Annotated in this window: 58 protein-coding genes (2 of these 58 only partly in view); 36 read left to right on the forward strand and 22 right to left on the reverse strand. The window is 56.5% G+C overall.

The window, feature by feature from the left end; genetic code table 11:
• Together FHW17_RS22705 and FHW17_RS22710 are read left to right on the forward strand one after the other, a co-directional pair.
• Positions 1 to 364 carry the 3' portion of a type 1 glutamine amidotransferase gene (locus FHW17_RS22705; protein WP_112527126.1) on the forward strand. It extends 335 nt beyond the left edge of the window, so the window shows 364 of its 699 coding nt (coding positions 336–699); its start codon lies off the left edge, out of view; the stop codon is at positions 362 to 364.
• A gap of 173 nt (positions 365 to 537) precedes the next feature.
• Entirely contained in the window at positions 538 to 678 is a 141-nt protein-coding gene (locus tag FHW17_RS22710; protein ID WP_175540669.1) for a hypothetical protein, read from the forward strand.
• Between the two features lie 8 nt (positions 679 to 686).
• On the opposite strand, the gene FHW17_RS22715 is transcribed toward FHW17_RS22710, so the two are convergent.
• Together FHW17_RS22715 and FHW17_RS22720 are read right to left on the reverse strand one after the other, a co-directional pair.
• Positions 687 to 1,424, reverse strand: coding sequence for a metallophosphoesterase family protein (locus tag FHW17_RS22715; protein ID WP_182510883.1), 738 nt, complete (start codon positions 1,422 to 1,424; stop codon positions 687 to 689).
• Positions 1,421 to 2,203, reverse strand: coding sequence for an FCD domain-containing protein (locus FHW17_RS22720; protein ID WP_112527280.1), 783 nt, complete (start codon positions 2,201 to 2,203; stop codon positions 1,421 to 1,423). The genes FHW17_RS22715 and FHW17_RS22720 overlap by 4 nt, the downstream gene beginning before the upstream one ends.
• A 189-nt stretch (positions 2,204 to 2,392) precedes the next feature.
• Between FHW17_RS22720 and FHW17_RS22725 the strand changes: the two genes are divergently transcribed.
• Positions 2,393 to 3,700, forward strand: a complete 1,308-nt coding sequence (locus FHW17_RS22725; protein ID WP_227987186.1) for a DUF3422 family protein — start codon at positions 2,393 to 2,395, stop codon at positions 3,698 to 3,700.
• Here the strand turns inward: FHW17_RS22725 and FHW17_RS22730 are convergent, their stop codons facing one another.
• Positions 3,701 to 4,603, reverse strand: a complete 903-nt coding sequence (locus FHW17_RS22730; RefSeq protein ID WP_182510911.1) for a LysR family transcriptional regulator — start codon at positions 4,601 to 4,603, stop codon at positions 3,701 to 3,703.
• Positions 4,604 to 4,632: 29 nt separating this feature from the next.
• Entirely contained in the window at positions 4,633 to 5,832 is a 1,200-nt protein-coding gene (gene tet / locus FHW17_RS22735) for a Tet(A)/Tet(B)/Tet(C) family tetracycline efflux MFS transporter (RefSeq protein WP_182510884.1), read from the reverse strand.
• 66 nt (positions 5,833 to 5,898) lie between these two features.
• On the opposite strand from tet, the gene FHW17_RS22740 reads away from it, so the two are divergent.
• The 5 genes from FHW17_RS22740 (at position 5,899) to glcF (ending at position 11,269) form a co-directional block, all read left to right on the forward strand.
• Positions 5,899 to 6,528 (forward strand): TetR/AcrR family transcriptional regulator C-terminal domain-containing protein, encoded by a 630-nt coding sequence (locus FHW17_RS22740; protein ID WP_112527143.1) that lies wholly within the window; start codon positions 5,899 to 5,901, stop codon positions 6,526 to 6,528.
• Between the two features lie 129 nt (positions 6,529 to 6,657).
• Positions 6,658 to 8,154 carry an FAD-linked oxidase C-terminal domain-containing protein gene (locus tag FHW17_RS22745; protein WP_182510885.1) on the forward strand — a complete coding sequence of 499 codons (1,497 nt, stop codon included), beginning with the start codon at positions 6,658 to 6,660 and terminating at the stop codon, positions 8,152 to 8,154.
• 3 nt (positions 8,155 to 8,157) lie between these two features.
• Positions 8,158 to 8,727, forward strand: coding sequence for an ASCH domain-containing protein (locus tag FHW17_RS22750; RefSeq protein ID WP_182510886.1), 570 nt, complete (start codon positions 8,158 to 8,160; stop codon positions 8,725 to 8,727).
• Position 8,728: 1 nt separating this feature from the next.
• Positions 8,729 to 9,940 (forward strand): FAD-binding protein, encoded by a 1,212-nt coding sequence (locus FHW17_RS22755; RefSeq protein WP_182510887.1) that lies wholly within the window; start codon positions 8,729 to 8,731, stop codon positions 9,938 to 9,940.
• 3 nt (positions 9,941 to 9,943) lie between these two features.
• Positions 9,944 to 11,269 (forward strand): glycolate oxidase subunit GlcF, encoded by a 1,326-nt coding sequence (gene glcF, locus FHW17_RS22760; protein ID WP_182510888.1) that lies wholly within the window; start codon positions 9,944 to 9,946, stop codon positions 11,267 to 11,269.
• 72 nt (positions 11,270 to 11,341) lie between these two features.
• On the opposite strand, the gene FHW17_RS22765 is transcribed toward glcF, so the two are convergent.
• Positions 11,342 to 12,136: a L,D-transpeptidase gene (locus tag FHW17_RS22765; protein ID WP_182510889.1), complete on the reverse strand. Its 795-nt coding sequence runs from the start codon at positions 12,134 to 12,136 to the stop codon at positions 11,342 to 11,344.
• 193 nt (positions 12,137 to 12,329) lie between these two features.
• On the opposite strand from FHW17_RS22765, the gene FHW17_RS22770 reads away from it, so the two are divergent.
• The 6 genes from FHW17_RS22770 (at position 12,330) to msrA (ending at position 17,771) form a co-directional block, all read left to right on the forward strand.
• Entirely contained in the window at positions 12,330 to 12,977 is a 648-nt protein-coding gene (locus tag FHW17_RS22770) for a DNA-3-methyladenine glycosylase I (RefSeq protein ID WP_281410765.1), read from the forward strand.
• Between the two features lie 132 nt (positions 12,978 to 13,109).
• A complete protein-coding gene (gene hisS / locus FHW17_RS22775) occupies positions 13,110 to 14,624 on the forward strand; it encodes a histidine--tRNA ligase (protein WP_182510890.1) in 1,515 nt (504 codons plus the stop codon).
• A gap of 7 nt (positions 14,625 to 14,631) precedes the next feature.
• Positions 14,632 to 15,753, forward strand: coding sequence for an ATP phosphoribosyltransferase regulatory subunit (locus tag FHW17_RS22780; RefSeq protein ID WP_182510891.1), 1,122 nt, complete (start codon positions 14,632 to 14,634; stop codon positions 15,751 to 15,753).
• Positions 15,750 to 16,448 (forward strand): ATP phosphoribosyltransferase, encoded by a 699-nt coding sequence (hisG, locus tag FHW17_RS22785; protein WP_112527157.1) that lies wholly within the window; start codon positions 15,750 to 15,752, stop codon positions 16,446 to 16,448. The genes FHW17_RS22780 and hisG overlap by 4 nt, the downstream gene beginning before the upstream one ends.
• Positions 16,449 to 16,563: 115 nt before the next feature.
• Positions 16,564 to 17,061, forward strand: a complete 498-nt coding sequence (gene msrB, locus FHW17_RS22790) for a peptide-methionine (R)-S-oxide reductase MsrB (protein WP_112527159.1) — start codon at positions 16,564 to 16,566, stop codon at positions 17,059 to 17,061.
• A 23-nt stretch (positions 17,062 to 17,084) separates the two neighbouring features.
• The gene (gene msrA / locus FHW17_RS22795; protein ID WP_182510892.1) at positions 17,085 to 17,771 is read left to right on the forward strand and encodes a peptide-methionine (S)-S-oxide reductase MsrA; all 687 of its coding nucleotides are present in this window, start codon (positions 17,085 to 17,087) and stop codon (positions 17,769 to 17,771) included.
• A 62-nt stretch (positions 17,772 to 17,833) separates the two neighbouring features.
• On the opposite strand, the gene FHW17_RS22800 is transcribed toward msrA, so the two are convergent.
• The gene (locus FHW17_RS22800) at positions 17,834 to 18,250 is read right to left on the reverse strand and encodes a DoxX family protein (RefSeq protein ID WP_182510893.1); all 417 of its coding nucleotides are present in this window, start codon (positions 18,248 to 18,250) and stop codon (positions 17,834 to 17,836) included.
• Positions 18,251 to 18,360: 110 nt separating this feature from the next.
• Positions 18,361 to 19,752: a class II fumarate hydratase gene (gene fumC, locus FHW17_RS22805; RefSeq protein WP_182510894.1), complete on the reverse strand. Its 1,392-nt coding sequence runs from the start codon at positions 19,750 to 19,752 to the stop codon at positions 18,361 to 18,363.
• Between the two features lie 209 nt (positions 19,753 to 19,961).
• Here fumC and FHW17_RS22810 point away from each other — a divergent pair, with 209 nt between their 5' ends.
• The gene (locus tag FHW17_RS22810) at positions 19,962 to 20,369 is read left to right on the forward strand and encodes an SRPBCC family protein (RefSeq protein WP_112527167.1); all 408 of its coding nucleotides are present in this window, start codon (positions 19,962 to 19,964) and stop codon (positions 20,367 to 20,369) included.
• Between the two features lie 2 nt (positions 20,370 to 20,371).
• On the forward strand, positions 20,372 to 20,725 hold the full coding sequence (locus FHW17_RS22815; RefSeq protein ID WP_182510913.1) for a VOC family protein: 354 nt from the start codon (positions 20,372 to 20,374) through the stop codon (positions 20,723 to 20,725).
• Between the two features lie 7 nt (positions 20,726 to 20,732).
• Here the strand turns inward: FHW17_RS22815 and FHW17_RS22820 are convergent, their stop codons facing one another.
• Both FHW17_RS22820 and FHW17_RS22825 read right to left on the reverse strand, forming a co-directional pair.
• Positions 20,733 to 21,413 carry a glutathione S-transferase family protein gene (locus tag FHW17_RS22820; RefSeq protein WP_113096435.1) on the reverse strand — a complete coding sequence of 227 codons (681 nt, stop codon included), beginning with the start codon at positions 21,411 to 21,413 and terminating at the stop codon, positions 20,733 to 20,735.
• A gap of 68 nt (positions 21,414 to 21,481) precedes the next feature.
• Positions 21,482 to 22,042, reverse strand: coding sequence for an NAD(P)H-dependent oxidoreductase (locus tag FHW17_RS22825; RefSeq protein ID WP_182510895.1), 561 nt, complete (start codon positions 22,040 to 22,042; stop codon positions 21,482 to 21,484).
• Between the two features lie 91 nt (positions 22,043 to 22,133).
• On the opposite strand from FHW17_RS22825, the gene FHW17_RS22830 reads away from it, so the two are divergent.
• Positions 22,134 to 22,538, forward strand: coding sequence for a helix-turn-helix domain-containing protein (locus FHW17_RS22830; RefSeq protein WP_112527175.1), 405 nt, complete (start codon positions 22,134 to 22,136; stop codon positions 22,536 to 22,538).
• Between the two features lie 103 nt (positions 22,539 to 22,641).
• On the opposite strand, the gene groL is transcribed toward FHW17_RS22830, so the two are convergent.
• The 3 genes from groL to FHW17_RS22845 all read right to left on the reverse strand — a co-directional run bounded on the left by groL (position 22,642) and on the right by FHW17_RS22845 (position 25,262).
• Positions 22,642 to 24,288 (reverse strand): chaperonin GroEL, encoded by a 1,647-nt coding sequence (gene groL, locus FHW17_RS22835; RefSeq protein WP_112527177.1) that lies wholly within the window; start codon positions 24,286 to 24,288, stop codon positions 22,642 to 22,644.
• A 65-nt stretch (positions 24,289 to 24,353) separates the two neighbouring features.
• Positions 24,354 to 24,650 carry a co-chaperone GroES gene (gene groES / locus FHW17_RS22840; protein WP_091883536.1) on the reverse strand — a complete coding sequence of 99 codons (297 nt, stop codon included), beginning with the start codon at positions 24,648 to 24,650 and terminating at the stop codon, positions 24,354 to 24,356.
• Positions 24,651 to 24,890: 240 nt separating this feature from the next.
• Positions 24,891 to 25,262, reverse strand: a complete 372-nt coding sequence (locus FHW17_RS22845) for a helix-turn-helix domain-containing protein (protein ID WP_182510896.1) — start codon at positions 25,260 to 25,262, stop codon at positions 24,891 to 24,893.
• 100 nt (positions 25,263 to 25,362) lie between these two features.
• Here FHW17_RS22845 and FHW17_RS22850 point away from each other — a divergent pair, with 100 nt between their 5' ends.
• On the forward strand, positions 25,363 to 26,376 hold the full coding sequence (locus FHW17_RS22850; protein ID WP_112527181.1) for a zinc-binding alcohol dehydrogenase family protein: 1,014 nt from the start codon (positions 25,363 to 25,365) through the stop codon (positions 26,374 to 26,376).
• Positions 26,377 to 26,408: 32 nt separating this feature from the next.
• Here the strand turns inward: FHW17_RS22850 and FHW17_RS22855 are convergent, their stop codons facing one another.
• From FHW17_RS22855 to FHW17_RS22870, 4 genes are all read right to left on the reverse strand, one after another.
• Entirely contained in the window at positions 26,409 to 27,653 is a 1,245-nt protein-coding gene (locus FHW17_RS22855; protein ID WP_182510897.1) for an MFS transporter, read from the reverse strand.
• Between the two features lie 93 nt (positions 27,654 to 27,746).
• Positions 27,747 to 28,049, reverse strand: a complete 303-nt coding sequence (locus FHW17_RS22860) for a metalloregulator ArsR/SmtB family transcription factor (RefSeq protein WP_112527185.1) — start codon at positions 28,047 to 28,049, stop codon at positions 27,747 to 27,749.
• Complete coding sequence (locus FHW17_RS22865; RefSeq protein WP_112527187.1) at positions 28,049 to 29,056, reverse strand: cation diffusion facilitator family transporter; 1,008 nt, start codon at positions 29,054 to 29,056, stop codon at positions 28,049 to 28,051. Before FHW17_RS22865 ends, FHW17_RS22860 begins: the two co-directional genes overlap by 1 nt.
• A 134-nt stretch (positions 29,057 to 29,190) precedes the next feature.
• Positions 29,191 to 29,895, reverse strand: a complete 705-nt coding sequence (locus tag FHW17_RS22870; RefSeq protein ID WP_182510898.1) for a glutathione S-transferase family protein — start codon at positions 29,893 to 29,895, stop codon at positions 29,191 to 29,193.
• Positions 29,896 to 30,028: 133 nt separating this feature from the next.
• Here FHW17_RS22870 and FHW17_RS22875 point away from each other — a divergent pair, with 133 nt between their 5' ends.
• From FHW17_RS22875 to FHW17_RS22905, 7 genes are all read left to right on the forward strand, one after another.
• Complete coding sequence (locus FHW17_RS22875) at positions 30,029 to 30,364, forward strand: helix-turn-helix domain-containing protein (RefSeq protein WP_091883733.1); 336 nt, start codon at positions 30,029 to 30,031, stop codon at positions 30,362 to 30,364.
• 105 nt (positions 30,365 to 30,469) lie between these two features.
• Positions 30,470 to 31,318 (forward strand): TIGR01459 family HAD-type hydrolase, encoded by an 849-nt coding sequence (locus FHW17_RS22880; protein ID WP_112527288.1) that lies wholly within the window; start codon positions 30,470 to 30,472, stop codon positions 31,316 to 31,318.
• Positions 31,319 to 31,330: 12 nt separating this feature from the next.
• Positions 31,331 to 32,311: a bifunctional riboflavin kinase/FAD synthetase gene (locus tag FHW17_RS22885; RefSeq protein ID WP_113096442.1), complete on the forward strand. Its 981-nt coding sequence runs from the start codon at positions 31,331 to 31,333 to the stop codon at positions 32,309 to 32,311.
• Between the two features lie 105 nt (positions 32,312 to 32,416).
• Positions 32,417 to 33,265 (forward strand): MipA/OmpV family protein, encoded by an 849-nt coding sequence (locus FHW17_RS22890; RefSeq protein WP_112527195.1) that lies wholly within the window; start codon positions 32,417 to 32,419, stop codon positions 33,263 to 33,265.
• A gap of 282 nt (positions 33,266 to 33,547) precedes the next feature.
• Positions 33,548 to 36,466: an isoleucine--tRNA ligase gene (ileS, locus tag FHW17_RS22895; protein ID WP_113096443.1), complete on the forward strand. Its 2,919-nt coding sequence runs from the start codon at positions 33,548 to 33,550 to the stop codon at positions 36,464 to 36,466.
• Between the two features lie 191 nt (positions 36,467 to 36,657).
• Positions 36,658 to 37,326, forward strand: coding sequence for a hypothetical protein (locus tag FHW17_RS22900; protein WP_112527199.1), 669 nt, complete (start codon positions 36,658 to 36,660; stop codon positions 37,324 to 37,326).
• A 132-nt stretch (positions 37,327 to 37,458) separates the two neighbouring features.
• The gene (locus FHW17_RS22905) at positions 37,459 to 38,445 is read left to right on the forward strand and encodes a DUF4105 domain-containing protein (RefSeq protein WP_112527201.1); all 987 of its coding nucleotides are present in this window, start codon (positions 37,459 to 37,461) and stop codon (positions 38,443 to 38,445) included.
• Here the strand turns inward: FHW17_RS22905 and FHW17_RS22910 are convergent.
• Positions 38,442 to 38,873 (reverse strand): nucleoside deaminase, encoded by a 432-nt coding sequence (locus FHW17_RS22910; protein ID WP_112527203.1) that lies wholly within the window; start codon positions 38,871 to 38,873, stop codon positions 38,442 to 38,444. The two genes, FHW17_RS22905 and FHW17_RS22910, sit on opposite strands and share 4 nt — an antisense overlap.
• Before the next feature lie 108 nt (positions 38,874 to 38,981).
• Here FHW17_RS22910 and FHW17_RS22915 point away from each other — a divergent pair, with 108 nt between their 5' ends.
• The 5 genes from FHW17_RS22915 to FHW17_RS22935 all read left to right on the forward strand — a co-directional run bounded on the left by FHW17_RS22915 (position 38,982) and on the right by FHW17_RS22935 (position 45,111).
• Positions 38,982 to 40,805, forward strand: a complete 1,824-nt coding sequence (locus tag FHW17_RS22915) for a pseudouridine synthase (protein WP_112527205.1) — start codon at positions 38,982 to 38,984, stop codon at positions 40,803 to 40,805.
• An 11-nt stretch (positions 40,806 to 40,816) separates the two neighbouring features.
• On the forward strand, positions 40,817 to 41,374 hold the full coding sequence (gene rsmD / locus FHW17_RS22920; RefSeq protein ID WP_091883736.1) for a 16S rRNA (guanine(966)-N(2))-methyltransferase RsmD: 558 nt from the start codon (positions 40,817 to 40,819) through the stop codon (positions 41,372 to 41,374).
• Between the two features lie 131 nt (positions 41,375 to 41,505).
• A complete protein-coding gene (locus FHW17_RS22925; RefSeq protein ID WP_246706996.1) occupies positions 41,506 to 42,879 on the forward strand; it encodes a pitrilysin family protein in 1,374 nt (457 codons plus the stop codon).
• Positions 42,880 to 42,884: 5 nt separating this feature from the next.
• Entirely contained in the window at positions 42,885 to 44,195 is a 1,311-nt protein-coding gene (locus tag FHW17_RS22930; RefSeq protein WP_112527290.1) for a pitrilysin family protein, read from the forward strand.
• Between the two features lie 13 nt (positions 44,196 to 44,208).
• Positions 44,209 to 45,111: a patatin-like phospholipase family protein gene (locus FHW17_RS22935; RefSeq protein WP_112527209.1), complete on the forward strand. Its 903-nt coding sequence runs from the start codon at positions 44,209 to 44,211 to the stop codon at positions 45,109 to 45,111.
• A 21-nt stretch (positions 45,112 to 45,132) separates the two neighbouring features.
• Here the strand turns inward: FHW17_RS22935 and FHW17_RS22940 are convergent, their stop codons facing one another.
• Positions 45,133 to 45,306: a hypothetical protein gene (locus FHW17_RS22940; RefSeq protein WP_162700411.1), complete on the reverse strand. Its 174-nt coding sequence runs from the start codon at positions 45,304 to 45,306 to the stop codon at positions 45,133 to 45,135.
• Between the two features lie 122 nt (positions 45,307 to 45,428).
• Positions 45,429 to 47,249 (reverse strand): monovalent cation:proton antiporter-2 (CPA2) family protein, encoded by a 1,821-nt coding sequence (locus tag FHW17_RS22945; RefSeq protein ID WP_112527211.1) that lies wholly within the window; start codon positions 47,247 to 47,249, stop codon positions 45,429 to 45,431.
• Positions 47,250 to 47,392: 143 nt separating this feature from the next.
• On the opposite strand from FHW17_RS22945, the gene FHW17_RS22950 reads away from it, so the two are divergent.
• The 6 genes from FHW17_RS22950 to lpxK are packed head-to-tail and all read left to right on the forward strand — an operon-like array spanning position 47,393 to position 52,972.
• Complete coding sequence (locus FHW17_RS22950; RefSeq protein ID WP_112527292.1) at positions 47,393 to 48,736, forward strand: TldD/PmbA family protein; 1,344 nt, start codon at positions 47,393 to 47,395, stop codon at positions 48,734 to 48,736.
• Positions 48,723 to 49,532, forward strand: coding sequence for a 3'(2'),5'-bisphosphate nucleotidase CysQ (locus tag FHW17_RS22955; protein WP_112527213.1), 810 nt, complete (start codon positions 48,723 to 48,725; stop codon positions 49,530 to 49,532). Before FHW17_RS22950 ends, FHW17_RS22955 begins: the two co-directional genes overlap by 14 nt.
• Positions 49,533 to 49,573: 41 nt before the next feature.
• The gene (locus FHW17_RS22960) at positions 49,574 to 49,822 is read left to right on the forward strand and encodes a DUF4170 domain-containing protein (protein ID WP_091883647.1); all 249 of its coding nucleotides are present in this window, start codon (positions 49,574 to 49,576) and stop codon (positions 49,820 to 49,822) included.
• 29 nt (positions 49,823 to 49,851) lie between these two features.
• Positions 49,852 to 50,625, forward strand: coding sequence for a lysophospholipid acyltransferase family protein (locus tag FHW17_RS22965; RefSeq protein WP_112527215.1), 774 nt, complete (start codon positions 49,852 to 49,854; stop codon positions 50,623 to 50,625).
• The gene (gene waaA, locus FHW17_RS22970) at positions 50,622 to 51,944 is read left to right on the forward strand and encodes a lipid IV(A) 3-deoxy-D-manno-octulosonic acid transferase (RefSeq protein ID WP_112527217.1); all 1,323 of its coding nucleotides are present in this window, start codon (positions 50,622 to 50,624) and stop codon (positions 51,942 to 51,944) included. The genes FHW17_RS22965 and waaA overlap by 4 nt, the downstream gene beginning before the upstream one ends.
• The gene (gene lpxK, locus FHW17_RS22975) at positions 51,941 to 52,972 is read left to right on the forward strand and encodes a tetraacyldisaccharide 4'-kinase (RefSeq protein WP_182510899.1); all 1,032 of its coding nucleotides are present in this window, start codon (positions 51,941 to 51,943) and stop codon (positions 52,970 to 52,972) included. Before waaA ends, lpxK begins: the two co-directional genes overlap by 4 nt.
• On the opposite strand, the gene FHW17_RS22980 is transcribed toward lpxK, so the two are convergent.
• The 3 genes from FHW17_RS22980 to mutL form a co-directional block, all read right to left on the reverse strand.
• Positions 52,967 to 53,422 carry a hypothetical protein gene (locus FHW17_RS22980; protein WP_182510900.1) on the reverse strand — a complete coding sequence of 152 codons (456 nt, stop codon included), beginning with the start codon at positions 53,420 to 53,422 and terminating at the stop codon, positions 52,967 to 52,969. The genes lpxK and FHW17_RS22980 overlap by 6 nt on opposite strands.
• Before the next feature lie 3 nt (positions 53,423 to 53,425).
• On the reverse strand, positions 53,426 to 53,662 hold the full coding sequence (locus FHW17_RS22985; RefSeq protein WP_112527223.1) for a DUF2093 domain-containing protein: 237 nt from the start codon (positions 53,660 to 53,662) through the stop codon (positions 53,426 to 53,428).
• A 65-nt stretch (positions 53,663 to 53,727) separates the two neighbouring features.
• Positions 53,728 to 55,240: the 3' portion of a DNA mismatch repair endonuclease MutL gene (mutL, locus tag FHW17_RS22990; RefSeq protein ID WP_182510901.1), read on the reverse strand. The gene runs 347 nt beyond the window's last position; the window shows 1,513 of its 1,860 coding nt (coding positions 348–1,860); the start codon falls outside the window, past its right edge — the gene reads right to left on this strand; its stop codon occupies positions 53,728 to 53,730.

Consider the following 55,240-nt stretch of genomic DNA (forward strand, 5'->3'; position numbering starts at 1 on the left):
GCATGAAGTTACAGTCACACCCGAAGCAGCGTCCGATCCTGTTCTGTCCTCGGTCCCGCAACATTTTCCAATTTTCCACTGGCACACCGATACATTCACTTTGCCCGAAGGTGCCGTTCGCCTTGCCTCAAGCGGCATAACCCGGAATCAGGCATTTCGCATCGGACGGGCGGTTTACGGCATTCAATTTCACTTCGAGGCGGATACGACACTTGTTGAAGAATGGCGTCATGTCTTTGCGGACGAGATCATACGGGACAATGCCGACTGGCTGGAAAACTATCCGGCGCTGGTCGCCGAGAATGGCGTTCCAGCTGATGCCGCGGGTCTCGCTTTGGCACGCGCCTGGGTTGCGCTGATCTGAGTCAGGCGATTCAGTTGCAACTCTGCAACAGCCAAGATTTGAATCAAATTGCCTTGTTCGTATTCATGTGGAGCGTGGCTTTGATTCACTTGCTGGAAAGGATTGTGGGCTGTAGTTGCCGGGCCGGTTAGCTGGCATGAAGCCAGGCCGAAGAGACTGATGGAAACGCCCGAATGACTATGAAGAGTGCCGCCCTTTTGACCGTTATGATGCTTGCATCAATCCTTTTCATGGGCGCCGAACTGGTATCAGTTGATGCTGGCGGCCGCACCGTATCAAGCGATGGCTACGGAATCAGCTCCGCTTCGCGTTAACACTTGCCCTAGACAGTCGCTTCCAGAAAAGACTTGCCTTCAGCGTCGATCATAATGGCGCTGAGGCGGCCGCTGGCATAGGCCCCGGTATCAAGATTGATCCGATTTGGCCGCACTTCCACATCGCTCGCCGGTGTATGGCCGTGGATGATTACCTTGGAATGCAGGTGAGGGTCATCCAGAAATTCCCAGCGAATCCAGATAAGATCTTCAGGGTTTTGCCGTTCGAGATCGACGCCGGGCCGAACCCCTGCGTGACAGAAGAAGAAATCCCCCATCACGGTTGAGCGGCGCAACCCGCTCAGGAATTCTACATGCTCCGGCGGCATGGCCCGCAGCAGGGCGGAACGCCCTGCCGATATCGAGGCAGGGTCATCGAAATCGATGGTAACGCCATAGGATTGGGCTGTCTGCCTGCCGCCATGCCGCGCAAAAACACCGTGCGCGTCGCCTTTGTCGAGGAATTGCAAAAACCCGACATCGTGATTGCCCGCAAGGGTCAGCATGCGATGGGTTTTCTTCTGTGCATTGACGAGATAGTCGAGCACGCCTCGCGAATCTGGCCCCCGATCAACATAGTCACCTAGATGTACCACCACCCAGTCGAAAGGTGGCGACTTCTCGTTTTCCTTCAGAATACGCCGGTGCATGGCCTGTAACAGATCGAGGCGTCCATGCACGTCGCCTATGGCGTAGACACGCATTCTGTCGGGGCCACGCGCCCGCTTGAAGTCGATAGTTTTCATGGGCGATCCAATTCCCTCTGGCTGCGGCGCAATCGCGATGTTGCCTGCCAGGCGCTGCTGCGTTCCGCATCCTGCTGCGCCTGTTCGATGAAGTCGATATGCGCGCGCACAGCGGCCCGGGCTTCATCAGGATCGGATGCCATGATGGCATTGGCGATGGCTTTGTGCTGTTGCAGCAGTTTTTCCCGCGCGCCGGGAAAACCGTAAATCACTGTGCGATTGTAGAACACGTCATCGGCCAGTAGTCGGTAGCAGGAGCGCAGCGTGTGCAGCAGGATGATATTGTGCGCGCACTCACCGATGGTGCTGTGCAATTCAACATCCAGTTCGGCCTCTTTCTTGGCGTCATTGGTCTCGTAAGCCAATTGCATGGCCCCGACGATTCGGGAGAGCAATAGGCGGTCATCGTCCGTCGCCCGGCGGGCCGCATAATCGGCAGCGATACTTTCAATTTCCCGGCGATATTCAAGGTAATCAGCGGCTGCCTTCTTATGACTGGAGATGAGGTCCATCACCGGCTTCGAAAACACCTCGCCGATGACATCGGCAACAAAGGTTCCACCACCATGACGGGCAACAAGCAGTCCCTTGGCTTCCAGCGTCTTGAAGGCATCGCGCAGGATCGGCCGCGAGACATCGAACTGTACGGAAAGATCCCGTTCGCCGGGCAAACGGTCTCCCACGCGCAGAATGCCTTCAAGGATCAGCGTTTCGATCTGGCTGACAATATCGTCAGCGGTGCGCGACGGCTGAATGCGGGCAAAGATCGGGCTGCTCATGGTGAAATCGTCCGCGGAAGTGATTTGCGATTGCAGCGTATCGGCAAACCACAAAACTGGTCAATTCTTTTGTCCAGTTGCCCTCCAGCCGATAAGCGTCGCATAGCCGCAGCGGATTGGCGTAAAGTAGCATTGAAAGGACAGGGCATTGCGTTCACCATCTTGTGAACAGGCGATCAAGGGGCCGATATGAAGGGGAAAAGACTGAAGACCGCGGCGGCTTTTGCAAGCGCTGCTTCAAGTTCCGGCGTTATGGGCTTTCCGGGGCATGCAGAGCGTTCGATTGCCTTGGGTGAAGTTCATGCGCGTCCCTACCCGCTGGTGGATTCGCCGCGCCTCCTCATCCAGCTCGCTTTCATGACTGAAGCGGGCTCAACCGTCGATCATGCGGTGCTTGCGGAACTGAGCCGAAGCATTGGTATCACGCCGCCCGCCCGCGATGCCCGCCACCATATTATGCCGTGGGGCAACGGTACTTTGCGCTGGGAACGGCATACGGAATTCTCGACCTATCTGTGGGAAGGTCCCGTGCCGCGTACGGGGCAGACCGCACAACATCCTTTCGGCGATGGTTTCAATCCTCCGGGTACGGTCATCGACGGTGTGCGGCTTGAAATTATCCGGAAAGACAATGCGGCTGACGCTGTTATCGAGGAATTTGATCCGACCAGCCTTTGCTACAGTGATGTCGAAAATGGGCTTGCCTCGATCATCACGGATTTCCGGCAGGATAAGGACGGGATGACCCGTATTCTCATTCTCGACAATGGTCTGTCGCCCGCCCGCGCCGGTGCCTTGTCGCAGCGGGTGATCGAAATAGAGACCTACCGGACGCTTGCCATGCTCGGGCTGCCGCTGGCGCATTCCCTGTCACCGCGCATTCGCCGTATTGAGGATCGTCTGGCGGGGCTGACAACAGAAATGCGTGCGGCGGATGCGGATAATCATAAGCTTTTGGATGAATTGACGTTGCTGGCGGCGGAACTGGAAGCTGATGCTGCGTCAAGCCTTTATCGCTTCGGCGCGAGCCGTGCCTATGATGGTATTGTGCTGGAACGGCTGGCGGCGCTGCACGAAGAGTCTGTAACCGGATACGAGACATGGGCGGCCTTTATTCAGCGCCGTATGGCCCCGGCCATGCGCACCTGTTATTCGGTCAGCGAGCGTCAGGAAAACCTGTCTGAAAAACTCTCTCGTGCGGCAACGCTGCTGCGCACCTCTGTCGATGTGGAACTGGAACGGCAGAATCGTGATCTGCTGAGTTCGATGAACCGGCGCGCGCAATTGCAATTGCGTTTGCAACGCACTGTCGAAGGGCTGTCAGTTGCGGCGATTTCCTACTACGTGGTGGGGCTGTTCTATTATCTCGCCAAGGGCGTCGAAGCCTATGCGCCGGACCTGCATTCTTCCGTTGTCACGGCGGCATTTGTCCCTGTCGCCATCATCGCCATGTGGTTTGTGGTCAAATCGATCCGCAAGTCCCACAAGGACGAATGATCAGACCCGGTCCCATGGTGCCACGGGCCCGTAAAGCGCAGCGAGATAATCGATGAACACCCGCACCTTTGCCGGAAGAAACTGCCGGGAAGGGTAGATCGCATAGATGGCGATATTGCCTGATGCTGCGTAATCTTCCAGCACGCGCAACAACTGGCCAGATGCCAGTTCCGGGCCGATATCCCATGTTGAGCGCAAGGCAATTCCAAGGCCACCGAGCACTGCCGCCCGCACCACTTCGCTGGAATTGGTCAGGATTGGCCCGGTCGGACGTAATGATATGCTGCCATCCAGATCATTCAGGCGCCAGGGATCACCATTGTGAGCGGCAAGGCAAACATGATTGTCGAGATCGGCAATGGAGCATGGCATTCCATGCTCGGCGATATAGCGCGGTGAGGCCACAAGAAACCGCCGCACCGGCGCCAGTTTGCGCGCGACGAGACTGGAATCGGATAATTCAGCGATGCGGATGGCAAGATCATAACCTTCGCCGACAATATCGACAAATTCGTCGGTCAAAATAAGATTGATGGAAAGGTCAGGATTGGCCCGCATGAAGGGTTCCAGATGCGGGGCGATATGCATACGGCCAAAGGTTGTAGGTGCAGAAACTTTCAATTGACCATGCGCCTGCTCGGAGCGGCGGGACACGAAAGCCTCCGCCTCTTCGATGCCTGATAGAATGGCAAGCACCCGCTCATAATAGCCCTGGCCCGTTTCGGTCAGGGCTATCTGCCGGGTGGTGCGCTGCAAAAGCCGTGTACCCAGTCTTTCTTCCAGCCGTCGCAACCGCTTGGACATGACGGCTGGGGATAGTCCAAGTTCCCGTCCGGCCGCCGACATGCTGCCGGCGGAAACAACACGGGCAAAAATTTCCATATCGTTCAAATGATCCATCAGAGCACTCTTTCTGCCTGACTATCGGAAGGTCAAGCCCTCGAAGCACTTTCGGCATGGCGATAGGCGACGACGCGCAACATGGGAATGCAAAGCACATAGAGCGCTGCACCACAAACCCACACCAATCCACTCCAGTCGGTCCGCGTTGCTGCATAAATCGTCGTGAAGATCACCGGCCCGATAATGCCGGCCAAACTGGTTGCGCTTGCCAGAACCCCCTGAACTTCGCCGACTTTGCTCGCATCAACCTGCCGGGTGATGATGGATTGAAGTGCGGGCGTTGCAATGCCGCCCATGGAAAGGAAAAACAGAATGGGCGCGACCATCCAGCTTTGGGTGGCGAATGCCATCAGCAGATAACCGATACAGTCCGTGGCCATTCCAAGGACCAGCGTGCGTTTTTCGCCGATCTTCCCGGTCACAGGGCCAGTCAGCATTCCCTGCACCAGTGCATGCAGCAGACCAAATGCTGCGAGTGAAATGCCAACAGTGGAGACGCTCCAGAGAAAATGGTCCTGCGTGTAGATAATCCAGAGGGCACCGGGCAACTGGCCGACCAGTTGCAGCAGTGTGAACATCGCAACCAGTGGCGTCAGGGTTTTGATACTGGTGATCCACTGGAATGAGCCAATGGGGTTCAGGCTGCGCAGTGAAAAGGGCGTTTTCTCACCCTTGCTGGTTTCCGGAAGGAAGAAGAGAGCGAACAGGAAGTTGAGGCCATTGAGGGCCATGGCGAGCAGGAATGGATAGTGGACGCCGAAACCGCCAGCGATACCGCCGAGCAATGGCCCGGCGATGAAGCCGAGGCCGAAACAGGCGCCGATCATGCCAAAACGTTTGGCCCGGTTCTGTTCAGGAGTGATGTCGGCGATCGTCGCACTTGCCACGGACATGGTGGCACCGGTGACGCCTGAAATGATGCGGCCGATATAGAGCAGCGGCAGCACGGTCGCAAAAGCCATCACCAGATAATCAAGTGCCGCGCCTGCAAGGGAACCGAGAATAACAGGGCGTCGGCCGAACCGATCACTCAGTGCGCCGAGCAGCGGCGCGAACACAAATTGCATCAGCGCGTATAGTGCAAGAAGAACACCGTAGTGCCGTGCGACATTATCGGAATGAGCCAGTGTCGTCAGCAGCCGCGGCAAAACGGGCATGATCATCCCAATGCCGATAGCATCAAGGGTGACGGTCGTCAGGATCACGGTCAGGGGTTTGTTGAAAGTCATGGGAAACTCTTATTTATCGTTGATAAGTAACTGGACATATCCTTTATCGGTGATAAATTGTCAAGCATGGCAAAACGTAGTGATGTAAAATTGCAGCGCGAGACCGTTATCCGGGTAGCTCTCGATCTGCTTGATGAAACCGGCATTGATGGGCTGACCACCCGGCGCATTGCGACGGCTCTTGGTGTGCAGCAACCGGCGCTTTACTGGCATTTCAAGGACAAGGCTGCCTTGCTCGATGCTTTGGCCGAGGCGATTCTGGTTGAACACCATGGACCGGCCATCCCTGAGAAAGGCGAGGACTGGCGGCATTTTCTGACCGAGAACGCGCGTGGCTTCAGGCGCGCCTTACTGGCCTATCGTGACGGCGCGCGGATTCACGCCGGTTCGCGTCCAGGTCCGGTATTCTTTCCAGCCGTGGAGGCACAAATTCAATTCATGGTTGCCGCTGGTTTCGATCTGGTGCCGGCTGCGCATGTGTTGCGGGTGACGGGGCATTACGTTGTCGGTTCGGTGCTCGAGCAACAGGCGTCTATGCCGGAGATCGGTTCGCCGGATTTTACGCCTGAGATGCGTGCGGCATTTCCAATGCTGGCTCAAGCTTTTGTCGAAGTTGAACATATCTCCCCGGATGAGGGCTTTGAATTTGGACTTGCGGCACTTGTCGCGGGTTTTGAAAAGCTGCGTTCCAGCTAGTCGCGCGTCACTTTGGCTCCATGCCGCCCCATGACGAAGGAACAGCAACAGTTTAGACTGTTTAGAAACTGCTGGTGTCACTGGTAAAAATAATTTACCAGTTGGAACATTGCAGGCGAGGGAGGTTTCATGTCCGGGTTGGTGATGCCGAAGGCCGATGCGGCGACCATGGCGCGGCGCAGCGACATTGTTGCCGCATTGCAAGCCATTGTTCCTGATGAAGGCGTGGTTGATGTCACCAATGAAATGCGCGCCTTTGAATCCGATGCCCTGACCGCCTATCACCAGCTTCCGCTGGTTGTTGTTTTGCCGCAGACTGTCCGGCAGGTCTCGCAAGTCCTGAAATATTGTCATGAAAACAATGTGAAGGTCGTGCCGCGCGGGTCAGGTACCTCGCTCTCTGGCGGTGCCTTGCCACTGGAAGATGCGGTTCTGCTCGTCATGTCCCGCTTCAATCGCATTCTCGAAATCGACTATCCGAACCGCGTCGCCGTCGTGCAGCCGGGTGTAACCAATCTCGGCATCACCAAGGCCGTCGAGCATGAGGGTTTTTACTACGCGCCTGATCCATCCTCGCAGATCGCCTGTTCCATCGGTGGCAATGTCGCGGAAAATTCCGGCGGCGTGCATTGCCTGAAATATGGGCTCACCGCCAACAATGTTCTTGGGCTGGAAATGGTGCTCATCACAGGTGAAGTGGTGCGGCTGGGCGGCAAGCATCTGGATTCGGAAGGTTATGATCTTCTGGGCCTGATGACAGGTTCCGAAGGGCTGCTCGGTGTCGTGACCGAGGTCACTGTGCGTATTCTGCAAAAGCCTGCAACCGCCCGCGCACTGATGGTCGGGTTTCCTTCAAGCGAAACAGCCGGGCAATGCGTCGCCGATATCATCGCCGCTGGTATTATTCCGGGCGGCATGGAGATGATGGATCGCCCGGCAATCCATGCTGCCGAAGATTTTGTGCATGCGGGTTATCCGCTGGATGTGGAAGCGCTGCTGATCATTGAACTCGATGGCCCCGCAGTTGAGGTCAACCATCTCATCGATATGGTCGAGAAGATTGCGGATAAGAACGGCGCTTCGTCCTGCGTGATATCCCAGAGCGAAGATGAGCGCATGGCGTTCTGGGCTGGGCGCAAGGCGGCGTTTCCCGCCGTTGGACGCATCTCGCCTGATTATCTGTGCATGGATGGTACGATCCCGCGCAAGGAACTGCCGAAGGTGCTCGCTGGCATGCGCGAACTGTCGGAAAAATACGGGTTGCGCGTCGCCAATGTGTTCCATGCGGGTGATGGCAATCTGCATCCGCTGATCCTCTATGACGCGAATATTCCCGATGAATTGCGCAAGGCCGAGGATTTTGGCGCTGACATCCTGAGGCTGTGTGTGAAGGTGGGCGGTGTTCTGACCGGCGAACATGGCGTCGGCGTTGAAAAGCGCGATCTGATGCCTGAGATGTTCAACGAGATTGATCTGAACCAGCAAATCCGGGTCAAATGCGCTTTTGATGACAAGCATCTGCTCAACCCCGGCAAAGTCTTTCCGCAATTGCATCGCTGTGCTGAACTTGGCCGGATGCATGTGCATCGCGGTCAGGTGCCATTTCCAGATATTCCGAGATTCTGATCAATGTTGTTCAAGGCACAAACGCTGGAAGCTATTGCACGCGGGGAAGTCGATCTGGCGTTTCGGCGCTGGACTCGTCCGACCGTCAAGGCCGGTACGCGTCTGCGCACGACCATTGGTTCGCTGATCATCGGTGCGGTGGATATGGTCAACCTGGACAAGCTGACTGCGGAAGACGCCAAACGTGCCGGTTTTGATAACATTGCTGCTTTGACCCGCAATCTGCGTGATGGTGATGGAACGCTCTATCGTATCGCCATCGCCGGTGTTGAAGCCGATGAGAGAACTGCTCTGCGCGAAGAACCATTGTCCCAAACGGACAAGGTTGCTTTGATGGATCGGCTGGCCCGCTGGGACAAAGCGGCTGAATATGTCGGTTATCATAGGCAAATCCTGCGCATGATTGCCGACCATCCGGGCGTGGTCGCTGCAAATCTCGCCGCACAGCTTGGCGTCGAAACGATCAAATTCAAACGTGATGTGCGCAAGCTCAAGGAGGTGGGTTTGACCATCAGTCTCGATATCGGCTACCGGCTATCGCCACGCGGCCAAGATTTTCTGGACGGGCAATGAAATGACCGTGTTCACGCCTTCAACCGAAGCAGAAATTGTCGAGGCCGTGCAATGGGCATTGTCCGAGCGCGCGCCCGTGGAAGTCTCCGGCCATGGCTCCAAGCGTGGGCTTGGTCGTCCTCTTCAGACCGAACATTCGATTGCCCTGTCGAAATATGTAGGCGTGACGCTGTATGAGCCGGATGAACTGGTGTTGAGCGCCAAAGCCGGAACACCAATCGTGGAGCTGGAAGCCCTGCTGGCCTCGAAAGGCCAAGCGTTTCAATTCGAGCCCATGGATTACGGCCCATTGCTGGGCGAGGTGGCAGGACAAGGCAGCCTTGGCGGGGTTCTCGCCACCAATCTGTGCGGTCCGCGCCGGTTGAAAGTGGGTTCGGCGCGCGATCATGTGCTGGGTGTGCGGGTCGTATCAGGGCGGGGCGAACTGTTCAAATCCGGTGGCCGTGTGGTCAAGAATGTGACCGGCTATGATCTTTCCAAGGGCATGGCCAATTCCTGGGGCACGCTTGGCATCGCAACGGAGATCACTTTCAAGGTTCTGCCCGCGCCGGAGACGGAAACAACGCTCATTATCCGAGGGTTGATGGATGATGAGGCCGCGCGTGCCATGGCCATCGCCATGGGTTCCAGCGGCGAAGTGGCATCCGCTGCGCACCTGCCTGTGAATATTTGTGGCCGGGTCATTGATGGCGTTTTGAAAGGCGAGGCATCAACATTACTGCGGCTGGAAGGCTTTGCGCCTTCCGTCGCCGACCGGGTGACGATGCTAAGAGGATTGTTGTCCTCGGCAGGTACCATCGAAGAAATCTCCGGCGATATTTCGCGCAAACTCTGGCAGGAAGTGCGCGACATTATTCCTTTCGCTGACGGGACCGAACGGCCGGTCTGGCGCGTTTCGATGGCGCCGATGGAGGCCTATAAGCTGGTCGCATCCATGCGTATGGGGGCTGCGGTGGACGCCTATTATGACTGGCAGGGCGGACTTGTGTGGATGCGGCTGGAAGGCGAACCCGAAGCGGAAGCCGTGCGGGTGCTGATCAGCAAATATGGCGGTGGCCATGCCACGCTGGTGCGTGCTCCAGTGATGCTTCGTGCCGCAATACCCGTTTTCGAACCGCAATCCGCGCCCTTGGCAGCGCTGTCAAAGCGGCTCAAACAGCAATTTGACCCGGAGGGTATTCTCAACCCCGGCCGCATGGTTGCAGGAGTGTAGAACGTGCAGACCAACTTCACCCCGCAACAATTGCAGGACCCCGGTGTTGCCGAATCCGAAAAGATCCTGCGCAAATGCGTGCATTGCGGCTTCTGTACCGCGACATGCCCGACCTATGTCACGCTTGGCAATGAACTCGACAGCCCGCGCGGCCGCATCTATCTGATCAAGGATATGCTGGAAAATGGCCGCGCCGCCGATGAGCAGATCGTCAAGCATGTGGACCGTTGCCTGTCCTGCCTCGCCTGCATGACCACCTGTCCCTCCGGTGTAAACTACATGCATCTGGTGGATCATGCCCGCGCCCATATCGAAAAAACCTACAAACGTCCGGTGATGAACCGTTTCATCAGGGCATTATTGGCCTTTGTGCTGCCATATCCGTCGCGCTTCAGGCTGTCTTTGACGGCGGCGAAACTCGGGCGTCCTTTTGCCCCACTGCTGAAATCCGTTCAGGCGTTGAAGCCGCTGGCCACCATGCTTGAACTTGCGCCAAAATCGGTTCCGGCAAAATCCCGCTTTGCTGAGCCGGGCTTGCACGAACCGGCAACCGAAAAGAAAGGACGCGTTGCGATCCTCACCGGCTGCGCCCAGCCCGTATTGAAGCCGGGGATCAACGAAGCAACAATTCGCCTGCTCTCCCGGCTGGGCATCGAAGTCGTGGTGCCGAAGGGCGAGGGCTGTTGCGGCGCGCTGGTGCATCATATGGGCCGCGAGGAAGCGGCTTTGGAGGGTGCGCGCCGCAATGTCGATGTCTGGACGCGCGAGCTGCACAATGGCGGGCTCGATGCGATCATCGTCACGGCTTCCGGCTGCGGCACGACGATCAAGGATTACGGCTATATGCTGCGGCTTGATCCCGCTTATAGCGACAAGGCGGCTGTCATTTCAGGGCTTGCCAAGGACATCACCGAATATCTGACGACCCTTAATCTGCCTGCTCCTCTGCAGTCGACGGATCTAGTTGTCGCCTACCATTCCGCCTGTTCCATGCAGCACGGGCAGAAGCTGACCCGACAGCCAAAGGATTTGTTGAAAGCCGCTGGTTTCACCGTCCGCGAACCTGCCGAGGGTCATTTGTGCTGTGGTTCCGCCGGAACCTACAACATTATGCAGGCCGAAATCGCCCGCACGCTGCGCGATCGCAAGGTCAAAAACATTGAGGCAACCGGCGCGAGCATCATTGCCACGGGCAATATAGGCTGCATCACCCAGATCGCCAGTGCTGCAAAAATGCCTATTGTTCATACGGTCGAGCTGCTGGATTGGGTCTATGGTGGCCCGAGACCAGAAGGTGTGCCAGCGCCTGTCCTGCAGGCTGCTGAGTAAAAAGAAGGGCGGCAGTCCAAAGGAACCACCGCCCAATTCCGGCACCGCCCCCGGTGCCGTCCCCACTAACTCTCACATCACGACGACTTTTGTGCCGACATTGACGCGTTCGTAGAGATCAGTGACATCTTCATTGCGCATGCGGATGCAGCCGCTGGATACGGCATGTCCAATTGTCCATGGCGCATTGGTGCCGTGAATGCGGTAAAGCGTATCGCCGAGATAAAGCGCACGCGCACCGAGCGGATTGGCCGGACCGCCTTCCATGTGAACGGGCAGATAGTGGCCCTTTTCTTTCTCGCGCTCGATCATTGACGCCGGCGGGCGCCAGTCCGGCCACTCCGCCTTGCGGGAGATATTGTTGGTGCCGTTCCAGCCAAAGCCTTCCTTGCCGACACCAACACCGTAGCGGCGGGCCTGACCATCCGCTTCGACGAGGAAAAGGAAACGCTGCGAGGTATCGATAACGATGGTGCCGGCTGCCTGTGGTCCGTCATAAGCAACGGTCTGCGGCAGAAATTTCGGGTCCATACCGCGTTTTTTCTGCTGGGCCTCCGTTGCCGGTTCAGCTGGCCGCCGGAATGAAACTTCGCGTGCTGCCGGGTTTGTCGCTTCCTGCGTGCGAACGGGGCGTCTCGCCTCTCGGCGATTGATAATGGTTCCACGCACAGGTGGATCGCTCAGCACAACCCGGTCGCGCATATTGGCTGATGTGCCAACCGGACGTTGACGCAGCTGCATGACCCACGGCGCCGAAAGATCGGGGCTCATGACAACGGGCGGCCTTGTCGCGTAGCGCTCACTGGCATCAGCGCCGAATGATACTATTGTCAGGCAGGAGGTCAGAAGCAGCAATGCGGTCTTCATCGGGTAATTCTCTTGGCGATAACACTCCTGACAGGATCTGTCAGGTTTCGGATTGAGTTTGCCTGCGTGGCAGTAGAAAAAAGTGAACGAGGATCAATAAAATGCGATTCTGATCGGAAACCATTTGTTGTGGTTATCGAATGGTTTCGGCCACTGGTTAATGTCAGGTGAACATGTTCCGGAAGGACAGATGATGACGGAAGAAACGCCCGTAAAGACAGGATTGATGACAGATGAAAGCGGTGTGACCAGATGTTCATGGCCCGGCGCTTTGCCTGAATACATCCACTACCACGATCATGAGTGGGGACGTCCCGTCACGGACAACTATCGCCTGTTCGAAAAAATCTGTCTGGAAGGATTTCAGTCGGGTCTGTCGTGGCTCACCATCCTGCGCAAGCGCGAAAACTTCCGCGAGGCATTTGATGGTTTTGATTTTGAGCGCATTGCCCGCTACGGCGACAAGGATATCGAACGGTTGCTTGGCAATGCCGGGATCATCCGTCATCGCGGCAAAATCACCTCAACGATCAACAATGCGAAGCGGGTCATCGAACTGCTTGAGGAAAAAGGTTCGCTTGGCGCTTATTTCTGGAGCTTTGAGCCACCGGCAGATGAGCGTCCAAAGGTCGTTGATTATGGCCACCTCATCGCCAATCCCTCAACACCCGCCTCGGTGCGCCTTTCCAAGGATTTGAAGAAGCGTGGTTTCAGCTTTGTCGGGCCCACCACCATGTATGCGCATATGCAGGCCATGGGGCTGGTCAACGATCATGTCGAGGGTTGCAAGTGCCGCGCTGAGATCGAAAAAATCCGTGCCAATTTCAAACGACCGGTTTGAATGTCATGAAACTGCTCTCTGGCTCGCTGCGCTGCGGCAATTGCGAGCCGGTAATTCCTTGCCCTCAATGCCTTGATCGGTTAGAGCAAACTCCAATTCAAAATTGATACTTGAAGGCATCGGATCAAAATCATGACAACGAAGGCAGACAGGTTGAAGGCGCGGCTGCCGCGCGGTTTTGTGGACCGGGTTCCCGATGATCTGCGCGCCGCTGAAAAGATGATGGCCGATATCCGCAAGGTCTATGATCTCTATGGTTTCGAGCCTGTCGAAACACCGCTGATCGAATACACCGATGCGCTCGGCAAGTTCTTGCCGGATCAGGATCGTCCCAATGAAGGCGTGTTTTCCTTTCAGGACGATGACGAGCAGTGGCTTTCCCTGCGTTACGATCTGACGGCGCCACTGGCGCGTTTTGTTGCCGAAAATTTCGAAAGCCTGCCAAAGCCCTATCGCAGCTACCGTGCCGGTTGGGTGTTCCGCAATGAAAAGCCGGGGCCCGGCCGTTTCCGCCAGTTCATGCAGTTCGACGCCGATACGGTTGGCGCTCCCTCCGTCTCGGCGGATGCGGAAATGTGCATGATGATGGCTGATGTCATGGAAGCTGTCGGCATCAAGCGCGGCGATTACGTCATCCGCGTCAATAACCGCAAGGTTCTGGACGGCGTGCTTGAGTCGATCGGGCTTGGCGGTGATGACAAGATGGGCCAGCGTCTGGTTGTCCTGCGTGCCATCGACAAGCTGGACAAGTTCGGCGTTGACGGCGTGCGTCTCCTGCTCGGCAAGGGCCGTCTTGATGAAAGCGGCGACTTCACCAAGGGCGCAGGTCTCGATGAGACTGCGATTGCCAAGGTGCTGGCATTTACCTCAGCCGGTGGTGCCAATGGCCGCGAGACCATCGCCAATCTTGAGGCCGTTGTGGCAGGCAATGACAAAGGTGTCGAGGGCGTTGCGGAGCTTGCGACTATCGAGGCACTGTCGTCGGCCGCAGGCTACGGCGCGCGTGTTCGTATCGACCCGTCAGTCGTGCGCGGCCTTGAATATTACACCGGTCCTGTCTTCGAAGCGGAACTGACCTTCGACGTGACCAATGAGAAGGGCGAAAAGGTCGTCTTCGGCTCAGTTGGCGGCGGTGGCCGTTATGATGGTCTGGTATCTCGCTTCCGCGGCGAACCAACGCCTGCAACCGGCTTTTCCATCGGCGTCTCACGCCTGATGACGGCGCTGAAAAACCTCGGCAAGCTTGATAATTCGGATAATGTTGGACCCGTGGTCGTTCTGGTCATGGACCGCGACACCGAAAGTCTTGGCCGTTATCAGAAGATGGTTTCGGACCTGCGGCAGGCGGGTATTCGCGCCGAAATGTATCTCGGCGGTTCCGGTATGAAGCCGCAGATGAAATATGCCGACCGGCGCGGTGCGCCTTGCGTCATCATTCAGGGCTCGCAGGAGCGCGACAATGGCGAAGTGCAGATCAAGGATCTGATCGAAGGCGCGCGGCTTTCTCAGGAAATCGAAGACAATACGGTTTGGCGTGAAGGTCGTCAGGCCCAGATCACTGCCAAGGAAATTGATCTCATTACGGAAGTGCGCAAAATTCTTGAAGCACAAGCCGAAGATCGTGCCAACGCGGCGAAGGCTGGCTGATCCTGATATGACCGGTTCCCGCGCTCCTGCCTTTGCCAGTGACCTTGCCGCGCTGATTTCATCGCGGGATGCGGAGCTTGTGGATATTCCGGTCATTCAGCCTGCCGATCAGTTTCTTGATATGGCGGGCGAGGATTTGCGCCGTCGGATTTTCCTGACCGAGAACGAGAATGGCCAGAGTCTGTGCCTGCGGCCTGAGTTCACCATTCCGGTCTGCCGCAATCATATCGAGCTGAACGCTGCGACGCCGAAGCGTTATGCCTATCTTGGCGAAGTGTTCCGTCAGCGGCGCGAGGGCGGCAATGAGTTCTTTCAGGCTGGTATCGAGGACCTCGGCGACGCCAACCGCGCCCGTGCCGATGCCCGCTCGCTGGCCGATGCCATCGCTTCCATTCGGCTCGTGGCTCCCAAGGCAGAACTCGAAACGCTGCTTGGCGATCAGGCGATTTTCGAGGCTGTGCTGGCGGCACTCGGCCTGCCGCGCGGCTGGCAGAAGAAGCTGGCGCGCGCCTTTGGCAATCCGGGACAGCTGAAAAGCCTGCTGGCTGATCTGTCGTCCAATCAGAAAAACGGTTCGCTGCCCGAGCGGCTCGCCGCGCTGGTATCAACAGGTGATGAGGCTGGTTTGGCCACGGAGCTGGAACAGGACATGCAGACAGCCGGTATCTCGCCCGGTGCTGGCCGTAGCCCCACAGAAATTGCCCGTCGCCTGATCGAGAAAGCTAATCTCGCTTCGGTGAAACTGCCTGCACAGGCTTTTGCCGCACTTGAAACATTCCTGGCCATTCGTGTGCCGTTGCAGTCGGCAGCGGGACATCTGCGCAATTTCTCGAAGACCAATGAATTTGACCTTGGCCCGGCGCTCGACCAGTTCGAGGCGCGCGTTGTTGCCGTGCGCGAAGCGGGCATAGAGCCAGAAAACATTGTCTACGATGCCGCCTTTGGCCGTCCGCTCGATTACTACACCGGCCTTGTCTATGAAACACGGGCTTTGAATCATCTTGAACTTGGCGCCATTATTGGTGGTGGTCGTTATGACCGCTTGCTCACGATGCTTGGCGCTGTCGATTCAATCCCCGGTGTCGGTTTTTCGATCTGGCTCGACCGGCTGGAGAAGATTGCGCCATGACCATTACCCTTGCGCTTCCCTCCAAAGGCCGCCTGAAGGAACAGGCACTTGAAGTCCTTGAAAAAGCGGGGCTGAAAGTCGTCCTGCCAAAAGACCAGCGCAATTACCGTGCGCAGGTTGAAGGTGACAACAAGATCGATATCCTGTTTCTGTCAGCCTCCGAGATTGCCCGCGAATTGGGCTATGGCAGCGTTGATCTTGGTGTGACGGGTGAAGACCTGATCCGCGAAACGCTTGCCGCTGCCGATGAGCGTGTGCAGATCGAGGCGCGGCTGGGCTTTGGCCATGCGGATGTGGTCGTGGCTGTCCCCGAGGTTTGGTACGACGTGTCGACCATGGCTGATCTTGACGATGTGGCTGCGGAATACCGCCAGCGCCATGGCAGGCGTCTGCGCATTGCCACGAAATATTGGCGTTTGACCCAGCAGTTCTTCTCACAGATGCATGGCATTCAGGTCTATCGCATTGTCGAAAGCCTTGGTGCAACAGAGGGTGCGCCAGCCTCCGGTTCTGCAGATATCATCGTTGATATCACCTCGACCGGTTCGACCCTGCAGGCCAATCACCTGAAGGTGCTGGAAGACGGTATCATTCTCAAATCCGAGGCATGCCTTGTTTCCTCGCGCCAGAGTGCCGATCCTGCGGCAGTTGCCGCGCTTGCACAGCGCATACAGGCTGCACTTATTTCCAGTTGAGTTACATCAACTATCCGTGATTTTTCGGATGCTCTGTAACTTTTACCCGCTCTCATCCGTATTTCCCTGCAGATGACTGATATGCTTCGGTCATCCTGTTCAGGGAGACTATGTCATGATGACACGCCGATCACTTTTTGGCGGAGCTGTTCTCGGGCTTGGAGCGCTGATTGCAGCGCGCTTTTCCACGACGACGCCCAAGGCCTATGCAGCAGGCACTTTCGAAGTCGAGCACACGGATGCCGAGTGGAAGAAGCTGCTGACCGCCGACCAATATGATGTATTGCGGCAGGAGGGCACGGAACGCCCGTTCACCAGCCCGCTCAACCACGAAAAGCGCAAAGGCACCTTCGCCTGTGCCGGTTGTGATTTACCGCTATTCGACTCCGACACGAAATTCGACAGCGGAACAGGCTGGCCAAGTTTCTGGTCACCGATCAAAGGCGCCGTCACCGAAGTAACCGACAGTTCGTTCGGCATGTCGCGTACCGCCGTTAACTGCCACCGCTGCGGTGGTCATCTTGGTCACGTCTTTGATGACGGTCCAAAACCAACGGGCCTTCGTTACTGCATGAATGGCGTTGCCATGAGCTTCAAGCCGGCCGCCGCCTGACTATCCGTGAAAGGAATTGCACTATGAAATTGCGTCAAATCCTGCTTGCTTCCTGCCTTGTCTTTGCTTCGGCGCCAGCCTTTGCTGAAAGCATCACCATGGTTCCGCCACCTGCCGTGGATCAGACGGCCACGACGAAAACAGAAACCATCGTTCTTGCGGGCGGCTGCTTTTGGGGTGTGCAAGGTGTCTACCAGCACCTGAAAGGTGTGACGAACGCCGTATCGGGCTATTCCGGCGGCAAGAAGGAAACAGCTGATTACGAGACTGTCAGCTCCGGTACGACGGGCCATGCGGAATCCGTCGAAGTGACCTTTGACCCCAAGGTGGTCAGCCTTGGCAAGATATTGCAGGTCTATTTCTCCGTGGCGCATGATCCGACCGAACTGAACCGGCAGGGACCGGATACCGGCACCCAATATCGCTCTGCGGTCTTCACCACCACCGAGGATCAGGCCAAGATCGTCAAGGCCTATATCGATCAGCTTGATAGGGCCAAGGCCTATTCGGACCCGATTGTGACCAAGGTTTCAGCGCTGGACAAATTCTACCCGGCCGAGGGTTATCATCAGGATTATGCGACGATCCATCCCTCGCAGCCCTATATTGCCTATTACGATATTCCGAAGATTGAGGGTTTGAGTAAATTCTTCCCGCAGGATTACCGGGCAAAGCCTGTTCTGGTCAGCGAAGCGAAGGCTTCAAACTGACCAGAGAACGAGACAAAAAAGGCCGCTGAAAAGCGGCCTTTTTCTTGAAGTATAGTCAGATTTTAGCGGAGCTTGGAATCAACCGAAAATGCACCAGCGCCATGCAGCGCCAGAACAAAGAAACCGCCTGCGATGGCCAGATTCTTGAAGAACTGGGTCTGGTTCGCCTGATCCCATGGAGCAAGGTGAGCAACAAGTGCTGCACCGATGGTAAAGAGACCGAGAAGAGCAGCGGCGTAGCGGGTCTTGAATCCGAAGAGAACGGCAAGGCCACCCACGAGTTCAACGAGACCGACAATGACAGCCGTTACGGTTGGCAGCGGCAGGCTCTTGGCAGCAAAGTATTCAGCCGTACCGGCGAGGTTGATCAGCTTGCCATATCCCGCTGGGATAAACAGAAGGGTCAGCAAAATGCGGCTGATCAGCGTGACGATGGCATTGCTTGATGTTGATGTGTTGGCAAGTGCGTTGTCTGACATTGGGTCGTTCTCCAAAGAATTTGTCGTGACAACCAAATAACTAGATTTGATTGTCAAACAAAGCCACTATTTTCTCGACGCATTGTTCACAATGAAATGATTTTCTCTTCTCACTCCGGTGCAATCATGCGTTCAGGACGAACGAGACGGTCATAATCTTCAGCTGAGACGTGACCGCTGGCCAGCGCTTCCTCGCGCAAGGTCGTACCGTTCTTGTGTGCGGTCTTGGCAATTTTCGCCGCATTGTCATAGCCAATGGCGGGTGCAAGGGCGGTAACCAGCATCAGCGAGCGCTCAAGCAGGTCTTTGATGCGCACTTCATCAGCTTCAATGCCTTCAACGCAATTATCGGCAAAGGAGACCATCGAGTCCGCAAGCAGGCGGATCGACTGCAGAACGTTGAGGGCGATAACAGGCTTGAACACGTTGAGTTCAAAGTGACCCTGGCTGGCCGCAACGGTGATTGTTGTCTGATTGCCGAATACCTGTGCTGCAACCATCGTCAGCGCTTCCGCCTGCGTTGGGTTGACCTTACCCGGCATGATCGATGAACCCGGCTCATTCTCCGGCAGTTTCAGTTCGCCAAGGCCGGAACGGGGCCCGGAGCCAAGGAAGCGGATGTCATTGCCGATCTTGAAGAGATCGGTTGCAAGTGCATTCAGGCTGCCGTGGAAATTGGCAAGCGCCCCATGGCTGGCGAGCGCTTCGAACTTGTTCGGCGCGGTCTTGAAGCTGAGGCCGGTAATATCGGAGACGGCTTCGGCAAAGCCTGTGTCGAAGCCAATAGGTGCGTTCAGGCCTGTACCGACGGCAGTGCCGCCCTGTGCCAGCAGGAACACGTCCGCAAGGCTCTGTTCGATGCGCTTGCGGGCATATTCCAGCGCGGCACGGTAGCCGGAGAATTCCTGACCAAGCGTAACGGGCGTCGCATCCTGTGTGTGCGTGCGGCCGATCTTGATGATGTCGGCGAATGCCTTTTCCTTCTTTGCCAGCGCTGCGGTCAGATGATCAAGCGCAGGGTAAAGCCGCTTCGTTGCCTCAACGGCAGCCGCAATATGGATGGCTGTCGGGAACGTATCGTTCGATGACTGGCTCATATTGACATGATCGTTGGGATGAACAGGCTTCTTCGAACCCTTTACGCCGCCGAGCATTTCAATAGCGCGATTGGAGATCACTTCATTGGCATTCATGTTCGACTGGGTGCCGGAACCGGTTTGCCAGACGACCAGCGGGAAATGATCGTCCAGCTTGCCTTCAATGACTTCTTCCGCTGCAACGGTGATGGCGCGGCCAGTCACTTCATCGAGCTTGCCGAGCGCCATGTTGGTTTCGGCAGCGGCACGCTTGACGATACCAAGTGCGCGAACCAGTGGAATCGGCATTCTCTCGCCGCCGATCTTGAAATTGTGCAGTGAGCGCTCGGTTTGCGCGCCCCAATATTTGTCCGCGGCGACTTCGATGGGACCAAAAGTATCTGTTTCGGTGCGGGTATTGCTCATCGTGCTCTCTATCCTGTTGGGAGTTGCCGGAAGCACTACTGCGAACCTCCGCGTGAGGCAAGGTTTGCGACGGGAATGTTGTTCTGGAAATCGCCGGGCAATGGGATAAAATCGATTATAGGGATTCTATTCGAGCCTTGATCACCCCGGTGGCAGACTCTGATCACTTCAGCTGTAGGGAATGTAACAGTCATTTGGGAGGACAAGCCGTGGCAACGCGCGACTCACGAACATTGCAGGTATCCATCGAACGCGATTGGCATGCCGCCTATGATTTTACCTCCGATCCGCTCAACCTGCCGAAATGGGCATCGGGACTGGCAACCGGCTTGCAGAAATTCGGTGATGAGTGGCTTGCGGATGGTCCCACGGGAAAACTGCGGATACGTTTCTCCCCGCCGAATGATTATGGCGTTCTCGACCATTGGGTCGTCACTGAAACGGGCGAAGAGGTCTATGCCCCGATGCGCGTGATCCCGAACAATAATGGGTGCGAGGTTAGTTTTACCCTCTTTCGCATGCCGGAGATGAATGATGGCAAGTTTGCCGAAGATGCGGCATGGGTATTGCGGGATTTGAAGGCCTTGAAGGCCGTTCTGGAAACACCGGAGACGTGACGATGGCTCAATCGGGCAAAGACAGGCGTATTGACTATATCGAGTTCAATGTGAGTGACATTGGGCGTATGCGCGCCTTCTACGGCGAGGCATTTGGCTGGACTTTCAAGGATTATGGCCCTGATTATTGCGAGTTTTCCGATGGGAAGCTGACTGGTGGCTTTGCAGTTGGCGAAGATATCAAACCGGGTGGCCCGCTGGTGATCCTCTTTGCGGACGATCTTGCCGACACATTGAGGCGCGTCGAAGCGGCCGGCGGAAAAATCGTCAAGCCGATTTTCGACTTTCCCGGCGGCCGGCGCTTTCATTTCACCGACCCTGATGGTTATGAACTGGCAGTCTGGTCAGACAAATAATTCTGGTTCAGGCTGCAAGTTTCAGCATGTGCGCATCATAGCGTTCCATGAACTGGCGCAGGAGCTGTGGATATTCCGCAGTGACCGCAGCGACGACGCTTGGCCGCTCTGACAGAGCCTGACGCCAGGCGCGAACTTTTGGATATGCCGCGAACACGCCGTGCTCGGCGAGTGTGTCAAATGTATCGAAATAGCGGAAAACCGGCGCAAAAACCGCATCGACAAGGCTGAACTTCTTTCCCGCGAAGAATGGACCATCACCCAGCACCTCTTCGATACGACCGAATTTGCCTGTCAGTGTTTTCAGCTTCTCGTCGAACAGGCCTGCATCTTTCGTGGTTTCCAGCGACCAGATATCCGAAAGGATCGTTGAGCCGAATTCCATCCAGCCGCGATGGCGGGCGCGATCAAGCGCATTATCGGGGTGCAGACGCGGTTCGCCTTCGGTTTCTTCGATATATTCGGCAATAACCGAGCTTTCGAACAGAATGGCCTCGCTGCCATCCTCCTGCTCCACCTTTAGCAACGGGACTTTGCCAAGCGGGGAAATCTTGAGAAACCAGTCGGGCTTGTTGTTGAGGTCGATATAGACTTTCTCAAAAGGCACGCCCTTTTCGGCGAGCGCAATTGCCGCGCGCTGCACATAGGGGCAAAGGAGATGGCTGATCAGGGTAAGCTTCTTGGTCATGGTGTTTCTCCTGAATCGTTGTTGCTGGAAAAGCAAAGGGGCGGCCGCATGACGGCCACCCCTGAAATTTAGGCGGTGCGGGCTGATTTCAGCGCCTTGCCCCACCAGACCAGCTGGTCGAGCTGATTGGTGGCAGCTTCGTTCAGATGACCATAGTCGCTGAGCTTCTTCTCGCCTTTGACGACAGTCAGATATTCAGGGAAGGAGATGTGAATACCTGTCTTGACCGAGGCGGCGCTCATTTCCACGAAAATTCCGCGAAGATGTTCGATAGCGCGCGCACCACCGACGCCGCCATAACCGACAAAACCAACAGGCTTGTGGATGAAATCACCAAGATCGATGGCGTTCTTCAAAACAGCTGTTGGCGCGTGGTTGTATTCCGCAACGGTGAAGATATAGGCGTCGAATTCGCGCAGCTTCTTCTTCCAGCGCTCGGCGGTTTCCGATTGCTCGGTGGTGGCGCGTTCTTCGCCGAAGAACGCCATCGGATAGTCGATCAGGTCAAGAATCTCGACTTCGACATCGCTGCGTGTACCGGCAACGTCGGCGATCCATTTCGCCGGGAACTCGGCAAAGCGGCCAATCCGCGTGCTGCCAACGATGACACCGATTTTCAGTTTCGTCATATTCAGAATTCCTCAGGTTTTTGCTATGGTAACTATTGGTTACTGGCGCTATATAAGTGACTGTTGAAAATACCCGCAAGGAGGCACTTTTTTGAAACCGAAGCACTTTCAAGTAACCTCTGCCTGCACGGCGGTGAATCACATTCTGGCCCGTGTCGGAGACAAATGGACCGTGCTGGTTATCAACTATCTGGGCAATGGTTCAATGCGCTTTAATGAATTGAAGCGAACCATTAACGGTATTTCGCAAAAAATGCTGACCAGCACACTGCGCGGGCTTGAGCGTGATGGCTTTGTCACGCGCACGGTTTACCCAACCATTCCGCCACGCGTTGATTACGAACTGACGGAGCTTGGCCGCGAATTGCTTGTGCCGGTTCGCGGACTTGCCGACTTTGCCATTCAGAACGAACACCGTATCGCCAATGCGCGTGCCCGTTTCGATACTGGACATGGTGCCGAAATCGCCGCCAACTTCGCTGAAGCAGCCGAATAGATTTTTTGCGGTCACACGGTCAGCCATTGGCTGATGCGATATTCACGCAACAAAAAAGGCGGGCCGAAGCCCGCCTTTTCCATATGTATCAGGGTTGGACTGATTAGAAGTCCATACCGCCCATGCCGCCCATTCCGCCGCCTGGCATCTGGGGAGCCGCACCGTTGTCCTTCTTCGGAGCTTCGGTGATCATGGCTTCGGTGGTGACGAGAAGGCCGGCAACCGATGCAGCATCCTGCAGGGCTGTACGAACAACCTTGACCGGATCGACAATGCCGAGAGCGATCAGATCGCCATATTCGCCATTGGCCGCGTTGTAGCCGTAGGTTTCCTTCTTGTTGTCAAGGATCTTGCCAACAACGATGGAAGCTTCGTCACCTGCGTTGGTAGCGATCTGGCGAGCCGGAGCCTGCAGAGCGCGACGAACGATGTTGATGCCAGCGTCCTGATCGGTGTTTGCACCCTTGAGCGTCAGGTTTGCCGAAGCGCGGAGCAGGGCAACGCCACCGCCAGGAACGATGCCTTCTTCAACAGCAGCGCGTGTTGCGTTCAGAGCGTCGTCAACGCGGTCCTTCTTTTCCTTCACTTCAACTTCCGTTGCACCGCCAACGCGGATAACGGCAACACCGCCAGCGAGCTTGGCAAGACGTTCCTGCAGCTTCTCACGGTCGTAGTCGGAAGTGGTTTCGTCGATCTGCTGCTTGATCTGGCCGACGCGGGCGTTGATTTCGCCCTTCTTGCCATGACCGTCAACGATCGTGGTGTTTTCCTTGGTGATCGACACCTTCTTGGCGCGGCCGAGCATGTCGAGCGTAACGCTTTCGAGCTTGATGCCGAGATCTTCGGAAATAACCTGACCACCGGTGAGGATCGCGATGTCTTCGAGCATGGCCTTGCGGCGATCGCCGAAGCCAGGAGCCTTGACAGCAGCAATCTTCAGGCCGCCGCGCAGCTTGTTGACGACGAGCGTAGCAAGTGCTTCGCCTTCTACGTCTTCAGAAATGATGACGAGTGGCTTGGAGGTCTGAACAACAGCTTCGAGTACAGGCAGGAGAGCCTGAAGGTTCGAAAGCTTCTTCTCGTGGAGAAGGATGTAGGCGTCTTCGAGGTCAGCAACCATCTTTTCAGGGTTGGTGACGAAGTATGGGCTGAGGTAGCCGCGGTCGAACTGCATGCCTTCGACGACTTCGAGTTCGGTGTCAGCGGTCTTGGCTTCTTCAACGGTGATAACACCTTCGTTGCCGACCTTCTGCATTGCCTTGGCAATCATTTCGCCGATTTCAGTCTCGCCATTGGCAGAGATCGTGCCAACCTGCGCAACTTCTTCCGAAGTCTTGATCTTCTTGGCGCTCTTGCCAAGCTGCTTGACGACTTCTGCAACAGCAAGATCGATGCCGCGCTTCAGGTCCATCGGGTTCATGCCGGCAGCAACAGCTTTGCCGCCTTCCTGAACGATAGCCTGAGCCAGAACAGTAGCGGTCGTGGTGCCGTCACCGGCAATGTCGTTCGTCTTCGAAGCGACTTCACGGACCATCTGTGCACCCATGTTTTCGAACTTGTCTTCAAGTTCGATTTCCTTGGCAACAGTTACGCCGTCCTTGGTGATGCGCGGAGCGCCGAAGGACTTGTCGATAACAACGTTGCGGCCTTTCGGGCCGAGCGTTACCTTGACAGCGTCAGCAAGGATGTTGACACCGCGCAGCATACGCTCACGCGCGTCGCGGCCGAATTTTACTTCTTTGGCAGCCATTTTATCTCTCCTGGGATTGAACCCGGTTTGATCGAAATTTGTTGATTAAAGGGAAAACCGGCTGATTAGCCGAGGATGCCCAGAATGTCGGATTCTTTCATGATCAGCAGGTCTTCGCCGCCGATCTTGACTTCCGTGCCGGACCACTTGCCGAACAGGATGTGGTCGCCAGCCTTGACATCGAGCGGGATGAGCTTGCCAGCTTCGTCACGAGCGCCAGTGCCTACGGAGACGATTTCGCCTTCCTGTGGCTTTTCCTTGGCAGTATCCGGAATGATGATGCCGCCTGCAGTCTTTGCTTCAGATTCGATCCGGCGTACGACGACGCGGTCGTGAAGCGGGCGGAACTTGGTCTTGGCCATGGTTAGAACCCTTGATGTTGGTGTCAAAACGGTTTCGCGAACGGGTGAACGTTCACGTTATTAGCACTCCCCATTGACGAGTGCTAACTGGGCTCGGAGATAGTGGGAGGTCTTGGAAGAGTCAAGGGAGAGGTTCGCCAAATTTTTTGGCGAAGTGGCAAAAACCACGTGGTTACAGGTCCTCAGACCAGCATAAAAATCATTCCATATAATTGTGAACCAATGATGACGTCGGGGTGTTTAAGCCGCCTGGCGGGCAGCTGCATCCTTGGCGGCTGCCGAACGAAGGTGCGTATCACCCCAGACCTTGAGCGCGGAAATGATCGGTTCAAGGCTGCGCCCGTGATCCGTGAGCGAGTATTCCACCTTGGGCGGTACCTGCGCATAGACCTTGCGCGTGATGAAGCCATCGGCTTCCAGCTCGCGCAACTGGTTGGTCAGCATCCGCTGTGTCACGCTGTTCAAATGGCGGCGGATTTCGTTGAAACGCAATGTGCCTGACATAAGGTGGAACAGGATCATTCCTTTCCATTTGCTGCCGATCAGATTGAGCGTTCCCTCGACGGGACAACCCGGAGCGCAATCAAAATTCGTATGGCGTACCCGCGGCATCACGGTATCCTTTATGACACTATATGCAATTTATGTGCATTCTTGCACTTATCAAACATAGCGCGCATTTGAACAGCGTCAACTTATCTGGAGAATGCCTATGCGTGCCGTTGCCTATTACGAACCACAGCCAATCACTGCGGAAACATCCCTTGTCGATATTGATCTGCCCAAGCCTGAAGCAAAGGGGCGCGATCTTCTGGTTGAAGTGAAAGCCGTATCGGTCAATCCGGTGGATACGAAAATCCGTGCTGGCATGCAGCCGGAAGCGGGCCAACCCAAGGTTCTCGGCTGGGACGCGGCTGGTGTAGTTGCCGCCATTGGGCCGGATGTCAAAAATTTCAAAGTCGGTGACGAAGTGTTTTATGCCGGAGCTTTCGATCGGTCCGGAACCAATGCCCAGTTTCATCTGATCGATGAGCGCATTGCCGGAAGAAAGCCGAAAACTCTCGATTTCAGCGCAGCGGCAGCTCTTCCGCTGACATCCGTTACCGCATGGGAAATGCTGTTTGACCGGCTTCATATCGATACTCCGGTTCCCGGCGCAGCCAATGCCATTCTCATAATTGGCGGTGCTGGCGGCGTGGGGTCCATTGCCGTCCAGCTTGCGCGGCAACTGACCAACCTGACTGTCATCGCCACGGCTTCACGCCCGGAGACAAAGAAATGGGTTGAGGAACTGGGCGCTCATCACGTCATCGATCATTCGAAACCGATTGCGGCGCAAGTCGAGGCACTGGGGATCGGCGCTCCGGCATTTGTCTTTTCAACAACAAACTCGGCTACACATCATGCCGATATCGCCGCGCTGATAGCCCCGCAAGGCCGGTTCGGTCTGATCGATGATCCCAAGACCTATGACATTGTGCCCTTCAAATGGAAGAGCGTTTCCGTACATTGGGAATTGATGTTCACCCGCTCATACTTCAATACGGTTGATATTGAAGAACAGCACCGCCTCTTGAACAAAGTGTCGGAACTGGTGGATGCCGGAACGATCCGCACTACGCTCGCTGACGATCTCGGCACGATTTCCGCAGCCAATCTGAAGAAGGCCCATGCTTTGATCGAAAGCGGACGAGCACGCGGCAAAATCGTCCTGTCGGGTTTCTAAGAGAAAGCGGGCAGGGCCGTGCTCTGCCCGTTTTATCGCACGAAGCGCAGCCATCCGGTGCAGGCAACGGCAAGATAGACGCCGCCACAGATCAGCAGGAGATCGCTTGGACTGATGCTGTTGCTAACCATTGGGGCAACCAGCATGCCGAAGAGCATGCCGACATGGGTGGTGACGATATAGGCGCGCGTTGCCGGTGCGATATCGGCAGATGGCAGCAGCGTCTGGCGCAGTGTTGCAAAGGCAACATCCTTAAAGGGGCCGCCAAAGCCGGACAGGCCCGATGCAAGGACGAAGGCAGTCAGACGCCAATGATCCGGCATGGGTGCAAGAGTGGCCAAAGCCATCAGCAGGATGCCAGTGCCGGTTGCGCATACGCCCAGGAAAATCATGCGTGCCGGTTGCTCGGGCATGGGACGGTTGCCGACAATGAGATTGGCAATGAGGTTGCTCACGCCGAATGCCGCAATGACAAGACCATAAAGCCCGAAGCCTGTTGTCAGCGATGCATCGAACTGGCTGGAGATGATCAATGGAACAGCAAGGAAGAATGCCACATACCATGCGCCGCCAATGAAGGCATTGCTATCGAGCAGGAAGCCGAGCAGCGGTTCCCGATGCATCGCGCGATAGCCATATAGGAGGCTGGCGAAGGGGTGTCTTCGTTCAGTGCTGACGGGTAGGGCCGGTTGGGAGGTTGAGAGCGGTAAGGCTGCTATTGCGGCGGCGGATAAGAGAAAGCTCACGGCATTGGCCGTGAAAAAGTGAATGGGCGCGATAATCGCGCCCGCAAGAGCAATCAGTCCGGGGCCAAGCAAACGTGCGAGCCGGTTGGTCGCATCAAGCAGCGCATTGGTACCCGCCAGCAAACCCGGTTCATTGGCGATCAGTTGCGGCAGGATTGTCTGCAACGCTGGCAAAAACAGGGCCTCGCCAGCAGCAAGAACAGCGACGGCGAGCGCCAGCACCCATGCATTCGGTTGGCCCTCGACCATCCAGACCACGACAACAAGCACAAGGGCAGCAAAGCGGCAAAGATCCGCGCCGATCATTGTGCGCCGCCGGTCCCATCCATCCGACATGGCACCGCCAAAAAACAATACAGCAAGGATGATGGCCGATTTGACCGCCGTTATATAGCCGGCGGAGGGGCCGAAAATATCGACGGCGATCCAGCTCAGTGCGACCGTATAGAGCTGATCACCAATGGCAGACAGTGCCAGACCCGACCAGAGCAGACCGATCGAACGTTGGCGGAGCAGTGTGATGAATTGCATGGGCGAAACGTGCTTGGGAGGAACAATCTCGCCAGACTAATGCAAAACTTTTATGGCCGATATGACAATGCTGCCGGTTTTTGTCAGTAGTCTTTAGTCGTCCTCGCGCACATGATGAGCCATATCCGCCAGCATCCCGCTGACATGCTTGTCTGAAAGTTCATAGAAAATTTGCTTGGCAAGCCGGTTGCCGCGCACGAGGCGGGCACCGCGCAACAACCTTAAATGATGGCTGACGAGCGATTGGGACAATTGAAGACTTTCCGCGATATCGCCCACGGATCGCGGCGCTTCAAGACAGAAGAACAGGATACGCAGGCGTGTCGGGTCTCCAAGCAGTCTGAAAGTTTCGGCCAGTGTGGCGGTATCGGAATCCGAGGGCAGGTCGAGGGCCATCAATGTTTGTGCCCCGTATGATCGTGGTCATGATTGGTATGATCGCCTGTCTCGCTGTGATCTGCGTGATCGTGATCCGTATGTTCCCCGGGCTTTTCGCCCATGGTGCAGTCATCGCTTGGGCTGTCAGGCCAGTCGATGGCAATGGTTGCGTGCTGGATATCAAAACGCTTGGCCAGTTCCGCTTCGACGGTCTTAATCAGAAGGCGCGGATCGGTTCCGTCCTTTGGCTGGACATGCAGGGTGGCCAGAGCCTTGCCTGACGTGATGAGCCACACATGCACATGCCGCACGGCGGCAAGTCCGGTGACAGCACTCATCAGATAGTTCTGGATTTCCTCCGGCTTGGCATTTTCAGGTGCGCCTTCCAGCAGGATATGCAGGGAATTGCGCAACAGGGCCCAGGCGCTGCGCAGGATCAACACGGAAACCAGAATGGAGAGAATGGGATCGATTGGCGTCCAGCCAGTAAAATAGATGATGATGGCCGCGCTGATGGCGCCGACTGAACCCAGAAGATCACCCATCACATGCAGCACGGCGCCTTTGATGTTGACGTGTTCCTTGTCGCCGCGCGTCAGAATCCAGAACACCAGCATATTGATGAGCAGCCCGACTATGGCCACGAGGAACATTGGGCCAGCCAGAATCTCGCCCGGTGTGCGGAAGCGGTCGATGGCTTCGATGGCGATCCAGATAACAATGGCGAAAAGCGCGAGCGCATTGACAAGTCCTGCAATGACCTCAAAGCGCAGATAGCCAAAGGTACGGTTTTGATCAGCAGCACGCTGGCCAAAACGAAACGCCGAATAGGACAGGGCAAGCGCCCCCGCATCCGTCAGCATATGCCCGGCATCGGCAATCAGGGCCAGCGAACCGGACATCAGCCCGCCGATCACCTCGACGACCATATAGGTAAAAGTGATGATAAAGGCGATCAGCACCTTGCGCTGATTGTCGTTGGTTATCTTGGGCGCGTGGTCGTGCCCCTCATGCGATTGGGACATGGTTCTGGCTCGTATGGTTGATGACAACAAACGTATAAATACATATTCATATGTTTGTTGTCAATCGCTCATGCCTGACACCAGTTTATTCACTCCACCGGGCACTTGCCCGATGGAATTTTCAGAAAGCGGGATCAGACAGCAAGCCGTGTTCCGACCTCGTCAAGTGTCACATGGCCAAGGAACTTGCCGCTTGTCTCGGCAGGGTTTCCATCCTCGATGGCATGGGCAAAGATCACCGCCTTGTCGGCGTCAAACTTCTGCAGATAGTTGTAAAGCTCAGGGTAATCAGCCTTGAGATCAAACAGTCCAAGATCTTCGCCCCAACGGGCAATGCCGATCAGATAGGCATCGGCAATTGTCCTGTTGCCGGCGACGAGCCAGTCTTTGCCTTGCAGATGAGACTGGAGATAAGCGTAACCTGCCGCTGCCTTCTGCTTTGCCAGATCACGCAGTATTTTGATCGCCGGATCACCTTCCTGCAATTTGTAGGCGGCCCAGGCTGGGGCAAAAGCCGAATGAAAGCTGGTGTGCAGATAAGCCAGTATCTGGTTGAGTTTGTCATAGGCCTCTGTGCCTTGGGCAAAACCCAGTTTCTTGTATAGATCCCGTCCGGCAATGTTCTGGAGAATGGCAAGGCTTTCGCTAAGGCTGGCGCCATTTTCCAGTAGCAGCGTCGGTGTCTGGTGCATGGTGTTCACGCGCCGATAGACGTCACTCTTCGATTTTGCCAGCATGTCGATGCGGGCGAGACGATAGGGTTGGCCAAGCCATTCCAGTGCAACAATCGATCCGAAAGAGCAGCCATGCGGCACGCCGTAAAACAATACAGGTTCCATTTTCATTTCCTCATTTTTGAATGTCTGACCGCGGTGAAATGCAAGATGGCAATGCCGGTAACTATTGTAAAGAAGGCACAAAAATGTAATGTTGGTACATATTTTATACCAACATTCGATGATGGTACTGACGATGAAAGATCTGGTTTCCAAATGCCCCGTGGAAAATGCCATGCTGGCGCTGGGCGGGCGCTGGCGCATCCTTCTCATCTATTATCTGCTTGAAGGAACGAAACGTTTCAGCGATCTGCGCCGCGACATGCCAAAGATTTCGCAACGCATGCTCACACTTGATCTGCGTGCCCTTGAAGAGGCTGGCTACGTCACGCGCACGGTCTTTCCGCAAGTTCCGGTGCGTGTCGAGTACAGCCTGACGGAAGAGGGGCAACGTTTGAGGACATTGGTTGATGTGCTCAGCGAATGCGGCACCCGTCTTGCAAGTCGCGGTTTGGACTTGGCGGCCGCCTGATCCCTGTCATTCCAACGACAATCACAGGTGACACGATTGCCGCTATCGGCTAAGCGATGCCATCTTAGTTCGCTCCGGCAATCTGAAAGGATCGGCATGACCGATATGCTACATCTGCAGCGTCTCGATGCGCTCAAGGACCGTTATGATGTTCTCCTGTGTGACGTCTGGGGTGTTTTGCATAATGGCATTGATTCTTTTGCCGCAGCTTCCAGCGCCTTGCAGCGCGCCCGTGAAAACGGCCAGACTGTCATTCTGATCACCAATGCGCCGCGCCCCTTTGCTGGTGTTGCCCAGCAGATCGAAATGCTTGGCGTACCGAAATCCGCCTATGACCGCATCGTTACCTCAGGCGATGTGACGCGCGAATTGATCCGCAATGCGCCGCGCCGCGTGTTTCATCTGGGGCCGGAGCGCGATGAGACCCTTTATGAGGGGCTTGATGTCGAGCTTACCGAAGAGCGCGAAGCGGATGTTGTTGTCTGCACCGGCTTTTTCGATGATGATTCCGAAGGCCCTGAAGATTATGTAGATATGCTCACGCGCTTTCGCTCGCGCAATCTGCCTTTCATCTGCGCCAATCCTGACATTGTCGTGGAACGCGGAGACCGGCTGATCTGGTGTGCGGGTGCTTTGGCGCGCGATTATGGACAGCTTGGCGGGCGGACATTGATTGCCGGAAAGCCGCATCGCCCCATTTACGAAGCAGCAATCGCCGCTGCCGAAGCGGTGCGCGGCAAGCCGGTTGACCTGTCGCGCGTGCTTGCTATTGGCGATGGCATGCTCACAGATGTGAAGGGTGCTGATCTCTTCGGGATCGACGTGCTGTACATCTCCGGCGGCATTCACGCTGGCGATTATGTGATGGGCGGCCTATTTGATCTGGAAAAGCTGCTCGCCTTTCTCAAAAAGCATGGCAGCAATCCCGTTGCCACCATGCCGGCTCTCGCCTGAGGTAAATGCATCATGCCGATTCTACGCCTGACAGACCCTTCTCATCTGCCGGAGCATCTGAGGGGTGCGGTGGTGGCGATCGGTAATTTTGATGGTGTGCATCGGGGTCATCAGGCTGTTCTGCGCCGGGCGCTCGATGCCGCTCACGCGGCAGGCAAGCCTTCGCTGGTTCTGACCTTTGAACCGCATCCGCGCAGTGTCTTTGTGCCTGATCAGCCTGTTGACCGGCTGACGCCCGCCGCTGAAAAAGCCTCCATACTGGAAGCGCTCGGATTTGATGCGGTGGTGGAATGTCACTTCACCCGTGATTTCTCGCAGCTTACCGCTGATGTGTTTGTGGACGAAATCCTTGTTGCCGGTCTTGGTGCCAGCCGCATCGTTGCAGGTTTTGATTTTCACTTCGGCAAAGGACGTCAGGGCGGCCCGGCATTCCTGATGGATGCCGGAGAAAAGCGCGGCTTTCAGGTAACGCTCGTTGATGCCTTCCGCGATGAAGGCGGGCAGGCGATTTCATCCAGCCGCATTCGCGAACTTCTGGGGGCAGGCGAAATTGTCGAAGCGTCAGGGCTTCTTGGATATCGCCACCGGATTCGCGCCGAGGTAATCCATGGCAAAGAGCTTGGCCGGACAATCGGCTTTCCCACTGCCAATATGGTTCTGCCTCCCGAGACGCATTTGAAGGAAGGCATTTATGCCGTGCGATTTCGGCGTGCTGATGGAGCGCTTTATGACGGTGTGGCGAGTTTTGGCCGCAGACCGACCGTTGATACGGATGGCGAGCCGTTGCTTGAAACCTATGTGTTTGATTTCACCGGTGATCTCTATGGCGAAATCTGCGAGGTTTCATTTTTCTCCTATCTGCGCGGCGAAGAAAAGTTTGATGGACTTGAGCCGATGATGCAGCAGATCAGACGCGATGAGGAAGAGGCGCGCGGTCTGTTACAGGGTGTCAAGCCGCTGTCTCCATTGGATGACACGCTTAACTTTCAATGAAACGGTAAATTGTTTACCATAAGAATAAATCCAATTTTATCTATCTTTGGGTAGCGTCGCTTTCAAATCTGCCGCCCTCCCAGGCGAAATTGTTGGAGTGACTTCATGCATATTCGTTTCATCGCTGCTCTTTCGGGCGCCCTTGTTCTTGCCGGTGTCGCCCCAGGTTCTGCCGATGAATATTATTCGGACGGTCAGCAGACACAGACCGCTGCGGCCCCGCGCCAGCATTGGTGGTCCGGTGACTGGTATCTGACACTCGGCGCAAAGGGGTTCATCGCCCCGCGTTATGAAGGTGCCAATGATTATCTCCTGCGTGCAGCGCCGGTTATTTCTCTTGGACGCGCCGGAGCCGCCGCGCGGTTCAGCTCTCTGAATGACAATGCATCGATTGGCCTTATCGATACAGGCGTCTTCCGCACCGGTATCACCGGCAAGCTGATCACCGGACGTGACAGTGGCGATGCGCACCTCAAGGGTGTGCATGATGTTGATTGGGGCGTTGAACTCGGTGGCTTTGCCGAATTCTATCCGACAGACAATATTCGTGGCCGTGTTGAAGTGCGCCGGGGCATCGGTTCGCATGATGGCGTCGTTGCCGACTTTGCCATTGATGCCTTTACCGATCTGACGCCTACGGTTCGTGTTTCCGCCGGTCCCCGCGCCACGCTCGCCTCAAAGGACTATTTCCAGCAATATTACGGGATAAATCCGACAGAAGCCGTTGCATCCGGTCTGTCGTCCTACAAGCCAAGTGGCGGTGGTTTGAAATCGCTTGGTGTCGGTGGACAGATCACCTGGAAAACCACCGACAAGATCGAAACCAGCGCCTATGCGGAATATAGCCGCCTGATGGGCCCGGCATCGGATTCCAGTATTGTCAAGGAGCGCGGTTCAGCCAATCAGGCCACCTTCGGCCTTCAGGCAACCTACCGTTTCGATTTCGCACTTTGATGCGGATTTGGGGCTGATGCGAAGTTTATTGCGTCAGCCCCTTTATTCTGGAAGCAGTGATTGCTAAAAGCGCGCTCATGAAAACTGTTTCCTGGACGCTTGCGCGCTCCATCCCACTTCAGACACCACGAATTACTGGCCCGGCCTTCCGGTTTGCCTGAAGCCTAGGCTTGCGGGTGCGGAAGGTCCGGGTTTTCCGGATGCGCCATTGCGCTCTTTTTTGATTTTCGTCACATCTTAGCCTGCTGCGATCACGCGCGGGCCTGTTCACAAGCTGGAAAAATGACCGACACGTCCAAGCCACTCGACTATTCGAAGACACTTTATTTGCCGCAGACCGACTTTCCGATGCGTGCGGGCCTGCCCGCCAAGGAGCCGGAATTTGTCAAGCGCTGGGGCGACATGGACCTCTACAGGAAGCTGCGGGAGGATGCGAAAGATCGTCCGCTTTACGTCCTGCATGACGGCCCCCCCTATGCCAACGGCAACATCCATATCGGCCATGCGCTGAACAAGATCCTCAAGGATGTCATCACCCGCTCGTTCCAGATGCGCGGGTTCAATTCCAATTATGTGCCGGGCTGGGATTGCCACGGTCTGCCGATCGAATGGAAGATCGAGGAACAGTACCGCGCCAAGGGCAAGGATAAGGACGAGGTGCCGATCAACGAATTCCGCAAGGAATGCCGTGAGTTCGCCACCAACTGGATCAAGATCCAATCCGCCGAGTTCAAGCGTCTTGGCATTGAAGGTGATTTCGACAACCCCTATACGACGATGGCCTTTCACGCCGAAAGCCGCATTGCTGGCGAACTTTTGAAATTTGCCATGTCGGGCCAGCTTTATCGCGGTTCGAAGCCGGTTATGTGGTCGGTTGTCGAGCGTACCGCGCTGGCTGAAGCCGAAGTCGAGTATCAGGACTATGAGAGCGACACGATCTGGGTGAAATTCCCGGTCTCCACCGGTGCGGATGATCTCAAATCCGCACATGTGGTTATCTGGACGACGACGCCATGGACCATCCCCGGCAATCGTGCGGTCAGCTACTCGCCGCGCATCGCCTACGGTCTCTATGAAGTTGAAACCGCTGAGAACGACTTCGGACCACGCCCCGGCGAAAAGCTTATCTTCGCCGATGCGCTTGCTGAAGAATCCGCTGTTAAAGCCAAACTGACCTTTAAGCGGATCAGGGCAATTTCGGCAGATGAATTTGCCGCAATGACGCTTGTGCATCCTTTCAAGGGACTGGGTGGTGGCTATGAATTTGTGGTTCCCATGGTTGCTGGCGATCACGTCACTGATGACGCTGGTACGGGCTTCGTTCATACAGCTCCCGGCCATGGCCGCGAGGATTTCGATGCATGGACCGATGCCGCCCGCGAACTGGAAGCGCGCGGAATTTCTGCAGCGATCCCGTTCACCGTCGATGATGCCGGATTCTACACCAAGGACGCGCCGGGGCTTGGCCCTGACCGCGAAGGCGGCGCTGCGCGTGTCATCGATGACAACGGCAAGAAGGGCGATGCCAACAAAGCCGTCATCGACGAGCTTATCGCGCGCGGTGCCCTGTTTGCCCGCGGTAGGCTGAAGCACAGCTACCCGCATTCATGGCGGTCCAAAAAGCCGGTGATCTTCCGCAATACACCGCAATGGTTCGTCTATATGGACAAAGACCTCGGCGATCAGACCACATTGCGCTCCCGTGCCCTTGCTGCCATCGACGAGACACGTTTTGTGCCCGCTGGCGGTCAGAACCGTTTGCGTGCCATGATTGAAGATCGTCCCGATTGGGTACTCTCCCGCCAACGTGCGTGGGGCGTGCCGATCTGTGTCTTTGCCGATGAGAACGGCAATGTTCTGAAAGACGATGCCGTCAATGCCCGCATTCTTGAAGCTTTCGAGCAGGAAGGTGCCGACGCGTGGTTTGCCGAAGGCGCGCGCGAGCGTTTCCTTGGCGAAAAGGCGAACGAGCCTTGGGTGCAGGTACGCGACATTCTCGATGTGTGGTTCGATTCAGGTTCGACCCATGTTTTCACGCTGGAAGATCGTCCTGATCTGAAATGGCCTGCCGACGTTTATCTCGAAGGCTCCGACCAGCATCGCGGCTGGTTCCACTCTTCGTTGCTGGAAAGCTGCGGCACCCGCGGCCGTGCGCCTTACAACACCCTTGTCACCCATGGGTTCACCATGGATGAGGAGGGGCGCAAAATGTCGAAATCCCTCGGCAATACGGTGACGCCGCAGGATGTGATCAAGGACTCAGGCGCCGATATCCTGCGCCTCTGGGTCATGACCACGGATTATTGGGAAGATCAGCGTCTCGGCAAGAATATCATCCAGACGAACATCGATTCCTACCGCAAGCTGCGCAACACCATCCGCTGGATGCTTGGCACTCTGGCTCATGATGCCGGTGATGAGATTGCCTATGCGGATATGCCGGAACTTGAAAAGCTGATGCTGCATCGCCTCGCTGAACTCGATGAACTGGTCCGTTCAAGCTATGATGCCTTCGAATTCAAGCGCATCACCCGCTCGCTGATCGATTTCATGAACGTCGAATTGTCGGCGTTCTACTTCGATATCCGCAAGGATGCACTCTATTGCGATGCGCCTTCAAGTGTGAAGCGCCGCGCTTCACTGCAGGTTGTGCGCCATCTCTTCGACCGTCTCGTGACATGGCTTGCGCCGATGTTGCCATTCACGACCGAAGAAGCGTGGCTGGATCAATACCCAACGGCAAAATCCGTGCATCTTGAACAGTTCCGTGCAACGCCTGCCGAGTGGAAGAATGACGCCTTGGCTGAAAAGTGGCGCAAGGTGCGGGAAGTTCGCCGTGCAGTTACCGGTGCATTGGAACTGGAGCGTGCCGACAAGCGCATTGGTTCATCGCTGGAGGCGGCGCCGGTGGTTTATGTCACCGATCCGGAATTGCTTGCCGCCGTTTCAGATCTGGATATGGCCGAGATCTGCATCACCAGTGCCATCACGATCAAAGGTGAGGCGGCTCCTTCCGGGGCCTTTGTTGCCGATGACGTAAAAGGCGTGGCTGTTGTTTCCGAGCGTGCAACCGGCACGAAATGCGCGCGTTCATGGCGTTATACCCATGATGTTGGCTCAGATCCGGCCTATCCTGACGTTTCGGCCCGTGATGCCGCTGCTTTGCACGAATTGGCAAAACTCGGCAAACTCGCCATTTAGGTGTATAAAGGCGGATCATTCACTGGATGATCCGCATTTTGCTTAACAAAAGCTTGCATCGGCTTGCTTATTGGGACGGGCCTCATGTAAAAGGCTTGCCATTGAGTTGCCTGATTTAACAGGCAGGGCATGGAACAGGCCTATTGAATCGGCTGAGTCGGCAATATGAGCTTGGGGCGAAAGTGGCGAGTATGGATTTGAACGGACGTATTACAGTTCTTGGTGCAATGCTTGCGTCGTTGACGTTGGCCGGCTGTGCTTCGTCGCCAACTTACGGGACGAACAAAACAGCTGGTAGCCAGTTGTTGGATGACGTTTCCAATATCGCTTCGTTTGGGCCTAAGAAAAAAGATTCGATTACCTACAATCCACGCCCTGATCTGGTTCGTCCTGTCGTTGGCAAGCCGGGGCAATTGCCTGCGCCGCAGGACAATGCCATGGCAGCCAATAGTGCCAACTGGCCGGAATCGCCGGAAGCGCGCCGCAAGCGCTTGCGTGATGAGGCGACCGCTAACCAGAACAACCCCAACTATGTCCCGCAGATCGAAAATGATGTGCCTGCCGCCAAATCGGTTGATACGGGTGAACATGGTTTCTTCAACGACAGGAACCCGCCGCCATCAGGCGTGTCGGCCAAGACGCAATCTGCTGAATTCCGGGCGCGCCGTCTTGCCTCTACCGCCGGTTCACCAAAAACCCGCCGTTATCTGAGCGAGCCGCCGCTGGAGTATCGTGCGCCAGCAGCAACTGCGGCGACTGATGAGCTGGGTGAAGACGAAGCCAAGAAGGAACGCGATCGCAAGGCCGCTGCCCGCAAGGATAAGGGCTTCAGCTTCAAGAACCTCATTCCCTGGAATTGATCCGGAATATTTTGCGACATTCGAAAGGCTCCTTCAGGGAGCCTTTCTTTTTTCGGCAATGTAAAGCGTCTTGCCTTTGCCTTGATGTACCGGGAATATCGCAGTGTCTCTGTCAGTTGAGGATCATGGATCTTGCGCCTTTTACGTATCCCCGCGTTGATTGTTCTCATTCTCCTGACAGTCTTTGCCTTTGTTTGGGGCGGGCTTGCTCTCTGGTATCAACTGCCATTCGGCCTTCCCGGTGTCGCCGGTCTGGTTGCCGTCTGGATCATTATCGGCCTTGTCGTTCTCTGGCTTGAAGTGACCGGACGTGTCCGCCGTGCCTTGGCTGTGCTTATACCGGTTATGGCTGCCTTGCTGTTCTGGTGGAGCACAATCACGCCATCGCTCAATCGCATCTGGGCTGATGACGTGGCGCAGACGGTGACAGGCACACTCAGCGGTAATCATGTCACTCTGGCCAATATCCGCAATTTTGAATGGCGCAGCGCAACGGATTACACACCGCGCTGGGAGGTCCGCTCCTACGATCTGGAGAAACTGGATTCGGTCGACGTATTCTTATCGTACTGGTCGAGCCCGGCCATTGCCCATACGCTGGTGAGTTTTGGTTTTACCGATGGCGAGCACGTCGTGTTCTCTGCCGAAATCCGGAAAGAACGTCACGAGCAGTTTTCCGAAGTGGGCGGCTTCTTCAAGGAATTTGAACTGGCGATGATCGCTGCCGATGAGCGCGATATTATCCGCGTGCGCACCAATATCCGTAAGGAAGATGTCTATCGTTATCGGATCAATATGACACCGGAAATGCGTCAGGCGCTGTTTCTGTCCTATCTGGATACCGGAAACCGACTGTCAAAAGCGGCACAGTTCTACAATACAATAACGGCCAATTGCACCACTGTGATTTTCGATATGATCAGGGCCATCACGCCCGGTCTACCGGTTGATTACCGCGTTATTTTATCGGGATATCTGCCGGGTTATTTGTACGATCTTGGCGCCATAGACAGGAGCAAGCCGCTTGAGCAGGTCATTCAGGCCGCGTCGATCAACCAGCGCGCTATGGACGCCGACAAGGCTGAAGACTTTTCTGCAAGAATACGCGCTGACAACTAAAGCCGTCTGGCGCGGAAGAATTCCTTGAGAATTACTTCGGCTTCCTGTTCCTGGAAGCCGGAATAAACCTCCGGCGCATGATGACAGGTTGGTTGCGCAAAAAACCGTGCGCCATTTTCCACGCCGCCGCCCTTCATATCCTGTGCGCCATAATACAAACGCCGGATGCGGGCGAAGGAAATCGCCGCAGCGCACATGGTGCAGGGTTCAAGCGTCACATAAAGATCGCAACCCGTCAGCCGTTCATCATCGAGCATTGTGCAAGCGGCCCGGATGACAAGAACCTCGGCATGAGCCGTTGGATCATTAAGCTCGCGCGTGCGATTTCCTGCCTGCGCAAGTACCTTGCCGTCCTTCACCAGAACAGCGCCAACAGGCACTTCACCACGCTTTGCCGCGGCTCTTGCCTCGGCCAATGCAAGGTCCATAGGTCCCATAGGATCAGTTTTTTGGTTCACGCTGCACTCATTGTCCAGAATTTACTCGCAAGCTGCCGTCATAGCTGGTAGTTAGCCCCGCTGAAAGGCAAACATTCCATGACCAGTTCAAATGATGACGGAAAGGGCGGTAAACGTCCCTTTGAAAAGCGCAGCTTCGACAAGAAGGGCGCTGATGGCGGCCGTGGTGGCCGTCCGGCCCCGCGCAAATATGATGATGGTGCGCGGGACCCCGCGACGCGCGGACCGCGCAAATCATCTTTTGAAGAAGCGCCAGTTGATGACAGCGAGCGCATCGCCAAGCGCCTTGCCCGCGCAGGCATAGCCTCGCGCCGCGAAGCCGAAACGATGATCGCCGCAGGGCGTATCTCGGTCAATGGCAAGGTGCTTGCCAGCCCCGCGATCAACGTCAAGCGCGAAGACCGCATCGAGGTTGACGGCAAGCCATTGCCGCAAAAGGAACGCACCCGTCTGTGGCTCTATCACAAGCCTGCGGGTCTCGTGACGACCAATCGCGACCCGGAAGGGCGCCAGACTGTGTTTGAATCGCTGCCGAAGGATATGCCGCGGGTTCTGTCCGTCGGCCGTCTTGATATCAACACGGAAGGCCTTCTGCTGCTGACCAATGATGGCGGCCTGTCGCGCGCGCTTGAATTGCCATCCACCGGCTGGCTGCGCCGCTACCGTGTCCGCGCCCACGGCAGCGTGACGCAGGAAAAACTTGATACGCTGAAAGACGGTATTGCCGTTGAGGGCGTGTTCTATGGCGCGATTGAAGCGACGCTGGAACGCGAGCAGGGCTCCAATGTCTGGATCATGATGGGCTTGCGCGAAGGCAAGAACCGCGAAGTCAAGAATGTGCTTGGCGCGCTTGGCCTTTCGGTCAATCGCCTGATCCGCATTTCCTATGGCCCGTTCCAGTTGAGCGATCTGCCCGAGGGTTCGGTGCGGGAGATGAATGGCCGCACTCTGCGTGACCAGCTCGGCGAGCGCCTGATCGAAGAATCCGGTGCTGATTTTGAAGCGCCGATTATCAATGTTTTCTCCAATGATGCGGTAAAAGGTGAGGCGGTGGTGCAGCAGCCTGCTGCTGATCGTCCAGCGCGTCGCTCCTCGGAGTGGATTTCAAGTGCGCCTGTTGCCAAAAGCCGTGGCCCGCGCAAGTCCAAGGACGAGAAGCGCGAAGAATCCCTGTCGCGTCTGACAACGGATCGCAGCGAACGCCCCGGCGCTTCGCGCGATGCGCGTGGGGGCCGTGATGAGCGTCCGGCGCGTGCGCCGCGCGCCGATGATCGCAAGCCGCGTGATGCTTCTGCGCCGAGAGGCAAAGGTGCAAAGGCTGAGGAGCCGCTACCGCCGCGTGCGCGTTCTGCCAATGTCTGGATGGCGCCCGGTGCGCGTCCGGTCGGCAAGCCCAAGGCCAAAACAGGTGAGCCACGCGGTGAGCGCAGAAACTCGGATGCTCCCCGTTCTGACAAGCCGAGGCGTTTCGAAGAAGGCTCTTCGCGTCCTGCCGGTGATCGCCCGCAGCGTGAACGTCCGGCCGGTGCCTATGCGGGTGGTGACAAGCCGCGCAGCTATTCTCCACGTCCGCCACGCGCTGATGATGACAGGGCCGAACGTCCGAAACGTTCTTTCGGGGCGGACCGTCCTGAGGGTTCACGCGATGGTCCGCGCCCGCCCCGTCCACCGCGCGTCGGTAAACGGGAGCGTGCCGAGCTGAAGGAACGCGAAGCCAATGGCGGCAAGCCATCGTCACAGTCTGAACGTCCGGCGCGCTCCGGGCGTCCCTATGGCGCAGGCGGTGGTCCAGGCAGGCAGGATGGTCGCTCTGGCGATCGGCCCTATGGGGGCCCGAAGGGTCCGCGCAGTGGTGGTTCTGGCGGCGGTGCAGGTCGTCCCCCACGCAAGCCTAAGCCGTAGGCGTGGATTTGATGCGCATTGTCGGCGGTAAATTTCGCGGGCGGGCATTGGCAACGCCAAACACCAATGCCATCCGGCCAACCACGGATCGGACGCGGGAAAGCCTTTTCAACATTCTGGTGCATAATTATCCGGAAAAGTTTGAAGCAACCCGCGTGCTTGATCTTTTTGCCGGGACGGGCGCATTGGGCCTTGAAGCCATATCGCGCGGTGCGCGCTATGGTGTGTTCATCGAGGAATCGACCGAGGGGCGCGGTCTGATCCGCACCAATGTCGAAGCCTTCGGCCTGCTTGGCAACACCAAGATTTTCCGCCGCGATGCCGCTAAACTTGGCGAAGCGGGGACAATCGAGCCGTTTGATCTCGTCTTCGCCGACCCGCCCTATGGCAAAGGTCTTGGAGAACTTGCCTTCAAATCCGCTCTTGAGGGCGGCTGGCTCAATCCCGACACACTTCTCGTGCTTGAAGAAGAGGCCGAAGCCGTGATCAACCTTGATCCGCGATTCGCGGTGGTGGAAGAACGTCACTATGGCGGAACAATCATAAGATTTGTCACGTTGAGCGGCTAAACCGCTGCATTGTTGAACAGGATTGCGAAGGAAGATTGATGTCGCAAGTAATAGGCCGCACGATTGCGGCATTCGTTTTGGCCGGAACATTATCGACAGCCGGTTTCATTCTTCCCACACATGCCCAGACCATGGCGCAGCTGACCGCAGAGGTTCAGAAGGCCGATAGCGCCGGTGTCTCGTCCTTCCATCTGGAGAATGGACTTGAGGTCGTGGTGATCCCCGACCATCGCGCGCCCGTTGTCACTCATATGCTGTGGTATCATGTGGGATCAGCCGATGAAGACCCCGGCAAGTCGGGCATTGCGCATTTCTTTGAACATCTGATGTTCAAGGCGACCAAGACCTATCCGGCGGGTGAATTTTCCCGCAAGGTTGCCGAGATCGGCGGTCAGGAAAACGCCTTCACCTCCTATGATTATACGGCCTTCTTCCAGCAGGTATCGCCGCAGGCGCTCGAAATGGTCATGACCTATGAGGCGGACCGCATGGAAAACCTCATCCTCAATGATGAGGTGGTGAAGACAGAGCGTGACGTTGTTCTGGAGGAGCGCCGTTCACGCGTTGATACCAATCCGGCGGCGCTTTTGTCTGAAGAAGTCAACGCAACGCTTTACCAGAACCATCCTTACCGGTTCCCGGTCATTGGCTGGTTGCACGAAATGGAGCAGCTCAACCTCAAGGATGCTCTGGCATTCTATGAGAAATTCTACACGCCCAACAATGCGACGCTCGTCGTTTCGGGTGACGTTGATGCGGACACAGTGAAAGCGCTGGCTGAAAAGACCTATGGCAAGGTGCCACGCCGCTCGGAACCCGGTAAACGCATCAGGCCGCAGGAACCGGAACAGAACACCAAACGCACCGTATCAATGGCCGATCCGCGCGTATCGCAGCCAAGCTTCCAGAAATTATGGCTCGTGCCGTCCTATAACAATGCCAAGCCGGGCGAAGCCGAAGCGCTTGATCTTCTGAGTGAAATTCTCGGTGGTTCGACGCGCAGCCGCGTGTATCAGGCACTTGTTGTCAAGGATGGGCTCGCCGCCAGTGCTGGCGTCTATTATCAGGGCGGATCGCTGGACGACGGCACGTTCTCTGTTTATGGCGCGCCGCGTGGTTCGGCCTCGCTGCAGCAGGTCGAGGCCGGTGTTGACGCGCAGATCGCCCGTATCATTAAGGACGGTGTGACAGAAGACGAGTTGGAACAGGCGCGTAACCGCTTTTTGAAAAGCGTTATCTTCGCCCGTGACAGTCAGGCAGGAATGGCCCGCATCTATGGCTCGACGCTTTCAACAGGCCAGACGATCAAGGACATTCAGGAATGGCCAGATCGTATTCAGGCGGTAAAGGTTGAGGATATCAAGGATGTGGCCAAGCGCTATCTTGTCGACGCCCGTTCTGTCACCAGTTACCTGATGCCGGAGGACGGCAAACCCGACGAGAAAATACCGTCAACAGGTGAAGCTGCACCTGTTCAGCCGCAAACTGAGGGAGTCATCCAATGACCAGAATGTTGACACCCGTTTTTGGCAGGATCGCTGCTGCATTCCTTTTCGTTATCTTCGCCGCCGCACCCGTTTATGCGGTGGAAATCAAGGAAGTAGTCTCACCCAAGGGCATTCGTGCCTGGCTGGTGCAGGACGATTTTGTTCCGCTGATCGCCCTGCGGTTTTCCTTCGAGGGCGGTTCGGCGCAGGACCCCAAAGGCAAGGAAGGTCTCGCCAATCTGATGACCGGCCTCTTTGACGAGGGCGCCGGTGATCTCGATTCAGATGCGTTTCAGGAAAAGCTCGACAATGTCGGCGCTGAAATGGGTTTCAGTGCCGATGACGACCGTATTTCAGGTTCTATGCGTATGCTCGCCGATAAGCGCGATGAGGCGGTTGATCTTCTGGCGCTTGCGGTGAACAAGCCGCGTTTCGATCAGGCACCGATTGATCGTATTCGCCAGCAGCTTGTTGCCAATATCAAGGCGTCGGAACGTGATCCGAACACCATCGCCGGGCGCAAATTTGCCGAAGCGCTCTATGGTGATCATCCCTATGGTCGCCAGTCGCAGGGCACTGAAGCCAGTCTGGCATCCATCACACGTGATGATCTTGTCGGCTATCACAGCCACGTCTTTGCCCGTGACAAGCTGATCGTTGGTGTTGTCGGTTCAATCAGTCCCGAACAGCTGGCTCCTTTGCTCGACAAGGTTTTTGGCAATCTGCCCGAGAAGGCGCAGCTTGAGCCCATCAAGGACGCAAAACTTGCCTTGGGCAAAACAACCCGCGTCGACTATCCCCTGCCGCAGACATCAATTTCCATGGTCTATCCGGGCGTACGGCGGCAGGATGCTGATTTCTTCCCGGCCTTTATCATGAACCATATTCTGGGCGGCGGCAGTTTTTCGTCCCGTATCTACAACGAGGTTCGCGAGAAGCGTGGCCTTGCCTATTCCGCCGGCTCGGCTCTGGTCAGCCGCGATCATATGGCGGCGCTGACCATTTCAACGGCAACCCGCTCCGACCGTGCAGGCGAAACCTTGCAAATTATCAAGGATGAAGTTGCCCGCATGGCCAAGGATGGCCCGACGGAGGATGAACTGGTCGAAGCCAAGAAATACCTTGTCGGGTCTTACGCCATCAGTAATCTGGATTCATCATCCGCCGTTGCCAGCACGCTGATCGGGCTTCAGGATGAACATCTTGGCCGGGACTATATCGACAAGCGGGCAGACTTGATCAATGCTGTGACGCTGGATCAGGTAAAGGCTGCGGCGAAGAAATTGCTGGAAACCGAACCGGCTATTCTGATTGTTGGTCCGCCCCAGTCCTGATTGAGGATATGCCATGATTGCGCGTGATCTCGAAAATATATCCGGTTCTGCTGGCACCAGTGTTGTCAGCAGTTCGCCGAGCTTTGCTATTGCCTTTGGCGGCGGCGGGGCGAGGGGATTGGCGCATATTAATGTCATCGAGGCATTGGACGAGCTTGGCATCAAACCGGTGGCCATTTCAGGATCTTCCATCGGTGCGATTATGGGTGCGGGCATGGCGGCCGGCATGGCCGGTCGGGACATCCGCGAATATGCCATTGCCACCCTGTCACGGCGTGCCGAAATAGCGGCACGCCTTTGGCGTCTGCGCCCGGCGACTTTTGGCGAAATGTTCGGCGGAGGCATCCGCTTCAGCCAGTTCAACATCGAAAAGGTTCTCAAGACCTTTTTGCCGGAACAGATCCCTGACACATTCGAGGAATTGCCCATACCGCTCAGCGTGACGGCAACCGACTTTTACGGCCAGCGCGAAATCCCGATCAACGAAGGCGATCTTTTCAACGCCATTGCCGCCTCCGCCGCCATTCCGGCATTGTTTCGTCCAGTGCGCCGGGATGACCGGGTGCTGATTGATGGCGGCATCTACAATCCGGTGCCGTTTGATCATCTCAAGGATAAGGCGAAATTCGTCATCGGCATTGATGTGGTTGGTGGCCCGGAAGGCGACGGGCGTAAATTCCCGTCATCGATTGACGCCATGTTCGGCGCTAGCCAGCTGATGATGCAATCCATCATCGCCACGCGGCTGCGCACCGATCCACCTGCCATCTTTCTGCGGCCCAGCGTTGCCCGTTTCGGCGTTCTGGATTTCCTGCGGGTTGAACAGGTGTTGAACGAATCAATCGGTATCAAGGACGAGTTGAAGCGCGCCGTTGATGCCGCCATCACCTATACGGAACACGCCGAGCAGGAATAGCGGCAGCGATCAGCTTTCTGATCACGAAAACATTGATATTGCCTTGAGATAAACGAGGTACCAGAAGGCTGCTCCGAAAAGTGCCATACCGTACCACAGCAGCGCCGTGGCAAAGCGCTTAATTCTTGGTGCGCGACATACACGATAGACAAAGGATGCCAATCCACCAGCAGCGGCGATTACAAAGGTCATCATGATGAATGCGCCTGTCTGAACGCGAATTCATCTCTTGTATCTGAGGCGTTGCGATATCAGAATCCGTATGCCTACTTACCCGAGCGCGGTAATATCAGTGCCTTGCCAGCGTCGACACGGGACTATTCTGCGGGTTCCGGGTCTGGAAGCATCTCTTCCGTATCGATACGCTTGGATTCGCGCGTTGGCTTGATCAGCGGTTCCGGCGTTACTGGCCGCGTCAGCAACAGGTCATTGCCCGCCATCAGCCCTTCCGACGCCTGAATGTGTAGCCGGTCTTCATCGCGACTGCGGATGTCTTCCATGATCTCATAGGCCACATCTTCGCTCGTTCCGAGTTCTTCCAGCGTGCGGCGGCCAAAAAGCAGGCCCGACTCGAAAGTTTCACGCAATTCATACTGCACGCCCTTGGCGCGCAATTTCAGCGTGTGGCCGCGATCATAGGAGCGCACGAACAGCTTGATATCAGGATATTCCGACTGGATCAGATCAACGATCTTGTCCGTGGTCTCCCGCTTGTGCGTACAGACGGCGACAATCTTCGCCTGCCGGATACCAGCTGCCTCCAGCACTTCCTTGCGGGTGCCGTCACCGAAATAAATGCGGAAGCCAAACTTCGAGGCGGCACGGATGCGGTCAGCAGAAGCATCGATCAGTGTGACACTCGTACCACCAGCCAGAAGGATTTGCGCTGCAATCTGGCCATAGCGCGAAAAGCCGATCATCAGAACATCAGCTCCGGCGGCACCATCAAAATCCTCGTCAATCTGTTCTTCCGCATTCGCATCAACGAGAAAGCGATTACCGAGTGCGACCGATAGCGGCATGACCGCCATGGATAATGTGACAACGGCGATCATCTCGGAGGCTGTCGAGGTGCTCAGTAATCCTGCCGCCGCGGCTGTCGTGAACAGTACAAAACCGAACTCACCGCCCTGGGGCAAGAAGAAGGCGATACGGATCGCATCATTATGATTGCAGCGGAAAAGCCGCGCCAGCACATAGACGACCAGAGCCTTGACGGCCATGAACACAGGAACAGCAAGAAGGATCATTTGCCAGTCGGCAAGGATAACTTTGAGGTCAATCGACAGCCCGACCGCCATGAAGAACAGGCCGAGGAAGATACCGCGAAATGGCTCAATATCCGCTTCCAGTTCGTGCCGATAGGACGATTCAGCCAGCAGCACCCCGGCAATGAAAGCACCCATAGCCATGGAGAGTCCGGCAAACTGCATCAGCATTGCCGCACCGAGCACGACGAACAAGGCGGCGGCAATCATCACCTCGCGCGCGCCTGTGTTGGCGATAAAGCGAAACAGCGGGTTGAGCAGATAACGGCCAACGGCAACGATTGCGCCGATGCAGATGATAGCGATCAGGAACTTGCCGAGAGGATCGGCTTCGTGTTGGGCAGAGCCCGGCGCAAGCACGGGAATCATTGCCAGCAGAGGAACGATGGCAAGATCCTGAAACAGCAGAATGGCAAAGGATGTCTGACCATGCGGCATATTGGTTTCGCCGCGCTCTTCCAATATCTGCATGGCGAAGGCGGTGGATGACAGGGCAAGACCGAAGCCGATAACCACTGCGCCCTGCCAGCTCATGAGATGGAAGGCGAGAATGAGCCCGGTCAAGGCGGCGCCTGAGACGATAACCTGCGCGGCGCCGAGGCCGAAAATTGCATGGCGCATGTTCCACAGGCGCGTTGGCTTCAGTTCAAGGCCGATGACAAACAGCAGGAAAACCACACCGAGTTCGGAGAAATGCAGGACCTGTTCGCCGTCAGTGATCAGATTGGCCAGCGGTCCGATCAAAAGGCCCGCCGCCAGATATCCCAGCACTGTTCCAAGACCCAACCGCTTGAACAATGGGGCGGCAATGATTGCTCCAGCCAGCAAAGCCAGAGCCTGAAAATAGAGATTGCCGCTTTGTGAAAGCATGAGCCTGACCCAGTCTGTTGCGAATGTTACGCGTGTTTGCCTTGATAGACCCAAATTTGCACCATATAGGAGGCAGTGCATCATCTGATTATTGGTCAGATATGTCCTTGCATCCTATCATGCAATCAACTCTAGGGATGAATATGATCGAGCCGGCCAATTCCCGCGAATTCGTTGACAATGCTGCTGCGCTTGTCGAAGCCGCACGCAAAGCCGGAGCCGACGCCGCCGATGCGGTTGTCGTGCGTTCGCGGTCCACGGGCGTCAGCGTCAGGCTTGGCAAGGTCGAGGCGACCGAATCTTCGGAAAGTGACGATTTCTCTCTGCGCGTCTTTGTTGGCAGGAAAGTGGCAAGCATATCGGCAACCGCCGGTTCCGATCCAAAAATTCTTGCCGAGCGCGCCGTCGCCATGGCGAAGGTCTCGCCTGATGATGCTTTTGAAGGCCTGGCCGACTCCGATAGTCTGGTGCGCACCATTCGCGATCTTGATCTCTTTGATCCGACAGTCGTCGAAGCCGCGCGTCTGACACAGGATGCGCTGGCCGCCGAAGAGGCGGCTCTTGCGGTTGAAGGCGTTACCAATTCTGGTGGTGCATCGGCCTCCGCAGGTCTTGGCGGCATGGTCCTCGTCACCTCCGGCGGCTTCGTCGGCCATTATATGGGCTCGCGGTTTTCCCGTTCGGTCAGTGCTATTGCCGGCACCGGCACGGGAATGGAACGCGATTATGATTTTTCCTCGCGCCAGCATTTCGATGCGCTTGAGGACCCGGCTGCCATTGGCCGTTCAGCCGCAGCGCGCGCGGTGAAACGCCTTGGCGCACGGCAGGCCAAAACAGGCCTCGTCAATGTTGTGTATGATCCTCGCGTCGCGCGTGGTATTGCGTCCCATTTGTCCAGCGCCATCAACGGTTCTTCCGTTGCGCGCAAGACGAGCTTTCTCAAAGATCGCATGAACGAGAAGATCCTCGCTGAAAGCATCAATGTCACCGATGATCCGCTGCGTATTCGCGGGTCTTCCTCGCGCCCTTTCGATGGCGAGGGGATCGAGGGTCAGGCACTGACCATGGTCGAAAACGGCGTGTTGAAGCACTGGTTCCTGTCCACATCAACGGGCAAGGAACTGGGGCTCAGCACCAATGGGCGCGGTGTTCGCTCCGGCTCCGGTGTGGTCCCATCCTCCACCAACTTTGCCATTGAACCCGGCGAGCAGTCACCCGAAGCGCTGATCCGCGCTGTTGGAACGGGCTTCTATGTCACGGAGCTTTTTGGTCAGGGCGTCGATATGATCACGGGACAGTATAGCCGCGGCGCATCCGGCTACTGGATTGAAAACGGTGAACTTGCCTATCCGGTCAGTGAAGTCACGATTGCCTCCAATCTGAAGGACATGTTCCTCAAACTGGTGGCGGCAAATGATATTGATCGTAATTTTGGCGTTGCCAGTCCGACACTCGTAATCGAAGGCATGACTCTTGCCGGCAAGTGAACAAAACCGTGATGACCTTGCCCTGATCAGGGAAGCAGCCGAAGGTGCCGGGCGCATTGCCCTGTCCTATTTCCGGCAGGACCCGCAGGTCTGGATGAAAACCGGCAATTCGCCTGTGAGCGAGGCCGATCTTGCCGCGGACAAATATCTGAAAGACATGCTTCTGACGGCCCGTCCAGATTATGGCTGGATTTCCGAAGAAACCCTTGATGACCGTGCAGCGGCGTCGCGCCGACGCTTTTTCGTGGTTGATCCCATTGATGGCACCCGCGCCTTTATTGAGGGTTCGGATGTCTGGTGCGTTAGCGTCGCTGTTATCGAGGATGGCAGGCCGGTTGCCGGTGTACTGGAATGCCCGGCCCGTAATCAGACGATCACAGCACTACCGGGACAGGGTGCCGAGCAAAATGGAACCTCCATTCACGTCAGCACCAGTGGTGTGCCGTTCAAAGTGGCTGGTCCCGGACCTTTCCTGAAAAAACTGCCGGAACATTTCCAGCAGTCGATGGAGGCCGCTCCCTATATCGCCTCGCTCGCCTATCGCATTGCCATGGTGGCGCGCGGCGATATAGCAGGCACATTTGTGCGGCCAAACTCGCATGACTGGGATTTGGCTGCTGCGGACCTGATTTTGGCTGAGGCTGGCGGTCGTGTCCTTTCGACCGATGGCAAACCACTCATCTATGGCCTTCGCAATCACGAGAGGGGCGATTATCGCCATGGCGCGCTTGTCGCGGCCAGCGGATTGCTCATGGACAACATGTTGGACGTTGTCGCCGAAACCGCCTTCGGCTAAACAGGCTAAAAATTATCGATAACTTGAACGGATGGGCGACCATGAGCGAAAATACAGCAGAATCGAAACAACTGCTTCACCTGGTTTTTGGCGGCGAGCTGAAGAAACTCGGTGGTGTTGAATTCCGCGATCTGGAAAAACTGGATGTTGTCGGCATTTATCCGAACTTCGAAACGGCGCAGCGCGCCTGGAAGTCCAAGGCACAGCAGACCGTCGACAATGCGCATATGCGCTATTTCATCGTCCATATGCACAAGCTGCTTGACCCTGATACAGGCAAGGCGAGCTGACCGGTCTCCGGTCACGCATTGACAGCGGCATGATGGATAACAGCACAGCAACCGCCAAGGCACCCCGCAAGAAGAACGGGGTGCTGAAACGGTTTTGGCGCTCGGTGCGCGGGCCTCTGGCGAAATCGCGCTTTGTCCGCTCGATGATTGTCTGGCTGATCACGCAGTTTTTCCGGCTCGTCAACAACACCAATCCGCGCCTGCCCGGCTCCTCCGATCTGGAAGACATGAAGCGCGGCGGTGAGCCTTTCATCGCCGTTGCCTGGCATGGCCAGCATCTGATGGCACCGTTTCTGATGCCGCGCGGTGTGCGCTTTGTCGCCATGTTCTCCAAGAGCAAGGACGCGGAACTGAATGCCCGCGTGGCAGAGCGGTTCGGTGTCGAGATTATTCGCGGCTCAGGCGGCAGGGAGCCGACAAAAAGTATTGAAAAGGGTGGCGTAAGAGCTTTGCTTGCCCTGAAAAAGGCACTGAAGGACGGTAAGACTGCGGCGATGATTGCTGATATCCCCCATGGAACACCGCGCGACTCCGGTCTCGGTGTCATACTTCTTGCCAAACTGTCTGGCCGCCCGATCATTCCAATCTGCTATATGACGTCACGCAGGAAAGTTCTGGAGAAGAGCTGGGATAAGACAACGATTCCCTTGCCATTCGGTAAGTCAGGGTTGATTGTCGGCGACCCGATCTTTGTCCCTGAGGATGCTGATGATGCAATGCTTGAAACCAAGCGTGTCGAGTTGACCGCGAGCCTGAACGCCAATACGGCACGGGTGCAAGCGCTTGTGGATGGTCAGGCGTGAGCGAGCGTTGGGCCCGCTTCATCCTGAGCAGCTACCGCTGGGTGGGTGCGATGGCATTTCCGGTGGTTGGCGCCTATGTTGCCTTCCGTGCCAGCAAGGGCAAGGAAGAGCGCGGACGGCAGGGTGAACGCTATGGCGTCGCCAGCGTCGCGCGGCCGACAGGGCCGTTGGTGTGGGTTCACGCGGCAAGTGTGGGGGAAACATCCGCCGTCACTCCATTGGTCGAAACCATCGTCGATATGGGCATCAATGTTGTTCTGACCACGGGCACGGTTACATCGGCCAAGATGGTGCAGGAACGTCTGGGTGATCGCGTTATCCATCAATATGTACCGCTTGATCTGAAACCGGCGGTTGATCGTTTCCTCAGTCACTGGCAACCGGACCTTGCCGTGATTTGCGAATCCGAAATCTGGCCCATGACCATTCTCGAACTTGGATTGCGGCGTGTCCCGCAGGTTCTGGTCAATGGCCGCCTGTCAGATAAATCCTTTGCCTCCTGGCAGAAAAGATCATCTGTCGCGGAAGCACTCTTCGAAAATCTTGCGCATGTGGTTGCACAGTCCGACATTGATGGCGAACGGTTCCGTGCCCTTGGCGCGCGTCCGGTCACGGTATCGGGCAATCTGAAAGTGGATACGGCAGTTCCGCCTGTTGTGCAGTCCGAACTTGAGATTTTGCAGCGCCAGATCGGCAACCGCAAGACATGGGCCGCCATCTCTACCCACCAGGGCGAGGAAGAGGTTGTTGCGCAGGTTCATCATATGCTCAAGGTCAGGCACCGCGATCTTCTGACCATCATTGTGCCGCGTCATCCGGATCGTGCGCCTGCTATTGCTGAGGAAATCGAAAAGCTTGGCATGAAGGTGGCATTGCGCAGTCGCGGCGATGTCATCAAGCCGGATACGGACATTTATCTTGGTGATACGATCGGCGAGATGGGGCTCTATCTCAGATTGACGGAGATTGCGTTTGTCGGACGTTCGCTGCTGGCACAGGGCGGGCAGAACCCGCTCGAACCGGCAATGCTGAAGACCGCGATCCTGTCCGGGCGCAATGTGCAGAACTTCCGCGATTCCTATCAGCGCTTGATCAAGAATGGCGCGGCAAAGCTTATTCGCGACAAGGATATGCTGGCCGGAGCGGTGAACTATCTTTTCAACAATCCGGCTGATCGGCAGATCATGATTGATGCTGGCGTGAAAACTGTCGAAGACATGCGTGGCTCGCTCGATCTTACCATGAATGCGCTCGAACCGTTTATTCAACCATTGGTATTGAAGGCGCGATTGAGTGCCCGTGAAGGTGGTTGGAAATGACCAGCGAAGCGCCTCCATTCTGGTGGGAAAAGCCGGATTGGCGCGCGCGGGCCTTAACTCCTCTGTCAAAGATATACGGCATGGTTGCCGGGCGGCGCATTCGCCGCGCCGTGCCGCCAGCTGTCCCCGTGCCGGTGCTTTGCATTGGCAATTTCACCGTCGGCGGAGCGGGCAAAACACCGACTTCCATTGCCTTTGCGCAGGCTGCGCGTTCAGCTGGGCTCAATCCCGGCATTGTCTCGCGCGGCTATGGCGGTGCTTTTTCGGGATTGCACCGGGTCGATCCTGATCATGACAGTGCCCGCCATGTGGGCGATGAACCTATGCTGCTGGCCGGTCACGCGCCGGTGGTCGTGTGCGCCGACCGATTTGCTGGCGCAAAAGCATTGCAGGATGCAGGATGCGATTTCATCATCATGGATGATGGATTTCAGAGCGCGCGGCTGCATTTTGACTATGCGCTGATGGTCGTTGATGCTGGGCGCGGTATCGGCAATGGTCACGTCATTCCCGGCGGCCCGCTACGGGCACCCCTGACGGATCAGCTGGTGCGCACCGATGCCGTACTCAAGATTGGTTCGGCCAGCGGTGCCGATGGGCTCGTGCGCAATGCTGCCCGTGCGGCCAAACCGGTATACGAGGCCACGCTTCAGCCCAAGACGGAGCTTTCCGTTATGGGGCAACCGTTGCTCGCTTTTGCCGGTATTGGCGACCCGTCGAAATTCTTTCGCACATTGGCAGAGGCAGGCGGCAACGTCGTACAGTCAAGACCGTTTCCGGATCATCATCCCTTTACGGATGAAGAGATTGCCGATCTGATCAAAAGCGCCGATGCGGAAGGATTGACGCTGATTACGACGGCGAAGGATCATGTGCGTCTGCTCGACGGCAGTGAAGCCGCAAGGGCATTTGCTGCGCGAACGCAGGTGCTTGATGTGGAACTGGTCTTTGCCCATCCGCAAACAGCGGCTCGTATTATCAGTGAAACGCGGGAGCGCGCGCGTCTGCGGCTTATTCGCCGTTCATAGACCGTGACGGAAGTTGCGTATTCTTGGCGGGGCTTCACGCATGGGGATATCCATGGTGCGGCCTGTCGTCTGGCTGTAAAGCCTGTCATTGGAAAACAGAATCTGCCCCGGCAAGCCGAGCTGTACGGACAGTGCAACCTTTGGCGCTGACTTTGAAGCGGGAATTTCGATCTCATAGGCAATCGGGAAATAGCCGCTGCGGCCAAGCGTAAAGCTGGTTTCGCCAATAACAGGCATTGGTTTCGAATTGCCATTCGTTGCATCATAGGCGGTGATATAGACAACCTGGCTTGGTGTCAGCCGTGCAAAAGGCGAGCCGCGCAGATAGCCTTTGATCGTTTTGGTAGGGCCGCTATAGGCGGGTTCCTTCTTGGCACCGAACGTTGTGCAACCACTTGTGAGCAGAGCGGTGGCAACCAGTGCGAAAAGTGCAGATCGGCGATTGAGCATCAATCAGGCTTTGCTGCGCTGGCGCAGGGATGGGTTCATCTCAAGCTCGCGTTCAAGCGAAATGGTCGCATCGGCATAGGCTTCCTGCCGGGCAACGCTCCAATACTTCAACTCATCAAGCGGAATCTTTTCCGACGTTATCGAGCAAAGCACATAGGACCCCGGCGACAGGACCTGAAAGTCTCCATCGAGGTAGCGTATTTTGGCTTCGCGTGAGCCGGGGCCTTCAAACCTGTTCATTTTCCGGTGTTTTCCAGTTCATAGTTCTGTTCATTTAGGCGGCAGATGCCCTTTGGGTCAAGACTTCACCGTCGCCCGAACAGTCGCTCGATATCCGTGAGCTTCAATTCGATATAGGTCGGGCGCCCGTGATTGCAGGTGCCTGAACCCGGCGTGTCTTCCATCTGGCGCAGCAGCGCGTTCATTTCGTCGGGTTTCAAACGCCGGCCAGAACGCACGGAACCATGGCAGGCCATGGTGGCGGCAACATGGTCGAGAATGGCTTTCAGGCCATCCGAAGTATCATGTTCAGCAATCTCGTCGCTAAGGTCGCGGATCAGTTGCTGCACATCGATTTCGCCCAGCATGGACGGTGTTTCCCGCACGGCAACCGCGCCGGGGCCGAAAGCTTCGACACCTAGACCGAAGCGTGCGAGGGTTTCGGCATGGGCCACAAGCCGCTCCACATCCTCCTCGGGCAGATCGACGATCTCAGGAATGAGCAGCATTTGCGCGGGCAGGGGCCTTGAATGCAGCGCCGTTTTCAACGCTTCATAGACAAGCCGTTCATGTGCCGCGTGCTGATCGACAATGATCAGGCTGTCCTCGGTTTGCGAGACGATATAATTGGCATGGATTTGCGCGCGCGCCGCGCCGAGCGGCGAAGCCAGCAGGGCTTGCGGCGCTTCGGCTGTACTTGCGCGCGTATCTGTTGCCAGCACATCCGCCTCCCGCAGGAAGCTACCAACCGCCTCCGAAAAACCGTTGGCTGCGAAGGGTGCCGCCTCTTCCGGTTCGAATGGTCGAAATGCCGATTGCTGGGTTGTGTAGTTCTGGTTGACCGAGGGTGTTCCCTGCCAGCGCGGTGTCGCTGGCGCCTGATACAGCGGTTCAGCGCCGCCGAGCCGGAAGGATTGCAGCATGGCTTCCGCGCCGCTGGTTGCTGCGCGAATGCCTGACTGCCCCAGCGCCTGACGGATCGCGCCGACGATCAGGCCGCGCACGAGGCCGGGGTCGCGAAAACGCACATCCGCCTTGGCCGGATGCACATTGACGTCGACAAGGGCTGGATCGAGATTGAGAAAGAGCACCACAACCGGATGCCGGTCGCGTGAGATCACATCCGCATAAGCACCGCGAATGGCGCCCCATATCTGCTTGTCACGCACCGGGCGTCCGTTGACATAGGCAAACTGGTGCAGGCTGTTGGCACGGTTGAAGGCGGGTATTCCGGCAAATCCCGATAGGCGCACACCGTCGCGTTCCGCATCGATGGCAATGGCGTTCTCAGGAAACTCCTTGCCGAGAACCTGCGAAATCCGGTCCAGCATACCAGCCGAGCCAACGCCCGTTGCAGCCAGTTCAAGCGGTGTCCGGTCACTGCCCGCCAGCGAAAAGCGGATATGCGGAAAGGCAATCGCCACCCGCTTGACGATATCGCTGATGGCGGATGCTTCTGCCCGGTCCGTCTTCATGAATTTGAGACGCGCCGGCGTGGCAAAAAACAGGTCGCGCACTTCGGCGATGGTGCCCGCATTCATACCGGTCGGACGCGGCCCATCCATATGGCCGCCATGCACGCTGATCTCAAAGCCTGAA

It is taken from the genome of Phyllobacterium sp. P30BS-XVII, assembly GCF_014138335.1.
Classification (GTDB): domain Bacteria; phylum Pseudomonadota; class Alphaproteobacteria; order Rhizobiales; family Rhizobiaceae; genus Phyllobacterium; species Phyllobacterium meliloti.

What these genes read in the sequence shown, in the direction of transcription:
- FHW17_RS22855 (WP_182510897.1), bottom strand. Translation starts at nt 27,653, where the DNA reads ATGCAATTCATCACACTGCTCCGCCAACGTTCGATCGGTCTGCTCTGG.
- FHW17_RS22960 (WP_091883647.1), top strand. Translation starts at nt 49,574, where the DNA reads ATGAGCGAAAATACAGCAGAATCGAAACAACTGCTTCACCTGGTTTTT.
- FHW17_RS22890 (WP_112527195.1), top strand. Translation starts at nt 32,417, where the DNA reads ATGCATATTCGTTTCATCGCTGCTCTTTCGGGCGCCCTTGTTCTTGCC.
- rsmD (WP_091883736.1), top strand. Translation starts at nt 40,817, where the DNA reads ATGCGCATTGTCGGCGGTAAATTTCGCGGGCGGGCATTGGCAACGCCA.
- FHW17_RS22860 (WP_112527185.1), bottom strand. Translation starts at nt 28,049, where the DNA reads ATGGCCCTCGACCTGCCCTCGGATTCCGATACCGCCACACTGGCCGAA.
- FHW17_RS22825 (WP_182510895.1), bottom strand. Translation starts at nt 22,042, where the DNA reads ATGACGAAACTGAAAATCGGTGTCATCGTTGGCAGCACGCGGATTGGC.
- FHW17_RS22980 (WP_182510900.1), bottom strand. Translation starts at nt 53,422, where the DNA reads ATGCTCAATCGCCGATCTGCACTTTTCGCACTGGTTGCCACCGCTCTG.
- FHW17_RS22945 (WP_112527211.1), bottom strand. Translation starts at nt 47,249, where the DNA reads ATGCTTTCACAAAGCGGCAATCTCTATTTTCAGGCTCTGGCTTTGCTG.
- msrB (WP_112527159.1), top strand. Translation starts at nt 16,564, where the DNA reads ATGATGACACGCCGATCACTTTTTGGCGGAGCTGTTCTCGGGCTTGGA.
- FHW17_RS22755 (WP_182510887.1), top strand. Translation starts at nt 8,729, where the DNA reads ATGACCGTGTTCACGCCTTCAACCGAAGCAGAAATTGTCGAGGCCGTG.
- ileS (WP_113096443.1), top strand. Translation starts at nt 33,548, where the DNA reads ATGACCGACACGTCCAAGCCACTCGACTATTCGAAGACACTTTATTTG.
- FHW17_RS22985 (WP_112527223.1), bottom strand. Translation starts at nt 53,662, where the DNA reads ATGAACAGGTTTGAAGGCCCCGGCTCACGCGAAGCCAAAATACGCTAC.
- hisG (WP_112527157.1), top strand. Translation starts at nt 15,750, where the DNA reads ATGACCATTACCCTTGCGCTTCCCTCCAAAGGCCGCCTGAAGGAACAG.
- FHW17_RS22745 (WP_182510885.1), top strand. Translation starts at nt 6,658, where the DNA reads ATGTCCGGGTTGGTGATGCCGAAGGCCGATGCGGCGACCATGGCGCGG.
- FHW17_RS22765 (WP_182510889.1), bottom strand. Translation starts at nt 12,136, where the DNA reads ATGAAGACCGCATTGCTGCTTCTGACCTCCTGCCTGACAATAGTATCA.
- hisS (WP_182510890.1), top strand. Translation starts at nt 13,110, where the DNA reads ATGACAACGAAGGCAGACAGGTTGAAGGCGCGGCTGCCGCGCGGTTTT.
- FHW17_RS22820 (WP_113096435.1), bottom strand. Translation starts at nt 21,413, where the DNA reads ATGACCAAGAAGCTTACCCTGATCAGCCATCTCCTTTGCCCCTATGTG.
- FHW17_RS22770 (WP_281410765.1), top strand. Translation starts at nt 12,330, where the DNA reads ATGACGGAAGAAACGCCCGTAAAGACAGGATTGATGACAGATGAAAGC.
- FHW17_RS22850 (WP_112527181.1), top strand. Translation starts at nt 25,363, where the DNA reads ATGCGTGCCGTTGCCTATTACGAACCACAGCCAATCACTGCGGAAACA.
- FHW17_RS22750 (WP_182510886.1), top strand. Translation starts at nt 8,158, where the DNA reads ATGTTGTTCAAGGCACAAACGCTGGAAGCTATTGCACGCGGGGAAGTC.
- FHW17_RS22800 (WP_182510893.1), bottom strand. Translation starts at nt 18,250, where the DNA reads ATGTCAGACAACGCACTTGCCAACACATCAACATCAAGCAATGCCATC.
- FHW17_RS22710 (WP_175540669.1), top strand. Translation starts at nt 538, where the DNA reads ATGACTATGAAGAGTGCCGCCCTTTTGACCGTTATGATGCTTGCATCA.
- FHW17_RS22935 (WP_112527209.1), top strand. Translation starts at nt 44,209, where the DNA reads ATGATTGCGCGTGATCTCGAAAATATATCCGGTTCTGCTGGCACCAGT.
- msrA (WP_182510892.1), top strand. Translation starts at nt 17,085, where the DNA reads ATGAAATTGCGTCAAATCCTGCTTGCTTCCTGCCTTGTCTTTGCTTCG.
- FHW17_RS22870 (WP_182510898.1), bottom strand. Translation starts at nt 29,895, where the DNA reads ATGGAACCTGTATTGTTTTACGGCGTGCCGCATGGCTGCTCTTTCGGA.
- fumC (WP_182510894.1), bottom strand. Translation starts at nt 19,752, where the DNA reads ATGAGCAATACCCGCACCGAAACAGATACTTTTGGTCCCATCGAAGTC.
- FHW17_RS22815 (WP_182510913.1), top strand. Translation starts at nt 20,372, where the DNA reads ATGGCTCAATCGGGCAAAGACAGGCGTATTGACTATATCGAGTTCAAT.
- FHW17_RS22865 (WP_112527187.1), bottom strand. Translation starts at nt 29,056, where the DNA reads ATGTCCCAATCGCATGAGGGGCACGACCACGCGCCCAAGATAACCAAC.
- FHW17_RS22965 (WP_112527215.1), top strand. Translation starts at nt 49,852, where the DNA reads ATGATGGATAACAGCACAGCAACCGCCAAGGCACCCCGCAAGAAGAAC.
- lpxK (WP_182510899.1), top strand. Translation starts at nt 51,941, where the DNA reads ATGACCAGCGAAGCGCCTCCATTCTGGTGGGAAAAGCCGGATTGGCGC.
- FHW17_RS22885 (WP_113096442.1), top strand. Translation starts at nt 31,331, where the DNA reads ATGCCGATTCTACGCCTGACAGACCCTTCTCATCTGCCGGAGCATCTG.
- FHW17_RS22900 (WP_112527199.1), top strand. Translation starts at nt 36,658, where the DNA reads ATGGATTTGAACGGACGTATTACAGTTCTTGGTGCAATGCTTGCGTCG.
- FHW17_RS22875 (WP_091883733.1), top strand. Translation starts at nt 30,029, where the DNA reads ATGAAAGATCTGGTTTCCAAATGCCCCGTGGAAAATGCCATGCTGGCG.
- FHW17_RS22715 (WP_182510883.1), bottom strand. Translation starts at nt 1,424, where the DNA reads ATGAAAACTATCGACTTCAAGCGGGCGCGTGGCCCCGACAGAATGCGT.
- FHW17_RS22845 (WP_182510896.1), bottom strand. Translation starts at nt 25,262, where the DNA reads ATGCCGCGGGTACGCCATACGAATTTTGATTGCGCTCCGGGTTGTCCC.
- groL (WP_112527177.1), bottom strand. Translation starts at nt 24,288, where the DNA reads ATGGCTGCCAAAGAAGTAAAATTCGGCCGCGACGCGCGTGAGCGTATG.
- FHW17_RS22925 (WP_246706996.1), top strand. Translation starts at nt 41,506, where the DNA reads ATGGCGCAGCTGACCGCAGAGGTTCAGAAGGCCGATAGCGCCGGTGTC.
- FHW17_RS22915 (WP_112527205.1), top strand. Translation starts at nt 38,982, where the DNA reads ATGACCAGTTCAAATGATGACGGAAAGGGCGGTAAACGTCCCTTTGAA.
- FHW17_RS22740 (WP_112527143.1), top strand. Translation starts at nt 5,899, where the DNA reads ATGGCAAAACGTAGTGATGTAAAATTGCAGCGCGAGACCGTTATCCGG.
- FHW17_RS22950 (WP_112527292.1), top strand. Translation starts at nt 47,393, where the DNA reads ATGATCGAGCCGGCCAATTCCCGCGAATTCGTTGACAATGCTGCTGCG.
- FHW17_RS22880 (WP_112527288.1), top strand. Translation starts at nt 30,470, where the DNA reads ATGCTACATCTGCAGCGTCTCGATGCGCTCAAGGACCGTTATGATGTT.
- FHW17_RS22940 (WP_162700411.1), bottom strand. Translation starts at nt 45,306, where the DNA reads ATGATGACCTTTGTAATCGCCGCTGCTGGTGGATTGGCATCCTTTGTC.
- FHW17_RS22720 (WP_112527280.1), bottom strand. Translation starts at nt 2,203, where the DNA reads ATGAGCAGCCCGATCTTTGCCCGCATTCAGCCGTCGCGCACCGCTGAC.
- FHW17_RS22725 (WP_227987186.1), top strand. Translation starts at nt 2,393, where the DNA reads ATGAAGGGGAAAAGACTGAAGACCGCGGCGGCTTTTGCAAGCGCTGCT.
- tet (WP_182510884.1), bottom strand. Translation starts at nt 5,832, where the DNA reads ATGACTTTCAACAAACCCCTGACCGTGATCCTGACGACCGTCACCCTT.
- groES (WP_091883536.1), bottom strand. Translation starts at nt 24,650, where the DNA reads ATGGCCAAGACCAAGTTCCGCCCGCTTCACGACCGCGTCGTCGTACGC.
- FHW17_RS22930 (WP_112527290.1), top strand. Translation starts at nt 42,885, where the DNA reads ATGTTGACACCCGTTTTTGGCAGGATCGCTGCTGCATTCCTTTTCGTT.
- FHW17_RS22910 (WP_112527203.1), bottom strand. Translation starts at nt 38,873, where the DNA reads ATGGACCTTGCATTGGCCGAGGCAAGAGCCGCGGCAAAGCGTGGTGAA.
- FHW17_RS22780 (WP_182510891.1), top strand. Translation starts at nt 14,632, where the DNA reads ATGACCGGTTCCCGCGCTCCTGCCTTTGCCAGTGACCTTGCCGCGCTG.